The sequence below is a fragment of the Streptomyces sp. NPDC005866 genome (assembly GCF_040629895.1).
Lineage (GTDB): Bacteria > Actinomycetota > Actinomycetes > Streptomycetales > Streptomycetaceae > Streptomyces.
Window position 1 is genome coordinate 1 of sequence record NZ_JBEXWP010000043.1, and the last position, 53,903, is coordinate 53,903.

36 protein-coding genes and 12 pseudogenes are annotated in these 53,903 nt (G+C 67.9%); 17 read left to right on the top strand and 31 right to left on the bottom strand.

The window, feature by feature from the left end; translation table 11 throughout:
- Nucleotides 1–91: 91 nt before the first annotated feature.
- Nucleotides 92–639 (top strand): annotated as a pseudogene (locus tag ABZ396_RS38865) (DDE-type integrase/transposase/recombinase); the annotation flags it as partial.
- On the opposite strand, the gene ABZ396_RS38870 reads toward ABZ396_RS38865, so the two are convergent.
- The 3 genes from ABZ396_RS38870 to ABZ396_RS38880 all read right to left on the bottom strand — a co-directional run bounded on the left by ABZ396_RS38870 (nt 636) and on the right by ABZ396_RS38880 (nt 6,377).
- Nucleotides 636–4,718 (bottom strand): beta-galactosidase, encoded by a 4,083-nt coding sequence (locus ABZ396_RS38870; protein ID WP_358922807.1) that lies wholly within the window; start codon nt 4,716–4,718, stop codon nt 636–638. The pseudogene ABZ396_RS38865 and the gene ABZ396_RS38870 sit on opposite strands and share 4 nt — an antisense overlap.
- Before the next feature lie 1,018 nt (nt 4,719–5,736).
- Nucleotides 5,737–6,060: an ATP-binding protein gene (locus ABZ396_RS38875; protein ID WP_358922805.1), complete on the bottom strand. Its 324-nt coding sequence runs from the start codon at nt 6,058–6,060 to the stop codon at nt 5,737–5,739.
- Nucleotides 6,061–6,167: 107 nt separating this feature from the next.
- Complete coding sequence (locus ABZ396_RS38880; protein WP_358922804.1) at nt 6,168–6,377, bottom strand: hypothetical protein; 210 nt, start codon at nt 6,375–6,377, stop codon at nt 6,168–6,170.
- Between ABZ396_RS38880 and ABZ396_RS38885 the strand changes: the two are divergent.
- Nucleotides 6,328–6,609, top strand: a pseudogene (locus ABZ396_RS38885) (transposase family protein); the annotation flags it as partial. The gene ABZ396_RS38880 and the pseudogene ABZ396_RS38885 sit on opposite strands and share 50 nt — an antisense overlap.
- Here ABZ396_RS38885 and ABZ396_RS38890 read toward each other — a convergent pair.
- Together ABZ396_RS38890 and ABZ396_RS38895 are read right to left on the bottom strand one after the other, a co-directional pair.
- Complete coding sequence (locus ABZ396_RS38890) at nt 6,596–7,687, bottom strand: transposase family protein (RefSeq protein ID WP_358922817.1); 1,092 nt, start codon at nt 7,685–7,687, stop codon at nt 6,596–6,598. The pseudogene ABZ396_RS38885 and the gene ABZ396_RS38890 sit on opposite strands and share 14 nt — an antisense overlap.
- A 185-nt stretch (nt 7,688–7,872) precedes the next feature.
- Complete coding sequence (locus tag ABZ396_RS38895) at nt 7,873–8,421, bottom strand: GNAT family N-acetyltransferase (RefSeq protein ID WP_358922802.1); 549 nt, start codon at nt 8,419–8,421, stop codon at nt 7,873–7,875.
- An 854-nt stretch (nt 8,422–9,275) separates the two neighbouring features.
- Between ABZ396_RS38895 and ABZ396_RS38900 the strand changes: the two genes are divergently transcribed.
- Nucleotides 9,276–11,408, top strand: coding sequence for a protein kinase (locus ABZ396_RS38900; RefSeq protein WP_358922800.1), 2,133 nt, complete (start codon nt 9,276–9,278; stop codon nt 11,406–11,408).
- Between the two features lie 110 nt (nt 11,409–11,518).
- On the opposite strand, the pseudogene ABZ396_RS38905 reads toward ABZ396_RS38900, so the two are convergent.
- Nucleotides 11,519–11,670, bottom strand: a pseudogene (locus tag ABZ396_RS38905) (chloramphenicol phosphotransferase); the annotation flags it as partial.
- 382 nt (nt 11,671–12,052) lie between these two features.
- On the opposite strand from ABZ396_RS38905, the gene ABZ396_RS38910 reads away from it, so the two are divergent.
- Nucleotides 12,053–12,700: a phosphatase PAP2 family protein gene (locus ABZ396_RS38910; protein WP_358922798.1), complete on the top strand. Its 648-nt coding sequence runs from the start codon at nt 12,053–12,055 to the stop codon at nt 12,698–12,700.
- Here ABZ396_RS38910 and ABZ396_RS38915 read toward each other — a convergent pair.
- The 3 genes from ABZ396_RS38915 to ABZ396_RS38925 all read right to left on the bottom strand — a co-directional run bounded on the left by ABZ396_RS38915 (nt 12,583) and on the right by ABZ396_RS38925 (nt 14,657).
- Nucleotides 12,583–13,290 carry a M48 family metalloprotease gene (locus ABZ396_RS38915; protein WP_359186955.1) on the bottom strand — a complete coding sequence of 236 codons (708 nt, stop codon included), beginning with the start codon at nt 13,288–13,290 and terminating at the stop codon, nt 12,583–12,585. The two genes, ABZ396_RS38910 and ABZ396_RS38915, sit on opposite strands and share 118 nt — an antisense overlap.
- Nucleotides 13,291–13,742: 452 nt before the next feature.
- A complete protein-coding gene (locus ABZ396_RS38920; protein WP_358922796.1) occupies nt 13,743–14,129 on the bottom strand; it encodes a BlaI/MecI/CopY family transcriptional regulator in 387 nt (128 codons plus the stop codon).
- 219 nt (nt 14,130–14,348) lie between these two features.
- Nucleotides 14,349–14,657: a hypothetical protein gene (locus tag ABZ396_RS38925; RefSeq protein ID WP_358922794.1), complete on the bottom strand. Its 309-nt coding sequence runs from the start codon at nt 14,655–14,657 to the stop codon at nt 14,349–14,351.
- Between the two features lie 433 nt (nt 14,658–15,090).
- Here ABZ396_RS38925 and ABZ396_RS38930 point away from each other — a divergent pair, with 433 nt between their 5' ends.
- Nucleotides 15,091–15,756: a nitroreductase gene (locus ABZ396_RS38930; protein WP_358922793.1), complete on the top strand. Its 666-nt coding sequence runs from the start codon at nt 15,091–15,093 to the stop codon at nt 15,754–15,756.
- Between the two features lie 48 nt (nt 15,757–15,804).
- Here ABZ396_RS38930 and ABZ396_RS38935 read toward each other — a convergent pair whose 3' ends face one another.
- From ABZ396_RS38935 to ABZ396_RS38985, 11 genes and pseudogenes are all read right to left on the bottom strand, one after another.
- Nucleotides 15,805–15,948, bottom strand: a complete 144-nt coding sequence (locus ABZ396_RS38935; RefSeq protein ID WP_358922791.1) for a hypothetical protein — start codon at nt 15,946–15,948, stop codon at nt 15,805–15,807.
- Nucleotides 15,949–16,482: 534 nt separating this feature from the next.
- Nucleotides 16,483–16,863 (bottom strand): annotated as a pseudogene (locus ABZ396_RS38940) (hypothetical protein); the annotation flags it as partial.
- 205 nt (nt 16,864–17,068) lie between these two features.
- A pseudogene (locus ABZ396_RS38945) lies at nt 17,069–17,667 on the bottom strand (transposase); the annotation flags it as partial.
- A gap of 205 nt (nt 17,668–17,872) precedes the next feature.
- Nucleotides 17,873–18,181 carry a hypothetical protein gene (locus ABZ396_RS38950; RefSeq protein ID WP_358922790.1) on the bottom strand — a complete coding sequence of 103 codons (309 nt, stop codon included), beginning with the start codon at nt 18,179–18,181 and terminating at the stop codon, nt 17,873–17,875.
- 418 nt (nt 18,182–18,599) lie between these two features.
- Nucleotides 18,600–19,052 (bottom strand): annotated as a pseudogene (locus ABZ396_RS38955) (NAD(P)-dependent oxidoreductase).
- 48 nt (nt 19,053–19,100) lie between these two features.
- A complete protein-coding gene (locus ABZ396_RS38960; protein WP_358922788.1) occupies nt 19,101–19,328 on the bottom strand; it encodes a hypothetical protein in 228 nt (75 codons plus the stop codon).
- A 480-nt stretch (nt 19,329–19,808) separates the two neighbouring features.
- Entirely contained in the window at nt 19,809–20,324 is a 516-nt protein-coding gene (locus ABZ396_RS38965; protein WP_358922787.1) for a hypothetical protein, read from the bottom strand.
- A 79-nt stretch (nt 20,325–20,403) separates the two neighbouring features.
- Nucleotides 20,404–21,174, bottom strand: a pseudogene (locus ABZ396_RS38970) (transposase family protein).
- 139 nt (nt 21,175–21,313) lie between these two features.
- A pseudogene (crcB, locus tag ABZ396_RS38975) lies at nt 21,314–21,686 on the bottom strand (fluoride efflux transporter CrcB).
- A gap of 4 nt (nt 21,687–21,690) precedes the next feature.
- On the bottom strand, nt 21,691–22,029 hold the full coding sequence (locus tag ABZ396_RS38980) for a DUF190 domain-containing protein (RefSeq protein WP_358922785.1): 339 nt from the start codon (nt 22,027–22,029) through the stop codon (nt 21,691–21,693).
- Nucleotides 22,026–22,476 (bottom strand): annotated as a pseudogene (locus ABZ396_RS38985) (CrcB family protein). Before ABZ396_RS38985 ends, ABZ396_RS38980 begins: the two are co-directional and overlap by 4 nt.
- A 452-nt stretch (nt 22,477–22,928) precedes the next feature.
- Here ABZ396_RS38985 and ABZ396_RS38990 point away from each other — a divergent pair.
- The 5 genes from ABZ396_RS38990 (at nt 22,929) to ABZ396_RS39010 (ending at nt 26,602) form a co-directional block, all read left to right on the top strand.
- Nucleotides 22,929–23,207, top strand: a complete 279-nt coding sequence (locus ABZ396_RS38990) for an FmdB family zinc ribbon protein (RefSeq protein ID WP_358922813.1) — start codon at nt 22,929–22,931, stop codon at nt 23,205–23,207.
- 179 nt (nt 23,208–23,386) lie between these two features.
- Complete coding sequence (locus ABZ396_RS38995) at nt 23,387–24,025, top strand: AmiS/UreI family transporter (RefSeq protein WP_358922784.1); 639 nt, start codon at nt 23,387–23,389, stop codon at nt 24,023–24,025.
- Nucleotides 24,026–24,051: 26 nt separating this feature from the next.
- Nucleotides 24,052–25,302 carry a formamidase gene (gene fmdA / locus ABZ396_RS39000; RefSeq protein ID WP_358922782.1) on the top strand — a complete coding sequence of 417 codons (1,251 nt, stop codon included), beginning with the start codon at nt 24,052–24,054 and terminating at the stop codon, nt 25,300–25,302.
- Nucleotides 25,303–25,583: 281 nt separating this feature from the next.
- Nucleotides 25,584–25,979, top strand: a complete 396-nt coding sequence (locus ABZ396_RS39005; protein WP_358922780.1) for a hypothetical protein — start codon at nt 25,584–25,586, stop codon at nt 25,977–25,979.
- Nucleotides 25,976–26,602, top strand: a complete 627-nt coding sequence (locus tag ABZ396_RS39010) for a hypothetical protein (RefSeq protein ID WP_358922778.1) — start codon at nt 25,976–25,978, stop codon at nt 26,600–26,602. The genes ABZ396_RS39005 and ABZ396_RS39010 overlap by 4 nt, the downstream gene beginning before the upstream one ends.
- Before the next feature lie 251 nt (nt 26,603–26,853).
- Here ABZ396_RS39010 and ABZ396_RS39015 read toward each other — a convergent pair whose 3' ends face one another.
- Nucleotides 26,854–27,363: a DinB family protein gene (locus ABZ396_RS39015; RefSeq protein ID WP_358922776.1), complete on the bottom strand. Its 510-nt coding sequence runs from the start codon at nt 27,361–27,363 to the stop codon at nt 26,854–26,856.
- Between the two features lie 616 nt (nt 27,364–27,979).
- Here ABZ396_RS39015 and ABZ396_RS39020 point away from each other — a divergent pair.
- Nucleotides 27,980–29,869, top strand: coding sequence for a propionyl-CoA synthetase (locus ABZ396_RS39020; RefSeq protein ID WP_358922774.1), 1,890 nt, complete (start codon nt 27,980–27,982; stop codon nt 29,867–29,869).
- A 181-nt stretch (nt 29,870–30,050) separates the two neighbouring features.
- Here ABZ396_RS39020 and ABZ396_RS39025 read toward each other — a convergent pair whose 3' ends face one another.
- A complete protein-coding gene (locus tag ABZ396_RS39025; protein WP_358922772.1) occupies nt 30,051–30,551 on the bottom strand; it encodes a PaaI family thioesterase in 501 nt (166 codons plus the stop codon).
- A gap of 92 nt (nt 30,552–30,643) precedes the next feature.
- Between ABZ396_RS39025 and ABZ396_RS39030 the strand changes: the two genes are divergently transcribed.
- Entirely contained in the window at nt 30,644–31,111 is a 468-nt protein-coding gene (locus ABZ396_RS39030) for a helix-turn-helix domain-containing protein (protein ID WP_358922770.1), read from the top strand.
- A gap of 223 nt (nt 31,112–31,334) precedes the next feature.
- Here ABZ396_RS39030 and ABZ396_RS39035 read toward each other — a convergent pair whose 3' ends face one another.
- The gene (locus tag ABZ396_RS39035; RefSeq protein ID WP_358922769.1) at nt 31,335–32,357 is read right to left on the bottom strand and encodes a hypothetical protein; all 1,023 of its coding nucleotides are present in this window, start codon (nt 32,355–32,357) and stop codon (nt 31,335–31,337) included.
- A gap of 850 nt (nt 32,358–33,207) precedes the next feature.
- Between ABZ396_RS39035 and ABZ396_RS39040 the strand changes: the two genes are divergently transcribed.
- Nucleotides 33,208–34,005, top strand: coding sequence for an AraC family transcriptional regulator (locus ABZ396_RS39040; protein ID WP_358922767.1), 798 nt, complete (start codon nt 33,208–33,210; stop codon nt 34,003–34,005).
- 1,174 nt (nt 34,006–35,179) lie between these two features.
- Here the strand turns inward: ABZ396_RS39040 and ABZ396_RS39045 are convergent.
- The 3 genes and pseudogenes from ABZ396_RS39045 to ABZ396_RS39055 form a co-directional block, all read right to left on the bottom strand.
- Nucleotides 35,180–36,427 (bottom strand): hypothetical protein, encoded by a 1,248-nt coding sequence (locus ABZ396_RS39045; protein WP_358922811.1) that lies wholly within the window; start codon nt 36,425–36,427, stop codon nt 35,180–35,182.
- Nucleotides 36,428–37,272: 845 nt separating this feature from the next.
- Nucleotides 37,273–37,389: pseudogene (locus ABZ396_RS39050) on the bottom strand (IS5/IS1182 family transposase); the annotation flags it as partial.
- Nucleotides 37,390–37,607: 218 nt separating this feature from the next.
- Complete coding sequence (locus ABZ396_RS39055) at nt 37,608–38,186, bottom strand: dihydrofolate reductase family protein (RefSeq protein WP_358922765.1); 579 nt, start codon at nt 38,184–38,186, stop codon at nt 37,608–37,610.
- A 230-nt stretch (nt 38,187–38,416) separates the two neighbouring features.
- On the opposite strand from ABZ396_RS39055, the gene ABZ396_RS39060 reads away from it, so the two are divergent.
- From ABZ396_RS39060 to ABZ396_RS39070, 3 genes and pseudogenes are all read left to right on the top strand, one after another.
- On the top strand, nt 38,417–39,430 hold the full coding sequence (locus tag ABZ396_RS39060) for an ISAs1 family transposase (protein ID WP_358922763.1): 1,014 nt from the start codon (nt 38,417–38,419) through the stop codon (nt 39,428–39,430).
- Complete coding sequence (locus ABZ396_RS39065; protein ID WP_358922761.1) at nt 39,427–39,660, top strand: hypothetical protein; 234 nt, start codon at nt 39,427–39,429, stop codon at nt 39,658–39,660. Before ABZ396_RS39060 ends, ABZ396_RS39065 begins: the two co-directional genes overlap by 4 nt.
- Nucleotides 39,661–39,828: 168 nt before the next feature.
- Nucleotides 39,829–40,192, top strand: a pseudogene (locus tag ABZ396_RS39070) (ATP-binding protein); the annotation flags it as partial.
- Between the two features lie 106 nt (nt 40,193–40,298).
- Here the strand turns inward: ABZ396_RS39070 and ABZ396_RS39075 are convergent.
- Together ABZ396_RS39075 and ABZ396_RS39080 are read right to left on the bottom strand one after the other, a co-directional pair.
- Nucleotides 40,299–40,835: a 2'-5' RNA ligase family protein gene (locus ABZ396_RS39075; protein WP_358922759.1), complete on the bottom strand. Its 537-nt coding sequence runs from the start codon at nt 40,833–40,835 to the stop codon at nt 40,299–40,301.
- A 316-nt stretch (nt 40,836–41,151) separates the two neighbouring features.
- Complete coding sequence (locus ABZ396_RS39080; protein WP_358922757.1) at nt 41,152–42,291, bottom strand: PP2C family protein-serine/threonine phosphatase; 1,140 nt, start codon at nt 42,289–42,291, stop codon at nt 41,152–41,154.
- 454 nt (nt 42,292–42,745) lie between these two features.
- Here ABZ396_RS39080 and ABZ396_RS39085 point away from each other — a divergent pair, with 454 nt between their 5' ends.
- A complete protein-coding gene (locus ABZ396_RS39085; protein ID WP_358922756.1) occupies nt 42,746–44,302 on the top strand; it encodes a glycoside hydrolase family 15 protein in 1,557 nt (518 codons plus the stop codon).
- Nucleotides 44,303–44,332: 30 nt separating this feature from the next.
- Here ABZ396_RS39085 and ABZ396_RS39090 read toward each other — a convergent pair whose 3' ends face one another.
- From ABZ396_RS39090 to ABZ396_RS39100, 3 genes and pseudogenes are all read right to left on the bottom strand, one after another.
- Entirely contained in the window at nt 44,333–48,484 is a 4,152-nt protein-coding gene (locus ABZ396_RS39090; RefSeq protein ID WP_358922754.1) for a carboxypeptidase regulatory-like domain-containing protein, read from the bottom strand.
- A 692-nt stretch (nt 48,485–49,176) separates the two neighbouring features.
- Nucleotides 49,177–49,338 (bottom strand): annotated as a pseudogene (locus ABZ396_RS39095) (transposase); the annotation flags it as partial.
- A gap of 112 nt (nt 49,339–49,450) precedes the next feature.
- Nucleotides 49,451–53,338 (bottom strand): carboxypeptidase regulatory-like domain-containing protein, encoded by a 3,888-nt coding sequence (locus tag ABZ396_RS39100; protein ID WP_358922752.1) that lies wholly within the window; start codon nt 53,336–53,338, stop codon nt 49,451–49,453.
- Nucleotides 53,339–53,903 lie beyond the last annotated feature (565 nt).

Genomic DNA, 53,903 nt, shown 5'->3' on the forward strand with positions numbered 1-53,903 from the left:
CAAGAGGGTGTTCAGGTCTTGCGTCACAACATGATCTTGAACACCCTCTGTTCATGCCTGATCGTCAGCCCAGGACATAGGACTTACTCGTCTAGTCCACATCGATGTCAAGAAGCTCGCCCGCTCCCCGACGGCGGCGGCCACAAAGTCCTCGGCCGCGCAGCCGGCCGGGCCAACCAGGACCGCCGCAACGGCACCGGATACGCCTACCTACACACCGCCCTGGACGACCACACCCGCCTCGCTTACACCGAAGACGTGGCCGGTGAGAAGGCCGCGACCTGCGCGGCCTCCCTGCGACGGGCAACTGCTTGGTTCGCCCAGCAGGGCGTCGCCGTCGAGCGGGTCCTCGACCGACAACGCCTGGGCCTACACCAAGAACACCTGGCGCCAGACCTGCCGCGAGCTGGGCATCAGCCCCCGCCGGACCCGCCCTGGCGGCCACAGACAAACGGCAAGGTCGAACGCCTCCACCGCACCTTGCTCGAGGAATGGGCCTAGCCCTACACCTCAGACGCCCAACGACAGGCCGCGTTTCCCGACTGGCTGGACTGGTACAACTACCACCGACCCCACACCGGCATCGGCGGCCACACCCCAGCCAGCCGCGTCACCAACCTGTCGGGACTGCACACCTAGCCGCACGTCAGTGTCGGTGTCCCCCAGTCTCCGTGGTCGTTGCCGTTGCCGTCGCCCGCGTCGCCGACCTTGAGGTCGATCACCTGGGCGCCGGTGACGTCGACGTCGATCGGCAGGGCCGCCTGTTTGCCGCGGATCGTCGGCGTGGTCAGCAGGGTCCTGCCGTCGGCGATCACGGAGAACGTCACCGTGCCCGCGCCGCCCGTCTCATCGTCGACACCGACGTCCGCCGTCAACCGCGAGCATTGTCCGGCGAGGTAGAACTGGACGTCGCTGATGGAGTTGGTGCCCAGGCCCTTGGCGTGACCGACGCCGGCGATGGTGATCGGACGGCCGTCGCCAGCGGCCTGTTCGCCGACGCTGCTGTCACGCTCCACCGGACCCCACCCGTTGGTGGACGACAGGAACGACAGGTCACTCACCTCGCTCTTCCCGGCCGGCGGCGCCGGTGGAACCCCTCCGACGATGCGCTCGTCAGCGCCGGTGGCCTGCCGCCCGCTCTGCCGGTAGCGCACCGTGGCGGTGAGTGCCGAGGCGGACGGCAGCGTCCCGGCCGGCGGCTGGACCTGCCAGGTGAAGGTGGCCGACGTGCCGGGTCGCAGACGGTCGACCGAGGTGGGGCTCGTGGCCGTCACGCTCCAGCCCTCGGGCGCGGCGAGCGAGGCCGTCAGCCGGGAGGCGGTCGGCCGGTTGTCCGGTACACGCACCGTCGCACGAGCGGTGAAGGCCCGTCCCGGCTGGGCGGTGTCGGGCGTGTCCAGGGTGACATCCGCTCCCGGACGCCTCGGCATCGCGTACGTCCGGGCGTCGTAGCGCGGGCTGTCGTTCTGCGCGACGCGCAGGGGCGAGGCGTAGCTGCCGTAGTCGGTGAGCGAGACCTTTCCGAGGCCGCCGGTGCTGCCGTCCAGGTTCCACACGGCGATGGCGATGCTGTTGTGGCCGTTCGGGTTCAGGATTCCGTCGGGGACCGGGAAGGTGAGCTGCGGGCCGAGGTAGTTGACGTAGTTGCCGACCTGCCAGCCGTTCACGAAGATCGTGGCACGGTACTTGCGTGCCGGGTCGTCGGTGAACGTCAGCCCCAGCGAGGTGTCCTGAGCGTGCGGCAGGTCCAGGCTGACGTCGGTGCGGTACCAGGAGACCCCGGGACGGGTGTCGGTCGTCGGCAGGGCTACCCGGTCCCAGGCGCGGTCCGGGTAGCCGGGCAGGGACCAGCCGGCCCGCTCGCCGTACAGGCCGCCCGTCGAGAGCGGGCCGCGCACGGTCTCCTGCAGGTCCTCGCCGCCGCGTACGCCCTGCAGCCGCCAGGTGACGGAGGTCAGCGGCGCCCCGACGAGGGAGGCGCTGGTCAGGCCGCGCGCGGTCTTGTTGCCGTTGGTGGAGTTGTAGTCCTCCTCGTGCCCCATGTTCACGGTGAGCACGGAGAGGACGTTGTCGCCCTCGGACTTCACCGCGCCGAGCGGGAAGGTGAAGTCGGCGCTGCCCGTGGTGGAGCTGCCCAGGAAGGTGCCGTTGAGCCAGGCGGAGAACGCCTGTGCGTCTCCGCCGGAGTCGGAGACCAGGTGGATGCCGGTCTCCTTGCCGGTGGCACGGAAGCGGCCGCGATACCAGGTGTTGCCGGTGTGGAATCCGTAGTCGTCCGCGTAGAGCACCGGCAGCGAGTTGACGCCGGAGACGCTGTTGGTGGTCGTCTTGTCGGCCACCTGCCAGCTGGAGTCGTCGAAACCGGGCGCCGCTTCGGGCGATTCCTCGGCGTGCTTCCAGTTCGTCAGCGCCGGCAGGTGTACCGGGGCGGCTACCGGGATGGTGCCGGCCAGGCTCGCCGGGCCGGTCGGCTTGGCGTCCAATGTCGTGCCATTCCAGGTGACATGGGCGGCGGAGGTGAACACCTCGATGTTCTTGTCGTCGGCGTTGTCGCCGGTGAGCACCACGGTGCGGCCGCCGTCCCCGCTGGTCGCCGTCCGCAGCAGATGGCTTCCCCGCACGAGCACGGGGCCGGTCGCGGTGTCCTGACGCCAGAAGGTCTTCGCTGTGTCCTTGTCACCGACGAGCAGCAGCAGCGGGCGCTTCCCGCCGCCGCTGACGCTGATACGGACGAGGCCCTTGTGGGTGTAGTTCAGCCGCAGGTCGCCGGTGGCCGCGTCCCAGGTGGTGGTGGCCGTGCCTCCGGTGGTGGCCACGGTAGGCCTGGACGCGTAGCGAAGGACGGTCTCGCCGTCGCTGCCCTGATCGCCGTAGAGCACGGCGACGTCCTGGTCGCCGATCGTCGCGCTGGTCATGATCTCCGACGTCGAGTACTGCAACTGCGCGTCCCCGAGCCGGTAGTTGGCCACGATCACATGCGAGTCGCGTCCGTCGAGTGTGATCGCGGTGCCCGGCTGCTGCGGCACGACCGGGTAGGTCGGCTCCGCTGTGGCGGCCGTTGGCACATCGACGGCGTCGATGGCCACGTAGTTGTCCGTGGAGCCCGAACCGTGGTTCCCGTCGACGACGATCTTCAGTGTGTGTGCGCCGGGTGCCAGGCCGGTCTTCTGGAAGAGCACCGCCTGGTTCTCGCTGCCAGAGTCGTTGACCGTCGCGGCCTTGGTGCCATCGAGGTAGACGTCGGCGTAACCGTGGTTGTTCGTCTTCGAGCCGATCCAGCGGATGGCGGTACCGTCGAAGGGGACGGTGACCGAGTCGCCGGCCTTGTTGGAGAACGACTCGGTGTGCTTGTAGTCGCCGCCGGTGTAGCTCTGGTCGGCCACGTGCGACCAGGAACCGGTGTACTGCAGCGCGGAGTCGGGGTCGTCCCAGGTGTAGTGGGTGTCGGCGGAGGGCTGGGCGTTGAAGTCCAGCGAGACGTGGGTCTTGTCGACCGCCGTGGAGGTGGAGTTCCCGTGCCGCAGGACGTGGAACTGTGTCTTGGTGTCGGGGTTCATCCGGGCGGTGTCGACGACCGAGGAGTCGTCCGGCGGTACGGCCCTGATCACCTCGGTCTTGGTCAGCGGGGCGACGGACTGCGTGAAGTAGCCGATCAGCTTGTCCTCGTAGTACTTCGGATCGAGCTGTCGGTTCTCGCGGATCGCAGCCCCGTAGTCGTACGACGTGTAGTTCTCGGGCATGCCCAGCCAGCCCCAGTTGGTGCCGCCGTAGGTCATGTAGAAGCTCTGCGCGGTGGCGCCGACGGCTATGTTCTGTTTGTAGAACACGTTGGCGAACTGGTCGTTGATCAGCTGGGCGCATTTGTCGTAGCCGGGGCCGCCCCAGGGATCGAAGGCGCCGCCCTGGAACTCGGGCGAGTACAGCGGCTTTCCCCCCGGGTGGTCGTAGCTGATGTCGGGGACGCCGTTCCACTTCGAGGGGTTCGAGCAGTTGAAGCCCTGTGGGTAGGAGTCCGGTCCGTCGACGTCCAGAGCGCCGGTACCGGAGTTGAAGGTGCCGTTGTTGTTGCCGGTCAGCGGCACCGTGATGCCGTCGGCGCGGGCCTTGTCCTCCAGGTGCTTCATGTAGGAGCGGCCTGCGGCCGAGCCGTTGTAGTACTCGTTCTCGACCTGGTAGGCGATGACCGACCCGGTGCCGTTGGTCAGTTGGTGGCGGGCGATGACCCGGTCGATCCGGGTCAGCCACTCGTCCGCGTACTTCAGGAACTGCGGGTCGTCACTGCGGTTGTGCCCCACCTTGGTGGTCATCCAGCCGGGCAGACCGCCGCTGTCGACCTCCGCGTTGATGTACGGCGCCGGGCGGGCGATGACGTAGAGACCGGCCTCCTGGGCCATGTCGAGCAGCTTGTCGACGTCGCGCACCCCGCTGAAGTCGTACACACCCGGCTTCGGCGAGTGGTATCCCCAGTCGAAGTACAGAGAGGTGGCGTTGAACCCGGCGGCCTTCATCTTCTGGAAGATGTCGCGCCACAGGTCCGGACTGGGGAGCCGGAAGTAGTGGAACTCGCCGGACCAGAGGTAGGTGCGCTCGCCGTCGACGAGGAACGAGTAGCCGTCGAGACTCACCGTGTGTGCCTGCGGACTGACGGCAGGTACGGCGGCGCGTGCGGCGGCGGGCGTCTGCTCGCCGGTGTCCCGCGCCGCGGCGGGCGCGGTCATGCCCACGACCAGAGCGATGGTCGCGGCCGCCGCGAGGACCGCCCTCCCCCACCGACGGCGACCGGGTCTCCCGACTTCTGAACGGATCCCATTTCCCGGCACTGCGCCTCCATCCGCCTGAGCAATCAGCATCGAACAGACTCAGGCAAAGCCGAACAGTAAGGGGACACAAGGTCCAACACAATGGGGCGGGAGAACATGTGCTGTCCGGTGAGTGATCGCCGCTGGCGCCCTCGGCCGGAGCGGGCAGCAGTGGTTCCGGTCCGCGCGCCGTCGGTTGCTCAACACCGGCCGCGGCCTTCACCGCGAACTCCGCGCTGGTCCGGCCCGCTGTCGTCGACGCGGTCCGGCTGCTGAGTGTCTGCTGCGTCCGGCGCGGCGGACCGAGGCCCAGTGAGTTCGCCACGCGGATGGGCGCCCCGCTTCCGGCGGGGCGAGGCAGGCGCAAGGTCTGCCCGGAACTCAGCCGTGACGCCCGTCCGCACTGCGGGACGGGCCTGGTGCCTTTTCTGCTCTGCCGACTCGATGAGACAGGCCGCCACGAACGCCGTGCGTCCGGCGGCCTTTGCCCGCCTGCGCGCGGCCGCCGACGCGTTGCGCGCCAACCTCGGGGCGTCAGCCGAACCGCACACTTTGCGCCCGGAACATTCCCTATGTCAAGCCCGTGCGCTTCGGCAAAACTTCACTGGTGCCGCCGCAGCCGCAGTTGTCGAACTGGGGGGTCTTATCCTCTGCCACCTTATCGCGTGATTTGCGCCGTTCTACGGGTGTCAGCGCCGACCCGCGCTGCCGAGCACCTACGGTTGACCGTTCGCTGGGTTGGTGTGAGGCCCCGGCCCGGCGGACGCTTGAGGGGTGGCGCCGCCCGCCCCAGTCGCGCCCCATTCTGGCTGTTCACCATCGCCATCGCCGACTCCAACCAACCGTCCAGACCCCGGCTTTGTACGCCTGTCAACGCTGGTCCAACGAGAACGCCCCCGGCGTTCTGGCGGCCCGACGCCGCGAGCGAGGACGACGCCTACGGCGTGCCGGGAAGCCGGACTGTGACGAGGAGACCCCCGTCGGGGCGGGGCACGAGATCGAGGGTTCCGTTGTGGCCGCGGACGATACTGTGCACGATGGCCGGGCCGCGGCCGACGCCGGAATGTTCATCGGTGCGTACGCGTTCCGTTCCGCGCTGGAGGGGTTGAGGGAGGGTCGGTACCAGTTCCGGTGGCAGCCGACGGCCCGTGTTCTGGACCCGCAGCACGCTCGTGTCGCCGTGCGCCTCCGTGTGGACGGTCACGGTGCTGCCCGCGGAGAAGTTGTGGACGATGGCGTTCTGGACGAGGTTCGTCACCATCCGCGGCAGAAGCTCCGCGGAGCCGCTGGTCCAGGCCGCCCACCAGTGACGCGAGCGTGATCCGGCGCTGTTCGGCGAGAGGGAGTAGCCTTTCGGCGGCGCTTTCCTCAGCGACGAGGGTCGACGCTCTTGCGGGTGAGGTTTCCACGCTCGCCGCAGCTGAGCAGCAGGAGGGCCTCGGTGAGGTCGATCGCTCGCGTATTGACAGCGTGCAGGCGTTCGATGAGTTCGCCCCGGTACCGGATGTGGTTCTTGCGGGCGACGTCGGTCTCCCCGGTCTGCCCCGGCCGCGAACACGACACCACCTGCGCCCGCACCCACGGCCTCGTCGCCGCACCGTCTCGCCGCCGCTTGGGCATCCCGACCCTGACCGACCTCGGCTACGAGAACGCCGGCCCTGGCTTCCGTTGTCCCGGCAAGAAGTCGCAGGGACGCGAACTCGACCTCAAGCAGGTGACGTTCAACAAGGTGATCCGCGGCATCGCTGAATGCGCCAATGCCCTGCTCAAGGTCACCTTCAAGGCCCTGCGCAGAGTCAGCCTCGACCCCGGCCTGCCGACACCGACGTCGGCGGTCCGCAGCTTGCGGCCGGGTCGGTACCCGGCGCCGCCGGTCGCGATCGGTCAGGCGGCGCCGGGAGCCTCTTCGCGGGCCCGGTTGATGTTCTCGTGCACGTCCACCCGGGCATGGTGTCCCTTACGGTCTTGGGGGAAATTGAGCTTCGGGCGTGCCTGCCCGGCGGTTCGGCTGGTGGGTGATCAGCGGGCGGTGTTGCGGACGAGGACGAGTTCGGTGCTTGTCCGGCGGTGGTGGCCCGCTGCGCGGATCGGTCGGAGGCGAGTGAGGCGATCGCGAGATGAGTCTCGGCGTAGGTATCGCGGCGTCCGGTGAATCGGCGCAGGGGTGCCCACTGGCGGAGCTCGGCGTTGGTGTGCTCCACACAGATCCTTGCCGAGGACTGCCGCCGCCGTGTCTCGCGCCAGGCGTGCTTGTCACCGTCACACGCCTCGTCCTTGGGCTTCTTCGGCGGGGCGCTGACCTGGCCGGGGAACTCCTTGGCCAGCCCTAGGTAGCCGGAATCGACCTTCGCCTTCACGCCGGGACGGATGCGGAACTGCTCGGCGATGCCCTCGGTGCGCACGGCGGTCTGGTCCTGCATCCGGCCCGGGCGGACCAGGCCGGACAGCAACAAGCGGCCCTGGCCGTCGCTGAACGTGGTGGTCTTGATGGTGTTCTGCTTGCGTTTGCCGGAGACGAACGCCCGGCGCCCGGAGCGGTCGGCCTGCGGGCGGCGGACCTGGGTCTCGGCCCCGTCGAGCCGCAGCTCAACGCCCTCCGCCTCGGCATAGGCGAAGACGTCCTCCAGCGTCTTCAGCCGCAGGCCGGGCCGGTCGGGCACGGCGCAACCACGGGCCGTCAGCAGCGGGCGGACCTGGCGGATGGCCGCGGAAACGGTGGAGCGATCCACCTCGAAGAGCTCGGCGAGCACCACGTGCGGCAACTGATGGCGCAGATGAACCAGGGTGACCAGCAGCCGATCGAGGAGGACCAGCTTGGGCTTTCGGCCGGCACCCGCAGCTCGCCGACGCTCCCCGCCCCGGGCCTCGCGGAGCGCGGACTGCCGCATGGCCTCCCACGCACTGGCGAGCTCGGCGAGCAACTTGCCGAAAAGTGCGCGTGAGACACCGGACAGGGCAGGATGGGAACAGGCCGCACGAGCCCAGGTCAGCTTCACAACTCACCCAACCCGTAGGGCCCTTCTCATGTCACGGCCCGACCGGGACGATCACCATGTCCGCCGAGGCCGTAGAGCTACTCGGCCTGAATCGCGCCTGCCGGGACCTCGAAGACGATCACGAGCCCGTCGCGCTCGTTGCCCTGCTCGCCGACGCGCGTGAAACCGAAGCCCGCGATGGTGGCCAGGGAGGCGTTGTTGTCGGACCTGATACGGGCCCGCACGGTCCTGACACCAGGTTCGGCGGCGGCCCTGACGAGCAGTGCCTTCAGCATGGCGCGGGCATAGCCCTGGCGGCGGCACCCGGGCACGACGGTGAAGCCGACCTCGACCATGCCGGCCCCGTCCGGCGGCCCGTGGAACCCGCCGTCTCCGACGACGGCCCCGTCCAGCTTGGACACCGCGGCCCGCGTGATCCAGGGCGCGGCAGACGGGTCCTTGGCGAGCTGGTCAGCGCGATAGCCGAAGATCCAGCGGGCTCGGTCGCAGACGAAGTATTCGTCAAGGGCGACCCCTGCCTCGGCACTGCCGCCGGCGAGGTTACCGTCGGCAAGCGCCCGCAGCGCCTTTGCGCTGAGCTCGACGAAGCGGACGCGTTTGGGGATGGAGTGAGGTTCGTTATTCATCGCGGAGATGCTCGCCCAGCACCAGAGGGCTGTCCACCGCATTACGGCCTCGCCGGACATGGTGATCGTCCCAGTCGGGCCGTGACATGAGAAGGGCCGTACGGACGCCGCGATACCTACGCCGAGACCCACTTCGCGATCGCCTCACTCGTCTCCGACCGATCCGCGCAGCGGGCCACCACCGCCGGACAAGCACCGAACTCGTCCTCGTCCGCAACACCGCCCGCTGATCACCCACCAGCCGAACCGCCGGGCAGGCACGCCCGAAGCTCAATTTCCCCCGAGACCGTTAGGGCGACCGGACATGACGGTGGCCCGTCCCGTGAGAAATCCGGGGCGGCCCACCGACGCGTGTGTGGTCGTGAAGGGCGGTCGCCTACGCGGCGAAAGGCTCCATGAGGCTTCAGCCGAACGATCGTCCTCATGGGCAATAGGTGAGGCCCGGGGACACTGTCCCCTCCACAACCACACCCTCCACAACACGGCGGGACGGTCGGGCATTCCTTCTGGGCGGCGCCGACGGGGCTGGCGCGGGCGGGGGTGGGGGTTGCGCGGTTGGAGGTGCAAAGCAGGGGATGTCCGGGCCGGAGGTTGTGACTGAGCGCTCCAGCTGGCCGCGATGGCGCTCAGTCACAACGGCCGTGAATGAGCGTGGCACTTGTGGCTCGGTGGGGCGGGCCACGGCTGGCTCCTCGACGGTGCGTGCCCAGCACCGCCCTGTGATCGCACTGTGTCTAGTGAAGTCGCGGAATGCGCTAGCGTCCGTGCTGCCCGCAGCAGCCGGGACTATGAGGCCCTAACCCACCTCGAGGCGTGGGAGAGAGCTCGATCACCGCGGAGTCGCAGGAGGGGCCTTGAGCTGGCAGGATGAGACCACGCCGCCGGTGGTCGGGGAGTACCGCGTTGAGCGCCGCATCGGCGCGGGCGGCATGGGGGTCGTCTATCTGGCTGTGTCCCCGTCGGGCCGACGTGTCGCCCTGAAGATCATCCGTGGGGAGTTTGTCGGCGACGCCGATTACCGCGCCCGGTTCCGGCACGAGATCCAGGCCGCGCGGCAAGTCAGCGGGGCGTTCACGGCCTCGGTAGTGGGAGCGGACGCCGATGCCGATCCCCCGTGGATGGCGACGCAGTACTTTGACGCCCCGACGCTGTCGGAACACGTGCGCGCGAGCGGCCCGTTGGGCGAGGGCGCCGTGTGGCGGCTGGGCCGGGGACTGGCTGAAGCCCTGCGTGACATCCACCGGGCCGGTCTGGTGCACCGCGATCTCAAGCCGGGCAATGTGCTGCTGCCCGAGGACGGCCCCCGTGTCATCGACTTCGGTGTCGCCCGGGTACTGAGCGCGGAACCGCTGACACGGAGCGGCAAGGTCCTGGGCACGGTGTCCTTCATGGCACCGGAGCAGCTGAGCACGCCGCGTGAGGTAGGGGCGGCGGCCGACGTGTTCGCACTGGGCGGGGTCCTGACGTATGCGGCGACGGGCCGGGGACCATTCGACGGTGACACGGGTGCCCCACCCATCGCGGTCGCCATGAAGATTGCGCATGACGCTCCGGACCTCGCGGGAGTCCCGCAGGCCCTGCGTGCCGTCATAGAGAAGTGCTTAAGCAAGGACCCGACCGGCCGCCCCTCCGCCGCCGATCTGCTTGCTTTGCTTCAGGAAGAGGGGATAGAGACAGCAGGGCCGCAGGAGCCCGAGAAGACGACGGAACCGGAAGGATCCGCACATGGTCCCCGGCGACGGCCCCGGACGCGCACCTACCTGCTTGCCGCCGTCACCGCGATCGCGGTCACTGTGACGGTCCCAGTGTTCCAGGGGAGCGGTGCGGGAGGAGCCCACGGCGACGCCAAGAGTTCGGCATCGCCCTCGGTCCACGCCTCGTCGACACGCGCTGCCCCCGCCGTCGAACCAGTTGCGGCTCTGCGGCCGAAGGGGTGGGGCTTGTGGGAGAAGAAGCCGACCATCGCCACGAAGCGCGGCCCCGATGGCGGCCTCAGCTCCTGCGCCGGTGCCGGAGAAGTACTTGTGTGCGCGCAGGTCGGTGTGGTGGCCGAACGGATCGACGTCGCCTCCGGACACGCCATGTGGAGCAAGCCGTACACGTCCGCGAATACAGGCTCGGTCGTGGGGCTCGCCGGAAACACGGTCCTGGTCGACGACGCGCGGATCGACGCAAGAGGCAGGGAACAGCTCAAAGGCTTCGACGTGAAGACCGGTGACCTGCTGTGGTCCGCCTGGGTCGTATCGCCAAGCTTCACCCTGCAGAAGTCCACGATCACGACGGTTGACCTTACGGAGGGGGACGGCCGAGTCCGGATCGCTCGCAGGGATGCGCGGACGGGAAAGCTGGTCGGGTCCAGAACCTTTCCCGTCGTCGAGGCCTACACCGTCTTCGGTGGTGAAGACGGTGCGCTGTATCTGCTCCGGGCAGATGCAGGCTTCATCACATCCATCGCCGTCCTTGATAACGCACTGCGCACGACCAAGGTTCTCGCCACATTCGACGAAGACCCCGGCACGCCCGTGGCGGCCGACAGCAACACGGTGTCCTTCCTGCTCAACGGCAAGAGCGTCACCCGCGTCACCAGGGCGGACGGAAACACGGAACGCCTTCCCCTCCGGGACGCTCCACAGGGCACTGCACGCACGCAGGGCAACACGCTCTACATCAGCCGGGCGGACGGCATGCTGGCCTCGTACGACCTCCGCACAGGCCGGCGGAACTGGACCGTGGAGACGGTAGGCGAGTCTCCCACCCGCCCGGTGTTTGCCGACGGCCGGCTGTACAGCCTGGTCGCTGACGGGCGGATCATCTGTGTCGATGCTGCGACGGGAAAGACCGTGTGGCGCAGTGCGGCACGACGTGACCCGAACCGGAGCATCGCGAGTCCCTTCATCGAGCGCCCGGACCCCGTGGTGCTGAACGGCGTGGTGTACATGAGCTCCAGCACGGGATCCGTCTTCGCAGTCGCCCCGCCCGCAGCCTGAGCGTGCGTCAGGAGAAGAGCAGCCCATCCGGGAGACTGATGCCGTTATCAGGTAGGCGCCAGGACGGCGCAGACACGTCAAGCACAGAACGACGCTGAGTGGCCATGCCATCACGCTGTCGGCGATTCCTGGCTGCCCGTCAGGTAGCGCCGGCGGAGGCGGGTGAAGGCGGTGGGGCTGGGGCGGTGCGGGAGGAACTCCTTGATCCGCTGCGCGCATTCGTGTGGGCTGGCCGCGCTGGGTCGCACTCCAGGTCGTAGTCACGACCCGCACAGGCCCGTCGTGTTCACCGTCTCCACCATCCGCTTCGTCCACTACGGCCACGCAGCACGGCGTTCCGCTCCCCGCCCCGCCCCGTAGCCGACCGTCTCAGCGGTCCGCCGCTGGTGTGCAGAACCCGAACCCGGGTGCGGGTTACGCACGACCCACATGGTCGCGCCCCGGCCTCAAGCCGACGACCAGGTGTGATCCGGTGAACGAGTCGACTGGGCCACGCATTTTGTTTCTACAACATGTAGTAGATTAGGTGGACGGCCACCACCTATTCACTGTGATGCCGCTAGTCTGCCATCGCGGGCGTGGGGATTGACCGGCGGCGCTGGGCCGTTCCGCGTCGTCTCGTGCTGACTTGGAAGGACGTGCCCATGACCGCGGCCGCCACCGCATACCTGGCCTTCGACGGCTCCAGCGTCGACGGGTCACTGTTCACCTCCGTCACCGACTTCGCCCGTGACACCAAGTGGCTGAACACCCCCATGGAGCTGTGGACCAACCTCGGCCTGGGAGTCTTCGCGGTGCTCATGGTCATGGGCTGGTGGAACGCGCGCCGCCGAGGTACCCAGGCAATGACTCTCGCGCTGGCCGCACCGGTCGCCGTCGTCACCGCCTTCGCCGCCGCCGAAGTGGTCAAGAAGATCGTCGCCGAGGTGCGGCCCTGCCGGTCGATGCCCCACGCCTATCTGGTCGACGCCTGCCCCGCGCCCTCCGACTACGCCTTCCCCAGCGGCCACGCCACCGTGGCCGCCGCGACCGTGGCCGCGCTGTTCCTGCTGGACCGCCGCCTGAGCGCGATCGCGGCCGTGTTCGCCGTGGTGGAGGGCTTCACCCGGGTCTACGTCGGCGCCCACTACCCCCACGACGTCCTCGGCTCCGCGGTTCTCGCCCTTCCCGTCGCCTACTTCACCAGCCTGGCCCTGCACCGCTGGGCCACCCCGCTGGTCGCATCCCTGAACCGGGGCGCGCTGCGCCCGCTGCTGAGCGCCGAACCCGCCGCCGCGCAGCCCGCCCGGTAGCCTCGCCATGCCGAGGGGCCCACGCTGCCCCACCTCCACCGCCGAGCGCACTCGCCACCCGAGCGACACGTCTTCAGGTAGGTGGCACACCGCCCACCTGACCGTGATCGGCGAGCAGGCAGAACGGTTCGCCCTGGGGCGGGAGATGGCCGCGGACCGTCGGCCGGTGAGCGTCTGTGGGCGGCGCGCTGTTGCGGGAGCCCTACTGAGATCGTCGACCATCCCGGGTGCGCAGCGGCCGCAACGGCCGCGGCGGTGAGATCGTCGCGCCCACCCGACGCCCGCATCCGCCGGCTGGAGGGCAGGCGCCCCCCAGCACGCCGTCTCGGCGGAGCCAGGCGTGGTGAGCGTGGGCCTTTTGCTGTGGACTGCGGCCGGTTCCGTAGCCCTGGCCGCCGCTCCACGGCAAAGGCCCCTGCCCGCTCCAACGGCCGCAGCAGCGGATTCACCGCCGCCGTCAGGTGCAGGACCAGCGAGAACACATGGTGCCGATGCCTCAGGTGAGCCCGCTCGTGGGCGAGCAAGGCCCCCCGCTCCTGCCCATTCAGCAGCCTCAGCATCCCGGAGGTGACGACCACCCGCCCCGGCATGCCGAGCACGGCGAACGCGGCCGCACCGGATCATCGACGACGGCCAGGTCCCCGCCCGCCGCAACATGCCGGCACTCCCGCCAGGCATCGACCAGCGCACGCCCCTGGCGCCAGGAAGCCACAGTAAGACTCACTATCAGGACCAGGACCACCCCGGCGCACCGGCGCACACCGCGGCAACCTTCCGGCTCACCGGGTCCTCCGCCGCCAGCACACTCACCGACCACGGTCCCTGCGCCGCAACCAGCGGCACTTGGCCCACGGCGGTGAACGCCAATATCGCGAGCTCGGTCACCCACGTACCGGCCGCCACAACCGCCGCGCACACCATCGCCCATGCCCCCGCACGTGGCGGCATCCGGCGTCCCGCCCACGGCGCCCAGCGCCAGCACCGCGCCCACCAGCAGCGGCAGATGCATCGGCACCGGCCAGAACACGCCTCAACCCGCCGGTCAGGCGGAGGAGTCGCCGTGCAACAACTGCTCCAGCAAATGCTCGTCCTGCGCCGACAGCTCCGAAACGAACCGGGCCAGCACCGCCGCACGGTCCCCGCCCTCGTCCAGCAGCGAGTGCATCCCCGCCGCCGCATGCCCGGCCTGGTCGTCCACGGGCGCATACACGTAGCTGCGCCCCTCCCGGTGCCGGGTCACCATCCCCTTGTCGCACAGCCGCGTCAGGATCGTCAGCAGCGTCGTGTACGCGGTATCGGGCACCTGCTCCTGGACCACAGCCGCGGTCACCGGCCCGCCGACCGCCCACAAGGCAGCCAGCACCGCACCCTCCAGCTCACCCCGCGCACGCCGCCCGGCCTCCCCCCGACCATCCTTACCGCCCGTCACCTGGCACCTCCCTCGCTGTCCGGCCAGGTTGTCCTCGACCGCCCAAGCTACTACGAGACGTAGAAAAGGGGCCATCTTGATCACAGACGGTCTCGAATGGCCAGCACAACCCGCGCACACAGGCAGTGACATCGTGACATCCCGAGGAGGGGCTGGCGGAACGCAACAAAGACAATGCGCTGCCCCGTTGGCCTCGCAGAGAGTCTGCTGGGTGACCTCCTACCCGCCCGCCGGGGTGAACGCATGAGCGCGCTGATTCCCCGGCCTGCCACGGAGATCGCCCTTCGCCCGCACCTCGTCGGGCAACGGGACCTGACAAGCTTCCTGACTGGTGGACCGGGCCACCACCGCGAGGTGGCCAGAAGCGGGAGTTCGGACCCGGTCCCCCTGTCGAACACGGAGTACGTCGGGTGCCTCGCCCTCGCGCCACGCGTAGTAGGAGGAGCGGGCCACGTGCAGCACCCGGCACAGCAGGACGATCGGGTAAGTCGCCTTCTCCGCATGGATCAACCGGTACAGCTCGCTCACCGGTCGTTCTCCTTCACGAAGAAGGCCGTCGCTTTTTTCAGGATCTCGATCGTCTGCTGCTGTTCACGGACCTCCTTGCGCAGCCGCTTGAGCCCCTCGCGCTCGGCGCTGGTCAGCTCACCGGACTCGCCCTCCCCCCGGTCCGCCTTCGCCCGGCGGTACCAGCCACGCAGGGACTCGGAACTGATGCCGAGCTCCCGGGGACAGCGGTGACCGTCTTACCCGAGGAATCGACGAGCGCGATCGCGTCCCGCTTGAACTCCTCGGTGTACCGCTTCGTGTACTTGCTTCCCACCTGGTGCTACTCCCTCTGGAACCTCAACATCCCAGTCTCCAGGTGTCCACGATCAAGGGGAAGCCTCACCTTGCTGCCTCGTGTGCGTGCTGAAGGCGGTAGAGAGGTGGTTGCCGTTGAGTGAGAGGGCGAGAAGACGTGGATGTGTATGAGGCTGTGGACAGTCGCCGTGCTGTACGGGCGTTCAGCGATGAGCCGGTATCCAAAGAGGTACTCGAACGCGTGCTGGCTGCAGCGACGCGGGCTCCGTCGAGCGGGAACCTCCAGCCGTGGCATGTGTATGTCGTGACCGGCGAGCCCTTGGCCGAACTGAAGAGGCGCGCGACGGCCAGGGCGCTGACGGGAGACCCGGGTGATGAGCGGGAGTATCCGATGTACCCGGCCGAACTGGCATCGCCGTATCTGGACCGCTTTTCCGCCGCGGCCGCTCAGCGGTACCAAGCGCTGGGAATCGAGCGCGACGATCCCGACAGGCCCATGAAGATGGCAGCCTTGAACTCGGAGGCGTTCGGGGCGCCGGTCGTGCTGTTCTGCTACCTCGACCGGACGATGGGGCCCGGTCAGTGGGGGGACGCGGGGATGTACTTGCAGACGGTCATGCTGCTGCTGAGGGCGGAAGGATTGCACAGCTGCCCCCAGGTGATGTGGACGATGTATCGCAAGACGGTCAGCCAGATAGTCGGAGCCGATGACGGGCTTCTACTGTTCTGCGGTGTCTCGGTGGGATTCGAGAAGGAGGGCGTGCCGCGGCTGCGGACCGGGCGGGCGGACATGACAGAGATAGTGAGCTTCATCGGAGTGTGACCGTTCTTTGGCGGCCAAGATCCACAGGCACGGGGCAGGAACAGGCACTCACTGGCGCTGGTTCAAGGCCCTGGTCAACTCTCGGTTGGCCTCCCGGGCGGCCTCGAGTTCGGCCTCGCGCTCTTCCAAAGACGTGGTCAGATCGACGGTTTGCTGTTCCAGGAGCGTGATCGTCCGCTGGAGTTCCTCCACATTCGGCGGGGGCGCCGAGGCCGGACTCCCGCCAGATCTGTTCCCCCAGTGCCTCGGACAGGCGCTTCTCCAACTGCTGGATGCGGGCGACGAGCCGGGTGTTGCGGGCCCGTGCGTTGGCCGGGTCTGCTTGGAGTGAGGCACGGCTGACTGGCGCCAGCCGTCTCGTGCTGGGCAGGCTCGAGTTCGGCGGCGTGGATCAGGGCGAGCAGGTCGCGGTGGCGGTAGAGGAAGGTGCGGTCGACCCGTGCTGCGCGGGCGATGGCCGAGGCGGTCAGCGGTGCGCCGTGGCGCGCGGCGGTCGTGATGGCTTCCCGGACGCGGCTGCGGCGCCGTTCGGTGCCGGCATGGCGGCCGTTGCTCATCTCTGAGGTCACGTCGGGGTCCTTGTCGGGCGGACGTCGGGACCGGGCTGGCGGACACGGGGCATGCCGAGCGTGACGGTGCGGCTGCGGCGGTCCAGGGTTACGGCCTGCTCGATCTGGGCGCGGTCCCCGGGGGTGAGGTCTTCGAGGTCGGTTCGGACACGTTCGATCAGTCGGGTACGGGCGGCCGGGGCGAACCAGCCCAGGGGGCGCCGGGCGGAGGCGCCGGCGGAGCCGTCCAACACCGTATCTTGCCGGTGGTGCCGCCGACGTACCGGATCGCGGCGGTCGGCTGTCCCTTGGCCAGAGTGTCGTAGGTGAACTTCGTCAGCTGGTGGGCGGTGTCCTGCGTCCCGTCCGAGGTGCCGATCTTGCGTCCGAGCTCGTCGTAGTCGGTGATCAGGGTCCGGGAGACGTTCTTGAGGGTGGAGGTGACCGTCAGCGGCGGGTCGGCGTCGTTGTAGACGGTGTCGACCTTGCCCGTGTCCGGGTCGGTCAAGGTGGTCTTGCGGCCGCGCAGGTCGTAGCCGTACGCCCACACTGCTCCTTCCGGGGCAGTTGCTCGCCATCAGCCGCGCTGCAGACGGACCGGCCGTCCGCTGTCCCTGGCCGGGAACCCGACCCGATGCGTCCTCGAACGCTTCTGGCGCGCCGAAGCTAGCCGCAGCCGCACCTACGGCGGCTCCGGCCTCGGCTTGGCCATCGTCGAGGTTATCCCTCCACGCCCACCACCGAGCCGGGCGGGCGAGGCCACTGTAGTCGCGGGGGTGGCGCTTGTAGCGGGGGCTGAGTCTGCGGTAGCCGGACAGCCACGCCATCGTGGTCTCGATCACCCACCTGCGGCGGCCCAACCGTTCGCTGGACTCGATGCCCTTGCGGGCGATCCGGATTCCGCTGCGCTTGCCGCGTAACCATTTCCGCAGGTCCGGGCGGTCGCATGCCTTGTCCGCGTGCAGGCGCTGGGGCTTGAAGTGGCGGTCGCGGGCGGGGTTGTGTCTCGTTTGGTGAACGGCCACCATGGGCTTCAACGCTTCGCTGTCGTGGGTGTGGCGGCGGAGACGCCGACGACCAGGGGCCCCAGTCCGTTTGCGTCCGACAGGAAGTGCACCGTGGAGCCCCGCCTGCCCCGGTCCACGGGGCTCGGACCTGTGTAGCCGCCCCCTTTCAGCGCGTACGGGGGCGGTGTCGAGGACGATGCGGGTGACATCGATGAGGCCTGCGTCGTCGGGCCGGTGAAGGACCGCCTCGTGCAGCCGGTCTCATCAGGCGTGTTCGGCGTTCCGCCGCCCTCCGGCCGCACCCGTACCTACGGAATCAGCGGCTTGGCGATCTCCCACAAGCCGTCCGGCACAATCCAACTCCACGTAGCCCGCCCCGTGTTGAGTCAACGTGCGCTTCACCACATTGGAGACGCTCTTGCTCAGGACCACGGGGACTTTCAGTTCGCGGTCGTTCGCCTTGCACTCGGAGGGCGTTCGGCAGCCGCGCTGCGGAGGAGGCTGCCGACGACTCGCAAGGCCACCCAGCCAAGGGGTTCCTTCACCACTCGCTCGGGCTCGTCAGAGCTTCCCGCCGATCTCGCACGCCTGGCAGGGCGGTCGGCCGCAGGTGCACTGCATGATCGCATCGAGGACCTTGCGGTCGTGGTAGAGGCACTCGTCCCGGCAGGTGTGGCGCGGGATGAACCCTGCCGGGATCTCGCCGGGCCACGGCTCGTGACCGTCCCTGCAGCGGGCGAACCGCTCGGGGTCGGTGGAGTGCAGGTCGTGCATGTTCGACCGCGCCGCGTCCTCCATCTGTCGCACTCGCTCCACCAGGCTTCTGAGCTCGGCGGCGATGTCGGAGTACTGGTCGGCGCCAGTCCTCACGTGTGCGGCCCGCAGTGCCATCGCTGCGTTACCCAAAAACCTGCCGGCATCCTGAAGGTCGGTCACGTGGTGCAATTGAATGCCGTTCACGCCTCGTACCCATACGGCGTCCATGCTGCTCACTGATCCACCTTCCCGGCGTTCACCTTGGTTATGTGCGGGACACTATGCGCGGCGCCGGTGCCTTCGCATAGGGGAAAACCAATCTATTCAAGGACGCTAAAGGTATTGGGCGCGCCCGTCCAGTAGGTTTGGGGTGAACCGGCTCACAGCGGGTGTCGACTCGCAGCAGTCATGACATACCAGGAAGCCTCACTCGTCATTCATCTGCTGGACCTTCCTATGAATCCTCTGCTGATTTCTTGTACACCGGCATATTCGTTATCCGGCGACCGTGTAGGAGCATGATCCCGTACGTTCAAGCCCGCCGCCGGCGACGATCAGGTACTCCGGGCGGATGCGGATGGGGCGCCCATCGAACCAGCACCCCAGGATCCCCCGGGTGCCGGCCGCGTAGCGGGTCTGCCGAGAAGGTCGAACCGTGCACCTGGGGCGTCATCCCCTCGTTCGACACGGTGCCCCACGGGTGGTCCGGCAGTGGCGGCTGGGGATACCGGACCTCACCGACGTAACCGCCCCCTTGTCCACTCTTGAGCGCCTGCTCCACGGCATCCTGGTCGACGATGAGCGCGCGTGCGGTGTTGACGATCTAGGAACCGCGCTTCATGACGCCGATCACGTCCTCGTCGAGGATGTTCCGCGTCTGCGGATGCAGCGGAGTGTGGATTGAGAGCACATCGACCGCGGAGGCCAGCGAACGCACGTCGGGATGCCAGGTCACTTCCAGTTCCTCCTCGACCTTCGGCCGCATCGGCCAGGCAGTACTGCGCCGCCTCAAGCCGTTCGACGTCCACCTGCACTACCACGACGTACACCGCCTGCCCAAGGTCATGCCGTGGGCGATGGCGCTCGGCAGGTCGACGTGGTCCGACCCGATCCCCGCCGTGATCGCCAGTTTGAGCCGGGGAGCCGCGGCGATCCGCTCTGGGGTCAGACAAGCGGGCGGGAAAGGCTGCGAGATCACCACGTCGGCGTCGGCCAACTCGCAGGCCAGGGTGGAGTCGTGTGCTGCCTTGTCGTTGGTCACGACATAGTTGTCGCCTCGGTCCTCCGGGAACGTGCGCAGTGCGAGTCACCCCGAGACCCAAGGAGTTGTCCCGGAGGGAATCCATGGCCTGCGGGATCGGCGCGGTCTGTCCGCCCGGATAGCCAGTGACGCTGGGAATCTCATCGCGGGCTAGTTCGGGGGTAACCGCCCACAGGGTCGGGGTAGAGCACCGCAAGGATTTCTGCCATGGCATCCTCCACCGGTGAGGCCGCAGTGCGGTAAGCCGGACCGAATACCGATGATATTGCAATTTTTGTCGAGCGTGCGCCGGCGCTGCAATCCCCGACGGAGTTCCGCGCTGCAACCCGGCGGAAAATGCGGTCGGTGGCCACTGAGGCTTTGCCAACCTCAGATTGAGTAGGTCAGGGACGGTGTGCGGGCTTGGGCAGCGCCTGTAGTCGAGACGAGACGTCCCGCGGGTGGTCCGTCAGCCGTCCCGAGCCTGCGAGCACGGACTCGTCAGAGTGCTGGGACATGCACGGTGAAGCGGACTTCGGTGGAGCCGAGTGTTTCGGTCACCTTCCAGCAGCCGGGCTCGGGGAAGTTGATGACCGTCGGCCACCACTGCCGGTCGCCGTCGGCGGTGGCAAATCCACCGGTGCTGCCGCGCGCGGAGCCGGGTCTGTCCAGTCGTTTGGCGTCGACGTGCGGGGCGCCCTTCTGGTCAGTCACGCGTCCCTGGGCGTCGAGCGTTATCGACGCGTACTTCGTGCGGTACCCCTCTTCGTGTTCGTCTGTGTGATCCAGAAGGCGAGGTTTGGCCACCCATAGGTCAGCGGCGCCGTGCCATTTGCGTTTCCTGTCGAAGTCGCGCACGGCGGCTGGTACGGAGTCGGAACGGACCGGCGCAGTGTCGCGGCAGGCCGCATTCGTCGTGCCGGAAGCATCCGGCCGACTTGCCGAGGAGGATGGCGAATCCGGCTGGGACGACGTCGACGTCGAACAGCCGACGGCCAGCAACACCAACGGGCCCACCCAGGATGCTGCTCCTCTTGCCATCTGCCTTCGCATACGCCTCAGTCTTCCATGGCTGTTAGCTCCTGCAGGTCCGTCCTCAACCTGCGGTTGAGCTGGTGTGGTACAGGGTGAGGACGGCCTGGACGAGGCTGGTGATGCGGGTAGTCGGGCAGCGGATCTTGCGCAGGAGCCGCCAGGTCTTCAGGGTGGCCATGGCCTGCTCGACGAGGGCTCGGATCTTTGCGTGGGATCGGTTCGCCGCTTGTTGGCCTGCGGACAGCGTCTCCCGTCGGCCCCAGTACGGGACACGGACCGTGGCGTCGGCGCCGCGGTAGCCCTTGTCCGCCCAGCAGACGATCCGTGCCTGGTCGAGGGCGTCGATGATGCCGTGCTCCCGAGCCGCACGAACGTCGTGAACTGCACCGGGCAACGCGGGCGATGCCCACAGCAGCCGGCCGAACGGGTCCGCGAGGACCTGCACATTCATCCCGTGACGGCGGTGCTTGCCGGAGTAGAACGGCCGGTCGGCGGCCACCCGGTCGATGGGCAGGAGCGTCTCGTCCAGCTAACACGTACGCCTTGGTCGACGCGGCCCGGACGGCCTCGGTCAGCGTCGGCGCAGCGCCGCGAGCAGGTCGACAGCTTCGGCCACGTAGCGGTAGACCGTGCTCGTGCCGACTCTGAAACCCGCCGCGAGTTGGGCGTAGGTCGTCCCGTTCCGCAGATGCGCCGGCGCGAGCAGGGCCTGCCTGCCGGCACTCAGTCGGCCGAAGCGGCTGCCGATCCGGCGACGGTGCTCACGCAGCCGGGCAGCGAGGAAGCGCAGGGAACGGCTGGACACGTCCAGCCCACACGGATAGACAAGCACAGGAAGCCCCTGGTGGGTCGGGCGATCGTGGCCGTGAACCCGTCTACCAGGGGCTTCGCCCATGCGGCAGCCCAACAACGCAGCTCAACCACCAAGTTGGCAAAGCCTCACTGTCTCGCTCGCATCCCGGTGATGCCGACTATCCGAACACAGCGTGTGCGAGGGCAAGTCCGACGTAGACGGCGCCGAGACCGGCGATGACCGAGCGACCACGTTGGCCGCCGCGAGAAACCGGCGCTCCGGCCTCGGCCAGACTCAAAGTCTCGTAGGAGAACGTGGAGTAGGTGGTCAGGGCACCGCAGAAGCCGGCGCCCGTAGGAGCTGTACATCCTGCGAGGCGGCCGAGGCCATGGCCGCCCCGGTCAGCGTGCCCAGCATCAGCGACCCGGTGACGTTGGCCGCGAAGGTGCCCCATGGCAAGGTGGTGCCGTGGCGGGCCTGGACCATCTGGTCGATGAGGTACCGCAGGGGGCGCCGACGCCGCCGCCGAGTGCGACGAGCAGAAACCTCATGTGCTCACCCTTCCCGACCTTTGTAGTGGACCACCTCGACGTCTTCCACGATGACCAGGCCTTCGATGTGCAACTCCGCCAGCTGTGCCACGAAGGAGCGGATCCGTTCCTCCTGGTCGACGATGACCACCGCAGCCGGCAGGTCGTCGGCCATCGACAGCAGCCGGGCCGTATGGACGACCGAGGACGCCCCGAAGCCCTCCACGCCTCGGAACACCGTCGCCCCGGCCAGCCCGGCCGCGTGGGCGCGGTGCACAATCTCGGTGAACAGGGGCTTGTGGTTCCAGGTGTCGCTGTCGTCCACGAATATCGTCATGCGCAGCGCGCGTCCGATGAGTCTCATCTCGATCCCCTCATCACCATGACGACCCGGCGGGTGCCGACCATGCCGATCTTTGCGGTGACCATCGCGACGACGACGGTCACCACCAGGTAAGCCAGAGCGGCACCGGCCCTCTGCTCCCGTATCCGGCGCTAGATGTCGACGCAGTACGTGGAGAAGGTCGTGAAGCCCCCGAGTACCCCGGTACCGAAGAACGGGCGCAGCAACGGGTGCGCACCACACACCTCAGTGATCGCCGCCATGAACGGCCGATGATCAGGCATCCCACGGCGTTCAGGCACAGCGTCGTCCAAGGGAACTCACCTCACCTGTCGGCCATAGCAACCCCGCCGCACACCGGGCGCAAGCGCCTGCTGCCCCGCCCGCGGCGATCACGGCGAGCACATATTGCCTGCGCCGGGCGTCCCGGCGGTGCCGCGCCTCTACCACAGCGGAACTTTCCCCCATTGCGGTCGCCAGGGAATGCTTCGCGGGATGGTCGTGCCACGTCGTCCGTTCCAGGCGACGCCACATATCTGCCCTGCCGGAAAGATATGTGGGCGCCATCCGGCCGTTCTGCTGGTGAATCCCACCCTAAGCCTTGAACCGGGCAGGGCAGGAGGACGGCGGTCACATGGTCTGTGACGTACTGCGTCAGCTGCCGGGGCAGGTCGTTACAGTTCCCTCGGCTTCGGATTCTGCCGCAGCTATACGACGTTCCCCATATCCAGTTACGAGTTGTCCAGTTGTGCGAGACATGACAGGCCACAAGGTCCGGGTCGCGCGGTGTGAAAACTTGACACGTGGATTCGCTGGACGTCTCCTGGGAGATACGAAACAAAAACGATGTGGTGTTCCCCTTTCGGGGGTGCCGCAGATACTGGGGTTGGCCGGCGCCCACCGGCGTGCGGAGGCTGCTGATGACAACGTATGAATATCTATGCAGCCGCTGTGGACGTTTTGATGTGAAGTTGGCGATCGGGACGGCGCCCATGGCGTACGGCTGCCCTGCTTGTGCAGGCACTGCGAGACGTGTCTACTCTTCGCCTGCCTTCGCCCGGACCTCCCACGGGGTGGCCGCTCTTCACGCTCGGGAGGAGCAGGCTCGTGAGGCCCCGGAAGTAGTCTCCGAAGTGCCGCCACGCAGCAGGGTGCAGCAGTACGTGCATCCTGCGCTGTCGCGGTTGCCGCGTCCCTGAGGGCGGTGGTCGACAAGGCAGACATTTCCTGCGTCGACGTCCGAACACGGACGTCGTTTCGGTAGCGGTGCGAGGAATGCGCCATCGCGCCAGGTCGGCCAGGATGTCGAGAGCGATCTCGTCGGCCGCCGGGTGCGACGCGATTCCGCTCCCCACGCGGACTTAGGAGGTGCGTCCCCGTGGGTAACGTGGGACTGCTCTTCGTCGGTGCGGTGCTCTTCATGAACGGGGTGATGCTCCTCGGGAAGGTCGACACACGAGCAGCAGCGGTGTTCAACCTTTTCGTGGGTGCGCTCCAAGTCCTGACACCGACGTACCTCATTTTCATTGCCGACAATGACCCCAAGAAGATCTTGGCGGCATCCGGCATCTACCTGTTCGGCTTTACCTACCTCTACGTAGGTATCGGCCTCCTCCTCGGCCTCGACAGTACCGGGGTCGGCTACTACTCGCTCTTCGTCGCCATTACGGCCCTGGGGTACTCCTTCGTCAATTTCCGTCTCTTCAAGGACTACCCGTTCGGAGTCATCTGGCTGTACTGGGCATTCCTGTGGTTCCTGTTCTTCTTGCTGCTCGGTCTCAAGATGGACAGTCTCAGAATCTATACGGGCTGGGTCACGGCGATCGAGGGCTGGGTCACCGGCGTGATTCCCGCCGGTCTGTTGCTCTCCGGTTACTGGAAGCACCCCACCGAAATCGCCGTCGCACTTGGGGTTTTCGGCGTGGTGGTGTTCGGGGCGCTGTGGCCGTACACCCGGAAAACGCGGCATCCGGCCCCTGCCGCCGCACCGCCGGCCGGCCTGAGCGCACCTACCTGACCGGACCAGAAACGAGGAAGGCTGTCATGCCAGAAGTTCTCTTCAAAGTGGACCACAGCAAGTCCATGCGTGACCAAGACGTTCCCGGACACAACAGGTGGCACCCGGACGTCCCCATAGCCGCCATGGTGAAGCCAGGATCGGAGTTCCGGATGGAGTGCCGGGACTGGACCGACTGCCAGGTCGGCAACAACGACTCCGCCAACGACGTACGCGACGTCGACCTCACCATCCCCCACATGCTCAGCGGCCCGATAGGCGTGGAAGGCGCCGAACCCGGCGACCTCCTCGTCGTCGACATTCTCGACCTCGGCCCCGTTCCGCAGCAGACCGGGGACTTCGCGGGCCAGGGCTGGGGCTATACCGGCATCTTCGCCAAGGCCAACGGCGGAGGCTTCCTGACCGACTACTTCCCGGACGCCTACAAGGCGATATGGGACTTCCACGGCCAACAGGCAGTCTCCCGCCACCTGCCCGGCATCCGGTTCACCGGAATCACCCACCCCGGACTGTTCGGAACCGCCCCCTCCACCGAGATGCTCGCCCGCTGGAACGCCCGCGAGAAGGCGCTGATCGACACGGATCCGAACCGTGTCCCGCCGCTGGCCGTACCGCCGGACGCCACCAACGCGCTCGCCGGCACAGCCACCGGAGACCTTGCACGGCACATCGCCGAGGAAGGCGCACGCACAGTGCCGGCCCGCGAAAACGGAGGCAACCACGACATCAAGAACTTCACCCGGGGATCGAGGGTCTTCTACCCCGTACACGTCAAGGACGCCAAGCTCTCCGGAGGCGACCTGCACTTCAGCCAGGGCGATGGAGAGATCACCTTCTGCGGCGCCATCGAGATGGGCGGCTTCATCGACTTCCACGTCGACCTGATCAAGGGCGGCATGGAGACATACGGCATCTCCACCAACCCCGTGTTCCTCCCGGGCAACGTCGAGCCGAGGTACACGGAATTCGTCACCTTCATCGGGATCTCCGTCGACCACGACACGGACACGAACTACTACTTGGACGCCACGCTGGCCTACCGCCGGGCCTGCCTGAACGCCGTCGAGTACTTCAAGAAGTTCGGCTACAGCGGAGAGCAGGCCTACCTGCTGCTCGGCTCCTCCCCCATAGAGGGACGTATCAGCGGCATCGTCGACATCCCCAACGCGTGCTGCTCGCTGTACGTACCCACAGCCATGTTCGATTTCGATGTCCGGCCAAGCACGGCCGGCCCGACGAAGGCCGACCGCGGTCAGTGCGCGATGGCCAGTGCCTGACCGGGCAACGAAGGTCCCGCAGCAGGCACCGCCAGGCTGTTGTCCCACTCACACATCAGGGGCGCTCCGAAGAGCGCCCCTGACCAGCGAATGACCTCAGAAGCCATCCGACGAGGTCGCCGCTTTCCTCGACCTCGCTGAAGCCGCCGGCGTACGGCACGTCACCTACCTCAGCGCCTACGGCGCCGACACCTCGCCCGAGGAGGTCGACATCAAAGCCGTCGAGGCCGGCCTCGACGCCCGCGCGACCATCACCCATTGCGTCGTGCGCCCCGCCTGGGTTGCAGAACTTCGCCGACGCCCACCTGCCGATCATCGACGGGGCGATCACGGCCCCCACCGACGGGGGCACCGAAGCCTTCGTCGACGCTGAGGACATCGCGGCCGTCGCGGCAGAGACCCTGCTCGCCCCCGAGGCCCACGCCGGTGCCAAGTACGAGCCCACCGGCCCGCAGGCCCTCACGGTCGCCGACGCGTGGATCGGCGGCGCGATCGCCGCGGGACTCGTCCCAGCCGACTACGCGGTGATGCTCCGCTGGCTGACCGGAGCCATCATCTCCGGCGACGGCACCACTCCCAACGACGACGTCGAGAAGGTCACCGGCCAGGCCCCGGCCACCTTCAGGGACTTCGCCCGGCGCAACGCACACGCCTGGACTACCCCGGCGGCCGGATGACCATGTCCATCGACAACCTTGAGGGCTTCGCCGCGCTGGACCCGTTCTTCCGGATCATCCGGGAGGGCCTGACGGGCCTGGCCGACGGAGAGCACTACTTCGGCCTCCTGTCCGAGGACGTCATCGTCGAGTACGTGGTCTCAGTCCCCGGCTACCCCCGCCGGGTCGAGGGACGCCAGGCGGTCGCCAACCTGTACCGCAGCTACGGCGATATGATGCTGTTGCACACCGTGGACGAACTGGCCGTCCACCGGGACCCTGAGACGTCCGTGGTCGTGTTGGAATACGCCGTGCACGGCCAGGCGGTCCGCACAGGGCGCGACTACGACAACCACTTCGTCTCCGTGGTCACCATCAAGGACCGCCAGGTGACGCACTGGCGGGACTACATGGACCCCGTCGCAGTACCAAGCCCTCGGATGGCCTGCGGAGCCTCGCTGAGTCCACCACCCATACACCGTCGGTCCACGGCGTGGTGTCGCGGGCCGGCGTGCGGGTGGGGCGCCGGATCAGATCAGCCTCCTTGCGCAACCGCTTGTCGTAGCCGGGCTGCTGGGGCAGGTAGAGAAAGACATGCCGCAGGTGAGCGCGGGCGTGCCGCAACCACCGGGCCTCGGAGGTGATGCCCGACTTGACCTGCATCATCGCCAGCGTCACCAACTCCGCGTCGCTGAGCAGCGCTGCGATGCCGACGGCCGGCCGCCACGGCCCCATTGCGGCGAATCCTTCGGCAGATCGTCGGTCTTCACATAGAGCGCGATGGCAAGGGAGTCCAACTCTGGATTCATGAACTGACGTTGGACCCCCTCCTTCCAGCCGCGCGAGCGATTCTCCGGAATGGATCAGCGATGGGAGACCGGTGGCACCTGCGGGCTCAAGCGCCTACTGTCCCGTCGACACCCTCACGCAGAAAGTCCGCGTGCCCGTTGTGGCGGCCGTACTCCAGGAGCACGTGCACCATCACCATCCGCAGCGATACATCCTCGTCCCATCTTGGCTGGTGTCCGGCCTGGTCCAGGGACTCAGCCTCCCGCTCGATACGGCGCGAGTTCTCCATCTCGGCCTCCCAGGCTGCGAACGCCTCGTCCCTGGTCGAGGCGCTCGCGTCGTAGGCAGCCTGGAAGTCGATCTTGTCGGACCAGACCATGGGAGCGTCGTTGTCCTCGAACACCCGACGGAACCAAGTGCGCTCCACCTCCGCCATGTGCCGCACCAGACCGAGCAGCGAAAGCGTGGACGGCGGCATCGACTGCTGCCGCAATTCCTCGTCGGTAAGCCCTTCGCACTTCATGGCGAGGGTCGCGCGATGGTAGTCGAGAAAAGCCCGCAGCATGTCGCGTTCGCTTCCAAAACTGGGCGGTCCTATGCGATTGTCGCTGGTCACTGGCCGTGCTCCTTATCTGTGCCCGCATTCAGGGCCAGAATCTACTCCCGTCGGCTGTCCCCAAACCAGGCCCGTCAACCGGACCTGGCTGTCACCACGAAGGGCGCCGGTCACGGGAATCAGCAAGGCTCATCGGTCACCCACAGCCGCAACTACCCCTTGGAATCGATCATCTGGAGCGACGGGTCGGCTGTCCGGCTCGCTCGCCTGACGGAAGCCCTGAAGCGATCGTCCACACCGAGAGTACCGAGCAGAGGACCGCCGTTGTCGACGCCGTCCTGGCCGTCGCCGAGGAGATCGGCGCGACGCCCGCACAGGTGTCGGTGGCCTGGCTCCGTGGGCGCGGCGCCCAGGCGTCGACCCCGTGCACTTTGAGTGCTCAGCCGGGTCGACCAGGCCTTCCACCAGATCGGCCACTGGCTCCACACCGACCTCGGCAACTGAACAAAACAACCGCGGGAGCCCGCCGACCAGATCCGCCACCACCTCGGCGGTGGTGGCCGGCAGCCGGTCTCCCGCGTCCCGCTCGATCCTGCCGGGCGGCATGCGGTATTCGTGTCCCACAGTTTTCTCTACGCCGCCAGACTGAGGCCCCGACGCGACAAAGGAGTCCGTGATGGGAATGTACGAGGATGTCTTCCGCGCCAGTACCGAAGACCCGGAGACCTTCTGGTTGAAAGCGGCGGAGGGCATCGACTGGGACGTCGCTCCGCACCGCGCCCTGGACTCCTCGGGTGCCCCCTTCTACCGCTGGTTCCCCGACGGTCGGCTCAACGTCTGCTTCAACGCGCTCGATCGGCATGTGGAAGCCGGCCGCGGCGAACAGCCCGCGCTCGTCCATGACTCTCCCGTCACCGGCGCCCGGCGCACCTATACGTATGCGCAACTGAGGGACGAGGTGGCGGCCTTCGCCGGGGCGCTCGCGCAGCTCGGTGTGGAGCGTGGCGACCGGGTGGTGATCTACATGCCGATGGTCCCCGAGGCCGCTGTCGCGATGCTGGCCTGCGCGCGGATCGGCGCTGTCCACTCGGTTGTCTTCGGCGGGTTCGCCGCGCGAGAACTGGCCCTGCGCATCGACGACGCCGCGCCCAAGGTGATCGTCTCCGCCTCCTGCGGTATCGAGGGCAAGCGTGTCATCGCGTACAAGCCGCTACTCGACCAGGCGATCGAACTCGCCACACACAAGCCACAGAAGAGCGTGATCCTGCAACGCCCGCAGCAGCGAGCCGAATTGGGATCCGACGATCTCGACTGGGACGATGTGGCCGCAGCCGCGCCGCCGGCCGACTGCGTTCCTGTCTCCGCGACCGATCCGCTGTACATCCTCTACACCTCCGGAACTACCGGAAAACCCAAGGGGGTTGTCCGTGACTGCGGTGGCTACGCGGTGGCCCTGCACTGGTCGATGGGCGCTGTCTACGACGTGGGCCCGGGCGAGACGATGTTCACCGGCTCCGATGTCGGCTGGGTCGTCGGGCACTCGTACATCGTCTACGCACCCCTGCTGGCCGGCGCCACGACCGTCCTGTACGAGGGCAAACCGGTCGGCACCCCGGACGCCGGCCAGTTCTGGCGCGTCGCCGCCGAGTACCGGGTCAAGACCATGTTCACCGCGCCCACCGCCTTCCGGGCCATCCGCAAGGAGGACCCGAAGGGAACGCTCACCACGGGTTACGACCTCTCCGGCCTGCGCTATCTCTTTCTCGCCGGCGAGCGGCTCGACCCCGAGACCTACCACTGGGCGAGCGCCCTCCTCGGCATCCCGGTGATCGACCACTGGTGGCAGACCGAGACCGGCTGGCCCATCGTCGCCAACCCGGTCGGCATCGAAGCCGCCCCTCTCAAGCCCGGCTCCCCCACCCGTCCGCTGCCCGGCTGGGACGTCCGCGTCCTCGACGCTTCCGGCGAGCCGGTGCCCGCGGGCGTCGACGGTGCGATCGTCGTGAAGCTCCCGCTGCCGCCCGGCGCACTCCCCACCCTCTGGAACGACGACCAGCGCTACGTCGCCTCCTACCTTTCCGCCTACGACGGCTACTACCTCACCGGCGACAGCGGGCACATCGACGGCGACGGTTATGTCTTCGTCATGGGCCGCACCGACGACGTCATCAACGTCGCCGGGCACCGGCTGTCCACCGGCAGCATGGAAGAAGCCCTGGCCGCCCACCCCGACATCGCCGAATGCGCCGTCATCGGTGTCGCCGACGCACTCAAGGGACAGGTCCCGCGCGGATTCGTCGTCCTGAAAGCCGGCACCGGCCGCGACCCGAGCGAGATCGAAGCCGAACTCGTCCAGCTCGTACGCGACCGCATCGGCGCCGTCGCCTCCCTCAAGGACGTCACGGTCGTGGCCGCCCTGCCCAAGACCCGGTCGGGAAAGATCCTGCGCAAGACAATGCGCGGCATCGCCGACGGACGGGACGAACCCATTCCCTCCACGGTGGACGACCCCAGCGTCATCGAGGTCCTGCGCCCGGTCCTCCGCCACCCCGGACACACCCCGTGAACGGCTGACTGACGCGGCGCGGCCAGGACAGCCGTGATGGGCCACAGCTCAGGTGCCGGCTGCCGCACCTGAGCTGTGGCCCATCATCTGTTTTTCCACCGGGCCAGTGCGGACGTCATCGCCGTCGGCATCATGGCTCTCGCCCACCACTCCGGCCTCGTCGAGCGCATAGGAGTGGTGGTCACCCTTGAGAGGGCGGCACCGGGAAGAGCATGCAGCTGCTGGTGGCATGGGCGAGTAGACGGTCCGCCGCGTCGACCAACTGCGCCTGGGCGAGGGCGGTTTGACGTCCCTTGCTGACCACCGTGCCGATGGCGCGCACCGGGCCCGTGTCCACGGTGATCCGCCGCAGGAACTTCACCGTCAGGTCGAGTGAGGTGTATGCCATTCCCTGCGGGAGGGTCGACTGGACGGCGCAGCCCGCCGCCGAGTCGAGCAAGGTGGCGAAGATACCGCCGTGCACACTGCCGATCGGGTTGTAGTGCTCCTCCCCTGGGGTCAGTGAGAAGACCGCTCTGCCGGGTTCCACCTCGTCGAGGGTGAAGTCGAGGGTGTAGCCGATGGGCGGCCCGGGCAGCCGCCCGGCCTGCAGGTCACGCAGGAAGTCGATGCCTGACGTGCGTCCGGCGGCTTCCGCCAGGAGAGCGGGGTCGTCCCAGTGATACGTGCGTGTTCGTCCCACGGCTCAGCGCCTCCCGGTCTGACTTTTATGAGTGAAGCTAGCCGTCCATCATCTGACTGTCAATGACGAAGCCAGGGCCTTACGATGGTCGGATGGAGTGGCTTGAGGCGAGCACGGAGAACTGCCCTGTCCAGCGCGCGCTCGACGTGGTCGGGGAGAAATGGACTCTGCTGATCCTGCGTGACGCCGTCAACGGGGTCCGCCGCTTCGACGACTTCCACCGCCATATCGGCCTGTCGGAGGCCGTCCTCAGCGACCGTCTCCGGAAGCTGACCTCGGCCGGCATCCTGAGAACGGTCCCCTACCGGGAGCCCGGCAGCCGCGCCCGCAACGAGTACCGCCTGACGCGCAAGGGCTGGGATCTGTGGCCCGTGCTCATGGCGCTGAGCCAGTGGGGCGAGTCGTATGCCCTGGGCCCGGAGGGCCCGCTGCTGGACGTTCGCCACACCGACTGCGGCGCTCAGGTCCGCGTTGTCGTCGAGTGCTCCGGGGAGCACTCCGCCGTCGCCCCTGGAGATGTCACCGCCCGGCTGGGAGCGGGAGCCCGTCCCCGGTCGTGAGCCGCGCGGACGGAACGCACATCACCTCGGCCGCCCCCGGGGTGTTGATCAGCAATCGGTTCCGCCGCTCCAGTCCGTGAATGGAGCTGGGCACGGCTGGTGCAGACAGTCCTCGGGGAGGCGGGCGACGAAGGGGGTGCTGCGGCAGCCGCTGCTCGCCGTTCAGATGCAGGAAGCGCTGCTGACCGGTCTGCTGCCCAGTCAGCAGACGAACCTGTCGGCATCACCGTCCAGGGCCGCCCGATGGCGTGTCCGTGCCTTCGTCCTGCTGTACCGACGTCTCCTTGAGCTGCCGCTGACGTGCGCGCTGTCGCCGTCCGTAGGCCGCGTAACGTACCTGGTCGTCTGTTTCCAGACTGGTGCCGAAAGCACCGCCGACCAACGCGATGGCGGTGATGAACCAGGCCAGGTAGATGTAATCGCCCGCACCCACTGGGCGTCCGATGAATTTCTGAAGTACTGATGCGGCCAGCAACAGGAACGACACGGCGACGAGGACCCCGAAGAGAACGATGGCCAGGACGACAACCGCGAGCGCAACCGTGATCAGAGTGACCAGATTGTAGGGGTAGAAGGGATGGCGGCCGGCAGGCAGGTCATCGGCACGTTCCCACAGGTCATGGTCGATGATGACCCATGCGGTCAGCGCCGACGCCGCCAGCACCGTGGTGATCACGTACTGCCAGGTACCCAGCGCGGCAGCGAGGTTCCAGGCCACGGCATTCATGAACAACACCGTCGCCGTGGCAAACACACCCGCCAGCCCGCGTGACAGGGAGCCGAACAGCCGCCAGGGACGGTTGGCGTGCACCATCCCGGCCACGAGGCGGACATGCCCACGCAGACCAGGGACGACGTAGCGCCGTGGCACGTCAGAAGCGTCACCGGCGCTGGGGCCCGCCTGATGAGGTGGGCGGCCGATGACCTCCGGGTGCTGCAGCGCGTCCTGATGCATGACGAGCTGCCGGACGATGTCCACGATCGCCTGCCGCACCCGGCGACGGAGTCGGCGAGACCCAAGTGCCGGCAGGGAGATCACTGCGGCACGGTGTTCCGTGTCGATTTCCACGCTGATCGGCTGCAGCCTCGCTCGCCGCGGGAGATCCGTGATGAAGATGGCGATGTCCCACTTGATGCCTTGCAGGTGGTGGCTGACGGCGTCCGCGAGGTCGGAGACGTCCGCCTGCTCGGCGCCGACCAGTGGAGCGGTGAAGGCGTCCACCTGCCACTCGACCCGGCTGCTCACGGCCCGGGTGAGATATCGGGGCAAACGGGGGGCCAGGGCCCGAGCGATCTCCGAGGGCACGCCGGGATCGGCGACAAGGACCAGGCGTTGCCGACCGGTTGGCGGCGGCGTCATGGTCCGGCACACCGGACAAGCGGTGCCGCTCGTGCGTATCTCGGCCGAGACAGGGAGCCGGCCACAGGTACGGCCGAAGCAGTGTCCGCCGGCTGCGTCGTCGTCCCCGAGGACGTGAGGTGGCCCGTGTTCGGCACCGTCATCGGCACGGCCTTCATGACGTTTCCTCTGCCACCGGGCTCACGCGCTCAAACCAGGTAGGAAGCGGAGTCGATCGAAGGGACGCGGCCCCATCGGAACCGGTCAGTGCCCTTTCCGCCGGGGCAGCCCTGGCGCCTGGCGCCGGTCCTCGCCCCGAAGCACGGGCCGGCCATCCGAACGGCGGGAAGAGCCGACCACCGGGGCTTCGGAGTCCGGTTCACCGGCAGTCACCCGCCCTGGGCCAGGCCGGTGACAGCACGGAGGCGGCAGCCTGGCGCCGTCATCACCCCGTCGCGTCGCCAGGCGGCTGAACGCGCGGCTGTCCCTCCACCGGCGTAGCGTCGTCCCTAGGCAGCCCGGGCCACCGCCGGGATCGAATGCGTGAGTGCGAGGCGTTGTGGTCAGAGGCAGCGACCAGCGAAACGAGGTACGACGGACCCTGTTCTGCACCTCGGATCCCGATCAGAGCCGAGCCTATCTGGCCTCCATGTACGGCACCGGGATGCGCATGGGCCGACCGTCGGAACGCCATGAGACGTTCCGGCATGAACGGCGAACGGCGAGTCGCCTGTGCCTGGACAGGGTGGCCCTGCCCATGACGGTGGCGGTGGACATCGAGCCGCTCGACCGGGTCCTGGTGCAGGAGGTGCTTGAGGGACGCATCAGTGTCCGGTTCGGGGGCGGCGACGTCGGCTTTCCTGCGGGCAGCGTCATGGTGCCGGCCCCACCGGGACTGCCGTACCACACCGACGTGGACAGCATTTTCTCCGACATAACGGTTCTGGACCTCGGTTTCCTGCGTGCGGTCGCTGGTCTGGGCAACGGGGAGGGCACGGCCCCGCTGCGCCTGCTACGGCCGCGCGAGGCGGCTTCGCCGACCCATACGGCACTGTGGCGGGTCGCGCGCCAGGACGCCTGGAAGCTGCTGGCCGACACCGGAGCGCCGACGACGCCACTGGTCCTGGACGCGGCGGCCAGACTGCTGGCCGCCGTCACCCTCACCGCCTTCCCGAACAACTATGCGGTGGCGGATCCGCTGCAGGCCGGGCCGGGCCACGTGGGGGCGGAGACGGTGCGCCGGGCAGTGGAGTTCATCCATGCACACGCCGACCGGCCCATCACGCTGGACAACATCGCTTCCGCCGCCGGCGTCTCGACCAGAACCCTTCAGTACGGCTTTCGCCACCACTACGACACGACCCCCATGGCCTACCTGCGCACTGTGCGCCTGGAACGCGCTCACCAGGACCTCCGGTTGGCACGGCCGGGCGACGGGGAGACCATCAACGTCGTGGCGGCACGGTGGGGATGGCAGGCGCCGCACGCCTTCGGCGCCGTCTACAGGCAGGTGTACGGCACGTGTCCCTCCCAGACCTTGCGCGCCCCGACCTGACCTGCGCAAGCAGTACGGGCCGTTGGCAGGGCGCTTGCACCCGGCATCCTCCCGCAGACCCGCGAGCCCCTTCGGTACCGATCAGGACGTCGGAAGGTCACGGCCTCCAGGGACAGGGCGAGGACGCCCGCATGGTTCACCAACGTGCCCTTGGGGGCTCCGCGGCTTCATGTCGCACTTCGGCACCCGATCTCAGGATGGGATCGCGCAGGCCCGCGAGGGCTGGGAGAAGAGCACTCCTTTCGGCGAGGTGAAGCGCTACGACGGCGCCCCGCAGGAACTCCGGCACTGCCGGAGACGCCGAGGACTACCCAGCAGGCCGCCTCACGACGGTGGTCATTGAGGCGGGCACCAGGGGGCGCGGCCGTAGAGGCGCTTCCGAGGCTTCGCGTGCTTCCAGGGAGCGCCCTTCCAGGGACGGCTCGTGCGGCGGGCTGCGACGCGGCGTTCGCTGAGGCCGAGCTGTACCGCCTGCGGCTGACGATGCGCACGGCCCTCCCGGCCAAGAACAGGTGCCTGACCGGCGACGTGGCGGCGGTGGCCGACACCACCCGGGAATCGGAACGGATCATCGCCTCCGGTGCCGGCTTCACGGGCTGGCGGGAGTGGACGGCCCTCACGGCGCACGCCCTACGTGGCGGCGATCGCGACGGTGTCGAGCAGCTCTACTCGCAATGGTCGGCGACGGGGCGGAGACCGGGCGCTAATTACCGTGTGCTCGAACGGCTCTTCATGTTCCCGGGTTCCCGGCGCGGCTCGCCCGGTACGGATCGAAGCCTACGAGCCGTGCTCGGCGGTGGACGAGCGCTGGCACCAGATCATCGAGTGACTGACGACACCGTGGGACGTGCACTGACCGTTGCCGTGCCGCACCCTCCTCGGGAACCGCGCCGGCGAAGCTCGACATGCATGTCGGGGCAGCGGCGACAACGACGGACGCGTCAAATGGCCCGTCTTGGCCTATGACTGCCGTCGCGCAGCAGCACACCTGGATGCCATTCGCCACTGCATCTGCGGCTCCGTCCGTGCTCGGACGGAGCCGCAGATGCCTGACATGCAGAGAAAGTCACTGCTCCTGACCACGGACACGGCCGCGCCCCGCCGGGAGAACGGCCACCACCGGGAGCATCCGACGCTCGCACAGTGCGGCGAGGCAGTCCGTCTTCGTGGTTAGTCAGCTGAGTGAGGTGAGGAGGGTGTTGAGCGCCTTGACTTCCGTGGCCTTGTCGGGGGTCGAGGCGCGTAGCGACGTCAGGACTTGGTCGATTTCGCTGTCGAGGAAGTGCCAGGACTGCTCGCTCTTGGGCTCAAGGGTGGGCTGGCCGTCGTCCCAAGCGGTCTCGAGGTCGGTCACCCGGGTGGTCGCGGCTGCCTGATCGCCCGAGTTGAGCTTCGCCAGGATGTCGGCTGTGATCGTGCGGAATTTCGCGATCTCGGCCGGAGGAAACGGTGACGTTGCCTGCTTCGGGGTGAGATGAGCGGTCGGCGGTGCGGGAGCCTCGCTGGCCGCAGCCGCGTGGGGCTGCTGGTGTGCCCAAACGAGAAGTGCTGCGGTTGCGACCGCTACAACGGCGTAGTAACCGAGCATGAGCCGCTCCCGCGCCGGGTTCGCAGCTCCTGGGGCATCGCTCAGGTCGGAGGTCTCGATGACATCGCTGCGGCTGAGCGTGAGGTACACGACCGTAGCCAGAATCGCGGCCAGGAAGATCACGCTGGTCACCGCGGTGCCGAGGCCCAGGCCGCCGTCGCCACTGGGCGAGCCGAGCCAGTCGCCGAGGTTGGCGCCGAGCGGGCGAGTGAGGATGTAGGCCAGCCAGAAGGAGAGCACCGCATTGGCGCCGAGACGCCACGCGAGGACGATCGCGACGATCAACCCGAGAGGCAGGAGCACGGAGACGCCCGGGGTCCAGCCGGTCAGCTCCAGGGTCCAGTCGCCGGTCGCGGTACCGAGGGCAAAGGTGACCAGGACCGCGAGCCAGTAGAAGAGTTCACGGGGGCGGGTGGTGATGCTGTGGACCGACAGGGTCCGCTCGCGGACGTACCAGACCCCGAAGACAACGGCCAGGACAACGGCGAACACGCTGCTGCTCACCGCGAGGGGAACGCCCTGGCTGTCGGTGAGGATGTCGGTGTAGAGGGTACCGGTCACGCTCACCACCACGACGGTGAGCCAGTAGACGAACGGGACGTAGCGCTTGGTGCTGAGCTGCCAGCCCAATACGCCTGCCAGAACGGCGGTGAAGATCAATGCGGTGTTGATCAGGCCGACGCCGAGGTTCATGTTGATCCAGTCGGCGAAGCTTTCGCCGACCGTGGTGCACAGGATCTTGATGATCCAAAACCAGATCGTGACCTCGGGAACCTTGTTCAGCATTTGCCTGGCAGGCGTCCGAAGACTCTCGGACGTCGTCACAGTTGTCATATAACCCTCGCATAGAACGGGTGGCAGCACGGAGGGGCGTCCCACACGTCTGCCGAACGGTAACTGTCTGTAAATGCGTAGATAAGCGCAGCTCGGATCCACGACGGGATGACTTCGACTGCTCGTCAAGCTCATTCGGGCCACGCCGCCGAGGGCGTCATCCGTGACACGGTTCGCGTTCTCGGAATGACCTCCGCTTTCGTTCTTTCCTCGGCCTGCGCGAGGACTTTCGGCATACTTGCTATGACCCGGGGGCAGCACACCTTGCTGGACGGTAAGCGTTCGGCTTCTCGGATCGGGTCGTGCCCCTGCCGGTCGGCCGGAAGGCCCCCCATTCCCTAACCAGCCTGAGGAATCCTTGGAGCCGATTCGAGCCCTGCCCAGCGGAGTTGGTCGGATTCTGGGAACCTTCGTCCCGAGATCCAACCGGTGTGACGCGTGAATTCGCGTCGCCCGATCCCCCGTGCGGCCTCCCCTCCCGGCCACGCAGAGGCTCTCCCGCCACTCCCCCATTCAGTGCCGGAGAGGCGGCGTGAGCCCGCCTCTGCCGGTAGGCCGCCAGCTCGCTGCTGGTCTCCCCTCTGAGTGCCCGCCTCTGCAAGCACCGGACTCCCAGAAGTTTCATAGGTCATAGTGCCCGACTGTGCCAGCGGAAACCTGAACGCATCCTGACTGCCACCGCGTATCACTCGCCTCACTGGTGCAGCACGAGCAATACGGCTCCATGCACACACGACGTTTTCTCCGTAACGGTCGTCCGTCCGTCCCCCCGCCGCCCCCGCGACGGAAGAAGACCAGCATCGGGCTGCAGCGAGACCCAGAAGGGTGAGGTTGTTGCGGGGATGACGCCTGTAACGGGGACTGAGTCTGCGGTGGCCGGATAGCCACGACCTCGTCCTCTCGATCCCCCACCCATGAGGTCCCAGTCGTTCACTGGACTCTATGACTACGCGGGCGATCCGGACTCCGATGCGCTTGCCGCTTCATCATTTCCGCAGGCGCGGACGGTCATACGCCTTGTCCGAATCCACCGCCCGGGCTTGAAGTAGCCGCCACGATGCGGGTCGTGACTCGTGTGGTGCCCCGCCAGGGCGTGTTCAAGTTCCTGGTAGGTGCGGCATGTCGGCCCGTGGAAGGGGGCAGGTTCGGCTGCGGGACCTGGTGCAGCGCACGGTTGTGTTTAGCTGTGCAGGGTGGGTCGGTAGATGAGCTCTTGGGTGTGGCCGTCGAACGTCCGGCCCTCGATCAGCTCGAGGTCGAAGTCGGCCGCGCCCTTGAAGATCGGGGCGGTCCCGGTCTGACCGCTGATCACAGGGAAGAGCGTCACCTGGACGCGGTCGACGAGCCCCGCGGCCATCAGCGCCCGGTTCAACGACAGGCTGCCGTGCGAGCGCAACGGCACCTCGGACTCTTTCTTGAGCCGGGCGACGACGTCGACGGCGTCGCCGGCCACGACGGTCACGTCCGGCCATGCGAAGGGTCCGGCGAGCGTCGTCGACACCACCGTTGTCGGCGTGCGTCGCATCCGGGAGTTCACCGGGTCGAGTTCGGCCTCTGGGATCGGGCCCAGCAGCTCCACGAACTGCCGAAAGGTGTTGGTCCCGAGAACCATCTGCTGCTCTTCACTGGCCACGGCAAGGCGGTTGTCAAGAAACTCAGGGCCCTGTTTTCCCCAGTAGCCGCCCCAGTCGCCGTCGGGGCCGTAGGAGCCGTAGCCGTCGAGGGTGGAAAAGACGTCCCAGGTGTAGATGGCGGTCATGGTGCTCTCCTCGCGTGCGGTTGATGGTGTGTTGTGGATACAGACGAGGAACCATGACGAAGCTCATCGCACTTGGACTCCTGGATTCGGGTCGCCTTCGATGCGGGTCGCCTTTAAGTTCCTGGGTCGTGTGGGCTGCGTAGCTGCGACTGCTTGGGGCGCAGAGCGGAACGGGCACAGACTTCGTGATCATCGTTGCTGCCCAAAATCTATGGCCTCGAAGGTATCCCGTGCCCTGTGCCCCGTCCTCCACGATTCCCGCGATCCTGGCGAAGCTCGGGCCGCTCGACCCCGATCACGTCCCCGACCTGCGCCCCTACCTGGAGTCGGTGCCCCACCCCCGGTCGCGGCGGGGCCGCTGGTACTCCCTGGTCTCGATCCTGGCCGTGTGCGCGTGCGCGGCCGTCTCGGGCGCGAAGACCATCGAGGAGATCGCCGAGTGGGGCGCCCGTGCGGCCACTGGCCTGCTGGCGGTCATCGGCATCCGTCACCACCTCCTCAGGTGGCGACGCGCTCCGTCGCCGGCCACGATCGGGCGGGTGCTGGGGGCCGTCGACGGTGACGCCCTGGACCGTGCGGTGGGCGCCTACCTGGCTGACCGGCACCGCGCCGCCACCGAGCCCGCCCGGGCGCCGTCCGCCTCCGCGTCCCGGCGACCGCGCGTGATCGCCGTCGATGGCAAAGCACTCAGGGGCTCAGCCCGCCTCACCTCGACGCGCCGACACCTGCTCTCCGCGGTCACCCACGGCACCGTCGTGACCCTCGCCCAGGCCGAGGTCGGGACGAAGACGAACGAAACCACGCGCTTCCGTCCCCTGCTGGCACCGCTTGACCTGGCAGGTACCGTCGTCACCTTTGACGCCCTACACTCGGTCAAAGCGAACATCTCGTGGCTGGTCGAGACCAAGAAGGCCCACTACATCGCCGTGATCAAGACCAACCAACCGACTGCCCACAGCCAGTTCGCGGCGCTGCCGTGGCGGGACATCGCCGTCCAGCACACCACCTCCGGGACCGGGCACGGACGCCACGAGTCACGCTCGATCAAGACCTGCTCCATCGCAGACGAACTCGGCGGGATCGATTCTTCCCCCACGCGCGCCTGGCCATCCGCGTCCACCGCCGCCGCAAACAGTCCGGCAAGCGCGAGACCCGCGAGAGCGTCTACGCAGTCACCAGTCTCGACGCACACCAAGCCGGCCCCGCCGACCTGGCCGCCGCGATTCGCGGGCACTGGGGAGTGAAGAACTCATCCCACCACATCAGGGACGTCACCTTCGCCGAGGACGCCTCCACCGTCCACAGCGGGACCGCACCTCGCGCCATGGCAACCCTGCGCAACCTCGCCATCGGCGCGCTGAAAACCCTCGGAGCCGACAACATCGCCAAGACCACCCGAGCAATTCGCGACGAACCAGAACGAGCACTCCCGATCCTGGGCATCACCAACACCCCGGAAACCTACGGAACTTGATCGAGCCCTGGTGCCCCGCCGCCACAAGCTTCGGGAGCAATGCTCAAGGCCTGTGGACCGGCATCGGGTTGAACGCAATGGGCGTTCTTTCCCGAGTGATCGGTTGGTGGTCATCGGGTAGGCCGGTGCTGCGAACACCGGTCGGGAGCACGCTCGTGCTCGGCGTAGTCCAGCCTCGACGACATCGTCGTGGACCTCACCGCCGCCGAAGCCGAGGACGCCTGACCAACGAGCTCGGTACGTACTTGCGGCCTGCGGTCCTCGTCCTGGACCAAGTCGGCTGTCAGCCCCTCATCCGCGCGGAGGCCAACCTGGTCTTCCAGGTGATCTCCAAGCGCTACGAGAAGGGCTCGATCATCCTGCGAACAAGACCTTCAGTGAATGGGGACAGGGGTTTGGCGACGAGGTCCTCCCCACCGCCGTCCTCGACCGCCTCCTGCACCGCTGCGGAGTGATCTCCGTCAACGGCCCCAGCTACCGGCTCAAGAACCGGCTCGCTGCCATCGGACGAGAGCAGGACGACACAGCCTGACGACGTGGCCGACAATGACCGAATGGATGTCACGGAGTGGCTGTGAACGACTTCGCCCACACCAAGGCCCAGCACAGCGGCGGCTGACCGATGACCAACAGAGGGATCACCGGAGCGCGAACGCCGCTCGCTGCTGCCACCCTGTTCCGTCGTGGACCATCAGATCGACCGACGACACGCGGGCAGTGACGGGAAGCCGGCTGCGAAGGGCGGCCTCGGCCTCCTCCAGCACGGCGTCGTCTTGCCCCTGGGCGATGGTCAGATGCGGGACGACCTCGTCGAATCGCCCGCCGAACGGTGAGGTCTCCGGCCACCGGTCCGCGATCGCCTCGGTGAGCCGACGGAACGGGAGGTCCGGTTCGGGAACGAGATACAAGATCCCCGGGAATCGCCCGCAGTGCTCGAACCGGGCCTCGAAAGGCCGGTGACGCCCGATCACTTCTCCGATGGCAGCGAAAGCATCGTCGTCGATGAGGCTCTCGTCGAGAAACGGGAAGAGGACGGTGACATGGGCCGGAACACCCGCACGGGCTGAAGGGTCCAGCCTGTCACGCCACGCTCGAACAGCAGGTTCTACGTCGGGGACCCTCACGATGAGTCCTGACTGCCCTGCTTGAAACGCACCGGAGTCGTCGCCTGCCATCGCACATATGTATCAGCGAGCCCCGAATGGCAGCGACCCGATTACGATCACGACCGGTTGAACCCGCGGTCGGCACCCGGCGCGGCCCTCTCTCAGGTGGGGCCAATCGACTCGTTCACGACAAGCACTCAAGATCACCAATCGGGGCCAGCGGACTCGTTCCCATGGGGCCAATCGACTCGTTCGAAGCCACACTCCGACAACCACGGGGCCGCGGCGCCGCTGAACCAGGCCCGCGCGCCGACTTCGCCGAGAGTGGCGGCCAGGTCGCCGGTGCGGCGGCGCAGCTCATCAATGGCGGGCTGGACGTGCTGCCTCACGCCGGTGGGCTGAGGCTGGTGGCTCCCGGACTGCCGCGTGTCGCGTCTGTGCCGTGATGGTTGTCACCGACGTGAGCAACCTTCTTCAGGTACTTGACCGGGCTCAGCGTGGGCAGACGTTGGATGACCACCATGGCTGCGTCGTCGCCCAGACGCCCGCCGACATGCGTGAGAACGTCGTCTCGGATGTGGTGCAGCAGCGCCTCGGGGCCGAGGTCGGTCCACTGGGCGACGCGTTCGGCGAGCGGGTAGAAGGAACGGTCGGGACCGCGCGCTTCGATCACGCCGTCGGTGTAGAGGAGAAGCGCGTCGTCGTCGTCGAAGGTGAAGACGTCAGTGGTCCAGCGGCCTCGCGGCAGTGTGCACATCCCCAGTGGGGGCTGGGTAGCGCTGGGGTAGAGGGCCGTCACGCTGCCCTTGCGCAGAAGCAGCGGAGGGGGGTGTCCGCAGTTGATCGTCTGGGCCACGGGGGAATCGTCGGGGATGTCCAGGAGCAGGACGGTGACGAAGTGCTCTTCGAGATCATCTGCCGTGGAGTGCACGGTGTACTCGGCCAGGTGCCTGCAGATGCTGCCTTCCAGTGCGTCGATGAGTTCTACGAGACTGCCGTACCGATGGGCAGCTTCCCGGAAGGCGCCCATCAGGGTTGAGGCGTCGCTGATGGCGGTCAGGCCCTTGCCCCGGACATCTCCCATGAGGAGACGAGTGCAGTGCTCACCGCGCGTGGCTGCGTAGAGGTCTCCGCCAATCTGCGCTTCGTCCTCAGCCGCCAGATAGCACGAGGCGATGCGCAGCGGACCCATCCGGTGGGGCAGTGGCCGCAGGACCACCTGCTGTGTGGCTTCGGCGACCGACCGCACCCGCTCCAGCTCACGGTTGCGCCGCGCACGCTGGCGGCAGTAGAGCACGATGAGACAGGCCAACAGAGCCAGGGCGATGACCTGCACCGTGTGATTCCAAGAGCCCAGATCACCGTGTGCCATCCCGATGATCACTTGGCATACTACGGTCAGGCCTCCCATCACCGCTACGAGGCCGGGGCCTCCGAATGACGCCGTGATCGCGGGCGCAGCCACCAGCAGCGGGCTGAGCTGTATACGGTCCCTCGCCCAGATGTCGATGAGGGTGATCGCCACCAAGCCAAGCAGACTCGCAACCAGCGCCCGACTCGAGTGCCATGGCTGCCGAAGATCCGCAAGGCGCCGCCGAAGGCCCATGCCCCCACTATCCTCCTTCGGGGCAGACGGCACTGCTCGTCCGCCCCCACCACTACGTCTTCGGCGGCGCGGCGCAGCCGGAGGAGGTGCCACGCCTCGTGGCGGCCCTACGAGATTGACTCGCCGGGCACTCGGTCGCGCTCCCGGTGGCCTGAGGCCTTGGGTGCGGGGTTCCGGGGTGCGGACGGGTTCCCGCACCGTACGAGGGGCTCAACCCGCGTCCTCCCCAGGCGCTGGGAGGCCCGCCCGGGCGGCCCCGCTCTGGATGCGCGGCCGCCCGGCTCCGTGGTCCGATGCTTCTGAAGGCACGTCGACGTGCCGCTACGGCGGGCATCATCCGCAGCACGACCAGGGCCACCGCACGAACCCCGCCATGTCCGTCGTACCGACCCCTCTCGACGCCACCGCACCGGACCCGGCCCCGAGGACCCAGGATGCCCGCACAGCCGTACCCGCCGATCGCCGACCACGGCTGGTGGGCGATCTTCAGACCACCGCGATGATCTCGGCCGAGGGCGTGGTCGACTGGTTCTGCTCGCCGCGCTTCGACTCGCCCAGCGTCTTCGCGGCCCTTCTCGACCACGAGCGTGGCGGCCACTTCGCCATCACCGCCGACGCCCCGGACGCCACCGTGCGCCAGCTCTACCTGTCGGACACCGCCGTCCTGATCACCCGCTTCCTGACCGCCGACGGGGTCGGCGAGGTCATCGACCTGATGCCGCTGCCCGCGGACCCCACGACACCCACCGGCCGTCACCGGCTGATCCGGATCATGCGGGTGACCCGCGGCCGGGTCCGGTTCGGCGTGGAGTGCCGTCCGCGCCTCGACTACGCGCGGGCCGCGCACACCCTAGGGCTGCGGGAGAACACCGCCCACTTCGCCGGCGCCGGAACCGACGTCTTCCTTCAGGCCGCCGGACCGGTGACGCTGGAGCGGGACGGGGACGACATCACCGCGAGCGTGGAGCTGGGCGAGGGCGAGCTTGCCGCCACGGTACTGACGGTGCGCGATGCCGGGGGCGGACTACCCACGCCGTTCGACGAGGCGGACGTGCGGCGCGAGTTCGAGGCCACCATGTCCTTCTGGCACCGCTGGATCCGCCGCTGCCGCTACCGGGGGCGCTGGCAGGACATGGTCAACCGGTCCGCGATCACGCTCAAGCTCCTGACCTACGCCCCCACCGGAGCCCCCGTGGCGGCGGCCACCATGGGACTGCCCGAGCAACTCGGCGGCCAACGCAACTGGGACTACCGCTACACCTGGGTGCGCGACGCCTCCTTGTCCGTGAAGGCCCTGGTCAGGCTCGGCTTCACCGATGAGGCCAACGCGTTCCGGCACTGGCTCGCCGACCGCTTCCGGGAGCGCCGCACGATCAACGGCGATCCCCTCCAGATCATGTACCGGGTGGACGGCGACCCCCACTTGCGTGAGGAGACCCTGGACCACCTGAAGGGCTACCACGGCTCGGGGCCCGTGCGGATGGGCAACGGCGCCGCCGGCCAGCTCCAGCTCGACATCTACGGCGAGGCGGCCTACGCCCTGCCCCTCCCCGGCGCCGACCGTGCCGGGGTCGACTATGACGGCTGGCTCGCCCTCTCCGAGGTGCTCGACTGGCTTGCCCACAACTGGGACCGTCCCGATTACTGGACAGGCCCCCTCCACCGTCTGGGAAATCCTCACACAGGAAGGCATCGACCCCCGCACCCGCTTGGATGGGGGTTCTCGGCAGGCGCAGAGTTGTTCGCCGACGCGGAGTTCGCCTGTGCGTTCCGGGCGGCGGAGACGCGGGGCTGGTCGCCGGCAGACTGGTTACCGGACATCACCGATTCAAGCTGGGTAGCACCGGTGCCGCCGAGCTCACGCGCCCGTAGGCACCATGGAGCGCCCCTGCCTGAGTGGCCGGTGCGCTCCGATGGTGCCTACAGGTGAGGGTCCGCGAGGCCCGGCCCCGCGCCGGGATCAGCTGCAGGTGTGGTCGGGTGTGAGGGTGAAGTCGGCCGTGGTCGTCTTCAACTTGGCGATCTTGACCGACCTGGCCTGAGGCGCCCATGCGTCCTTGGCCGCGATCAGTGTGAGCGGGTTGTTCCGGGTGTCGAGCCAGAGCACGTACTGGCCGTTCTTGTCGGTTTTGAGGGTGTGGCTCGAGACCGAGGAGTCGATCTCCACCGTGGCACCGGCCAGTGGGACGGGTGCTCCGGTGCAGCCCGCGCCGGTCACCGTTCCGGTGATCTTGCCCCAGGTCCTGGGCGGTTGCACCACGAACGCCACCGGGATCGGTGCCACCGTGTACGGGGTCCTCGCGCTGACGGTGAGCTGCGCGGTGTACGTCCCCGGCTGGGTGATCGCGGCGACGTTCGCATCGAGCGTCGCCGTGATCGTGGCACTGGCGCCGGGCTGGATCGTCACCTGGGTGGTGTCCTCCGACAGCCAGGAAACGTCCGAGGCGGCGGAGCACTGGTCATAGCCGGGCAGCATTTCCGCGTCCTTCAACGCGACGAAGCCTCCGCGCGAGCCTCCGATCTTGTACAAACCGCAGGCCGAGCCGGCACGGTAAGCAGCGTTGTTGGAATTGGGCAATGCGGTCCAGGCGTTGGAGCTCGGGTCGTAGGCGAATCCCTGGTTGGTGATCGTGCTGGATCCGTTGGTTACGCCACCGGAGAGGAGTAGTTGGCCGTTGGCGGCTGAGTAGCCTGTCCCCCACAGATCGATCGGGAGATCGACGAGGCGGGTCCAGCTGTCCGATGACGGGTCGTAGGCGTAGGTGCGCTTGGACGTGGCCGTGCCCGCCGAGCCGCCCGCGCAGTAGACCTGCCCGCGGATGGCACCGCAGCCGAGCCAGGCGGTGGGCTCCGGATAGGCCTGCACCGAGCTCCATGTGTTCGACGCCGTGTCGTACAGCTGCACGTCCGTCGTGCCGCCGCACGTGCCGTCGCAGCCGCCGACGAGGTAGACCTTGCCGTCGAGCACGCTCACGCCGGAGCTGGCGTGCGGCTGGGGGTCGCTCGCCCCGGTCGCCCAGGTGTCGGAGGTCGGGTCGTAGATCTCCGTGGTGGCCACCGGAGATCCGTTGGAGTTCCAGCCGCCGAAGACGTACAGCTTGCCGTCGACGGCGGCCACCTGCGGCGCGTCGCGTGCGGTGCTCATATCGGCGATGGCGTTCCATGCCTGGGTGCCCGGATCGTAGACGTAGGACTTGGCGGTGATGGACAAGCCGTCGCTGCCACCGACCGAGTAGACCTTGCCGTTGATGGTCCCGACGCCGTTGTCCATGATCGGCGCCGGGTAGTCGGCCACAGTGGTCCATGGCGGTGCGTACGGTGTCGAGGCGGGCTTGGCGGCGGTGTTCGTGGCCGGCTTGCCGGGCTGGAACCGTTCGGGTGAGTAGTGTCCTTCGACCCTCTGCAGTGGCGCGCCCTGCGCGGCCGGCTGGTAGTTGCCCGGCCGCTCACCGATCTTGGCGGTGACCGGGGCGGTCCCCGTGTTCTTGACCATCACGGTCCGGCTCGTCCGGCTCTGCCAGGCCACCGTTGTGCTGATCGTGCCTGGACTCACTTCGAGCCGTGGTGCTGGCAGCGAGAACTCAGCCTCCGTCGCCGAGTCCGGGGCGACGTTCACGCTGACGTCCTGGGCGGTGTAATTGCTCGCCATGGCGGTGAAGGTGTGGCTTCCGGTGAGCGAGGAGTACAGCCAGTAGAAGCCGTCGCCCAGGTTCGGGTCGTCCGGTGTCGCCGCCGAGGTCGTCTTCTCCGTAGGATTGCCGGCCGAGGTGACCGTGGCGCCGTTGAGGGCGACTCCGGTGTTCTTGTCGAACTCCTGGCCGACGACCAGACCACCCGGCGTCGGCACGCAGGCACGTCCGCCGATGTAGACGTCGTCGACCTGCCACCACCAGCTCTGGTTACCCGTGTAGTGGAACCGTACCCGGACGGCGCTCTTGCCGGCCGCCTGGGACAGGTCCACGACCTGGGTTGCCGTTCGGACGCTGTCGTAGGTGTGGTGCCAGACGGTGCTCCAGGTCTGGCCGCCGTCGACGCTGACATCGACGTTGCCGACCTGGTTGACAAAGCCGGCGTAGTCGGTGTTGAAGGACACGTACGGGTGGGTGTCCCCGCTGAAGTCGGCGACCGGACTGATCAGCGAGCTGTCCTGGCCGGCCCCGGTGCCGTAATGGAAACTGTCGATGCCGGCGAAGCCACCCGAGCCGCCCGTCATGTTGGTGCGCTTCCCGGGGTCGTTGAAGACCCAGGCCTGACCGTTACCGATGTTGTCGTCGACCGTCCACCCGGCGGGTGCGGTGGTGCCGTCGAACGTCTGCGTGGTGCCGTCGTACGTGAAGGCGTAGCCGGCCGCGCTGCACGTGGTCTGGTCGACCGAGACGTTGATGTCGTGGGTCACGTCCGACGAACCGACCTCCACGTCGGCCGCGTCCTCCTTGTAGCCGGGGTAGAGCGCATCGGACTGCAGGGTGTAGGTGTTCCCGGCAGGCAGACTGAGGCTGTAGCGCCCGGTCTTCGGATCGGTGTGGGTGATCGCGGTCGGTTCACCCTTGACCTGCACGGTCGCATACAGCGGCCAGCCATGGCCCGAGCCGTCACGGACCGTACCGGTGACCTTGACGGCCGGCTTCGCGGTGAGCGCGAAGTTCTCGGTCACCGTCTGACCCTCGGCGACTGCCACACCCGAAATGGTCCTGGAGACGTACCCGAACTTGGAAGCCGTGACGTCGTAGGTCCCGATGGGCGCGTTCAGGCTGTAGTGCCCCTGACCGTCCGTCGTGGCGGAGCTGTCGCCGAAAGCCACCGTGGCCTGCGCCAGTGGGTTGGTGCCGTCGGTGACGGTGCCGGTCACGATCCCGTGCGGCCCGGAACGGAACGCCCCAACGCCGTTCGGGGTGCCCAGCCCGGTGGGTCCGTCGTATCCGGGTCCGGCGGTGCACAGGTACGACGGGGTGCAACTGCCGTTGCTGCCCGAGGTGACGTCGTTGAGGTTGGCGGTGTTCTCGTAGGGCAGGGAGTTGGGCTGCGAGCCGGTCGCGGGGGCGCCGCCGAGGGCGTAGACCGAAGCGATGACCGGCGAGGACACGCTGGTGCCGCCGTAGACATGCCAGCCGCCGTTGTACACGGCGACTCCGGTGTTGGGGTCGGCGACCGCGGACACGTCGGCGGTCGCACGCTTGGCGCAGCCGGAGTCGCTCTGGAACGACGGCTTGGTCTCAAAACCCGAGCAGCCGCTGCCCGCGCCGGACCACGCGGCCTCGGCCCAGCCGCGTGTGGTGGAGGTGTCCTTGACCAGCGAGGTGCCACCGACCGCGGTGACGTACGCCGAAGCCGCCGGGTAGCTGACCCCGTAGCCGAAGTCACCCGTGCTGGCGGTGACAACGACGCCGGGGTGGTTGAAGTAGGCGCCGTCGGACTGCGTCTCGCTGGAGTCCTCGGCGCCGCCGTAGCTGTTGGAGACGAACTTGGCGCCCTGGGCGACGGCCTGGTTCACAGCCGTGCCGAGGTTGTTCAGGTAAGCGTCGTCGGCCTCCACCAGCAGGATGTTGCAGCTGGGGCAGATCGCGCTGACCATGTCGAGGTCAAGGGAGATCTCCCCGGCCCAGTTGGAGTCCGCCGGCGGGTAGTTGGTGCCGCCGCGCTGGTCCATCTTCTTGAAACAGCCGTTGGCGGTCGTGCACGGTGGCAGACCGTACTGCTGCCGGTACACGGCCAGGTCGCTCTCAGCGCTCGGGGAGTCGTAGGCGTCCACGATCGCGACGGTCTGACCGGCTCCGCCGGAAGGCAGGTTGTAGGCGCTTCGCAGATCGGCGGGGCCGAACCCGACAGGGGTGGCGTTCGGCTGCACGCCCTTCGGACCGATGACGTCGTCCCGCTTGACGGACATGCAGGACATCTCGCCGGCCTTCGAGGGCTTGGCGCAGACCTGCCGGGTCGGATGCTGGCCAAGGGAGGTCGGACTGGTGGCGTGTGTCTGCGGGACCAGTGGTTTGGGGGTGCTGTCGGTGGCGTAGGAGGTGGCGGGCACGGCGATCAGTGTGGCCACCGCGAGCACCAGCGCCACCAGCGTGGCGGTCAGCCGACCGACTATGGAGCCGACAGCAGAGGGTGACACGCGGCGGATGCTCCACGTGACGGGTCGGCAGGGCATGTACGTCTCCTGAGAACACACAACGGGGCCTGGCTTGCGGCCTGGTGAGTAGGTTGATCCTGGTCGAGGCTCTAGCCGTATTCGTTCAGGATTCGGAATAAGAAATTGCCGCGGGGCCTGACGGCAGAGGTTGCCGCCCGGCCGAGGTGGCGTCGGTGACGAGCTTGATTGCACCTGACCGGAAATTCGAAGAATGACCCCACGCCAGCAGACGGAGATCGCTTGCTGGTTGTCACAGGGAAGGTGCCAGTTGGCGCCGCAGAGGCGCAAGATCAGTCGGGTGGCCAACTTCCGCCAAATGGCGGCCAGCGGCCAGCAACGACAAAAATATTTCGCGGAATTGACGCCGTGGGACCGGCGAGGAAACATAGCTGCTCTACGCCGCGTAGTATCTGCCTGCAGCGCACAACTTTGCGTGTACTCAGGTTGAATCGGTGATGTCCGGTAGCGGTTCGATGATCAGGCCCGCGCCGGCGTTCGACCGGGTTGAGCTCCTTATGCGTCCTCGGCCAGCAAGTACGCGACCTCCTCGGCGGCCCGGACGGGGCTATCCGACCCCACGGCCGGGCCTGTACCGTCAGCGGTGTAAACCTGATCAAGGGAACACCTGATGAGTGATGTGATCGTCTCTGTCGAGGCGGTTGAGGCGAGCCGGCGACGAGCATGAGGACGTCGCGGCCCCCGCGGTTCTTGATCTCGGTCAGGACGGTCTGCCAGTACTTGGCGCCCTCGCCGCCGTCGCCGGCCCACAGGCCGAGAATCTCGCGGTAGCCGTCGGCGGTGACCGCGATGGCCACGTGAGCTCGTCCGTACCGCACCTTGGAGCACTTTTGGAACCCTACAGAGGAGGCGGCCCTCCAGCGCGGCCTGTACGACCGCGCTGGAGGGCCGGCGTCGGGCCGGAACCAGTGGTGCTCACGGTTCCGGTGATCATTTCTTCGGCGGGACCACCGTCAAGGAGACCGGAACGCCGTGCACCTGGTAAGGGGTGTTGGTGTTGATCACCAACTGCGCCGTATAGGTGCCCGCTTGGTTGACCTCCGCCACTGCGGCGTTCAGGGTGACCGTGAGCTTCACCGACGCGCCGGGCCGGAGGGTGAGTTGCTGGGTGGGCTCGGACAGCCATGGGACGTCGGTCGAGTCCCGCTGGTCGTAGCCGGGCAGCCGTTCGACGGTGGCGACCGGGAAGGTGTCGCCCGTCGAGCCGCCGACCTTGTAGAGGCCGGTCGCACCGCCGCCGCGATAGGTGGCCTGGTTGACGTTGGGTAGCGTGGTCCACGCGTCCAGCGCCGGATCGTATGCGAATGCCTGATTGCTGAGTTTGCCTCCGATGATGCCGCTGGAGAGCGTCAACAGGCCGTTGGCCACGGCGGTCGCCGAGCCCCAGTCCGTCTGCGACAGATCGGGCAGGGGGGTCCAGCTGTCGGACGACGGGTCGTAGACGTAGGCGCTCTTGGACGCAGAGCTGTCCGTGGCCCCGCCCGCGCAGTACAGCTTCCCCAGGATGGCACCGCAGGAGGTCCACGCTGTCTTTTCCGGGTAGTCGGCCGCTGTCGACCAGGAGTCGGAAGCAGCGTCGTACACCAGGACGCTGGTGCTGCCGCAGTAGTTGGGGCCGCAGCCCCCGACGGCATAAAGCTTTCCGTTCAGGACCGCGCTCCCGGAGGCGGCCAGCAGACGGGTGTTCCGCGCCCCGAATGCCCAGGTGTTGGTGGCGGGGTCGTAGATCTCCAGGTTGGCACTGGGCGCGCCGAAGTTGCTCCAGCCGCCGGCGGCGTACAGCTTGTCTCCGATGAATCCGTGGACCGGCGCCTCGCGGATGTTGCGGGCGTCGGCCAGCCTGGTCCAGGTTCCGGTCTCGGGGCTGAAGACGTACAGCTTGTTCAGCCTGTTGAAGATGTCGGTGCCGAACTCGTTGTAGACCTTGCCGTTGTGTACGTCCACGGCGTTGTCCTGGAGGCCCTCCGGAAGGTTCGGCGAGGTCTGCCACGCGGTGCCGCCGGCCTGGCTGGCGGCGGGCGGAGTGCTCGCCGCGGACGAGGGGCCGGCCGCTGAGGGCTGGAGCGCCAGCGGCGAGAAGTCACCTGCTGTCCTGCTGAGCGGGGCGCCCTGTGCGTCGGTGCTGAAGCCGCCGGGCCGCTCGGACAGGGTCAGGGTGGCAGGGGCTCCGCCGGTGTTCTTGACCGTCAGGGTCCTGGTGGTTCGGGATCCCTGGCTCACCGAGGCGCTGAGCGAGGTCGGAGTGACGGTCAGCTGCCCCGCGTCCAGCGGGAACATGAGCTTTGCGATGCTGCCTTCGCGGACGCGTACCTTCACGTCCTCGGACAGCGGGGCGTACGGCCGCTTCGCCGCCGTAAGGGTTTGCTTGCCGGTCGGCGCGAACAGCCAGTAGAAACCGCCGTTCACAGTGGCGTCGTCCGGCGTCGCGTTGGTGGCGGCGGCCAGACCGCTGCCCGAAGCTCCCGTCACCTGGGCGGCATTGAGTGGGTGACCGGTGTTGGCGTCGGTCACCCTTCCCGCGACCAGCCCGCCGGGCGTCGTCGGCAGGGTGCGGTTGCCGACGAAGATGTCGTCAACCGACCAGTACCAGCCGAAACTGGAGGTGAAGTGGAAGCGGATCCGCACATTCGCGTCGTGGGCGAACGCGGTCAGCGGCACGGTGATCTTCGAGGGTCCGCGGATGGCGCTGTTCGCCGACCACACGTTCGACCACGTGGCTCCGCCGTCTGTGCTGGCGTCGATGGTGGCCTTCTGAAGCTGGTAGGCGAGGTAGTCCGTCTGGAAGCTGAGCTCCGGGGTGGTGTCCGCGCTGAAGTCGTAGGCCGGGCTGATCAGGCTGGAGTCCTGGTGTGCCGAGCGTCCCGCATGGTCACTGTCGGCGATCGCGAATGCCCCGCTGCCGCCTGTGGTGTTGCCGCGGCCGGACGGGTCGTCGAACTCCCAGCCGCCGACCGTGCCCGCGGCATCGGTCACCGTCCAGCCGCTGGGGGCCGCGGTGGTGGAGTCGAAGCTCTCCGTGGTTCCCGTGTCCTTGGGTGTGTACCCGGGGGTGGTGCCCGACCACAGGTCGGCCGGCACGGCGATGTTGCGCCTGGTGTCCGATCCACCGAGGCGGACCGGCACGGAGACCGGCTGGTATCCGGGGTAGGCGCTGGTGACGTGCAGGGTGTAGTCGTGGTTCTGGGGAAGGTCGACGTGGTAGGCGCCGGTGTACGGGTCGGTCCAGACCGGTCCGCCGGGCACACCGTCGATGGTGATCTTCGCGTAGAGCGGCCAACCCTGACCGGATCCGTCGGTGATCTTGCCGGACACGCGCCGCGACGGCACCGGGGCCAGCGCGAAACTCTTGGTCAGGCTGTTCCCGTCGGCGAGTTGGACCCCGGTGGCGGAGCCGGTCGCATAGCCGTAGGCGTCGACCGTGATGTCGTACGTGCCGGCGGCGATCGCCAGGCTGTAGGAGCCGTCGGCACCGGTGTGGGTGCTGCCTTTGCCCACCGCGACCACGGCGCCGGAGATCGGAGCGCCCGTCGAGGCGTCGGTGACCGAGCCGGAGATCGTGCCGTGCGGGCCGTTGCGGAACGCGACCAGGCCGTTGGGCGTCCCCAGACCGGTCGGGCCGTCGTATCCGACGCCCGCCGTACACAAGGGGGCCGGAGTGCAGACGCCGTTGCTCCCGGTGGTGACGTCGTTCAGGCCCGAACCCTGAGCCAGGTACGGGTAGGAGTTGGGGTACGAACCCGGTGTGGGGGTGCCGGCCGAGGCGTAGGCACCGGTGATGATCGGCGCCGAGGCGCTCGTTCCGCCGTACACGGCCCAACCGGCGCCGCCGTAGGTCTGGTAGACCGACACACCCGTCGCCGGGTCGGCGACCGCCGAGACGTCCGCCACGGAACGCATGGCGCAGACGGAGTCGGTCTGGAACGCGGGCTTCGGCTCGTACGCCGAGCAGCCCGATCCCGTGCCCCCGTTGCCGCTGTGCCACACCGACTCGGACCAGCCGCGCGCCGTACCGGCGTCGCGCACCAGGGCGGTCCCGCCCACGGAGGTCACGTACTGCGACGAGGCCGGGTAGGACACCCCGTACGCGCTGTCGCCGCTGGAGACCACGACGGCCACGCCTGGGTGGTTGTAGTAGGCGTCGAGCTGAGTGGTCTCCGCCGGGTCTTCGCCGCTGCCGGGAGCCGGGCTGTACGAGGACCCGTAGGAGTTCGACACGTACTTGGCACCCAGCGCCACGGCCTCGTTCACTGACGCGCCGAGGTCGGCGAAGCCGGCGCTGTCGCCCTCGACCAGCAGGATGTGCGCGTTCGGCGCGGCTGCCGAGACCATGTCCAGGTCGAGCGATATCTCGCCCGCCCAGGCGGTGTCGGCGGCCGGGAGGTCGGTGCCGCCCCGCTGACTCACCTTCTGGAAGCAGCCGTTGGCGGTGGTGCAGGCCGGCAGCCCGTACTGCGCCCGATAGACCGCCAGGTCCTGCTCCGCGTTGGGGTCGTCGAACGCGTCGACGATGGCGATCGTCTGTCCGGCGCCGCCGTCAGCGGGCAGGCCGTAGGCGCCCCGCAGATCCCCGGCGCCGTATCCGGCGGGAGTGAGGGCGGCCGCCCTCACTCCCTTGGTCGCGGGCACGTCCGTACGGCGCAACGCGAAGCAGCCGAACTCACCGGGCTTGGGCCGGGCGCAGCTCGCCACCACGCCCGGATGCGTGGTGGCGGACCCGGCCGCCACCGGTGAGGCCGGTACCGCCTGGGCGCCAGGTGCCTGTACGCCCAGCAGGACCAGGGCGCCGGCGCTCAGCGCCGCGGTGGTGGCAAAGACCATCCGTCGGGATATTCCGGGCCCGGATCTGCCTGCAAATCTGTCTCTTCGTCTGAATCCAGGCACAACGCGCACATTGTCTCCCGCGTGAGGAAAAGACCGGGCCGTAGGGCTCCGGTCGGTTGGGGCATGAATGCTCCGCGAACCAACACTCGTCCGTCATATTTCACGCGAACATCGGCGCGAATAAGGGCGCGTAACAATATTTTTTCCAAGTCCCCCAATGCCCTTGCGTTTAGCCTCGCGCTTTCGCGCGCCCAGCAGACTCGGAGGTCTTCGTGATGTAGCTGATCTTGAGTCGTAAGCTCGTTGTCGCCTGCCGGTGGAAGTCCGGTCCGGGTAGCTGCCAGGAGGCCCGGTAGCAGACTGGCGGCGTCGGGGGGAAACGCCCGGCGTCGAAGCCCAGTGTCGAAAGCCCTGCAAGGGGGAGCAAAGCAGCGGTCCGTAGCATCACGCGAAGCCTGCGGCGTCGTTGCCTCTGACCAGCGAGAATGAGGATTGTCGAGGTCCTTGTTCCCGCCACCGCCGGAGGCACTTTCCAGGTGAAGAAGCGTATCGGGTCCTACCC

Bases quoted from the DNA above. Each gene is read 5' to 3' on its own strand.
- ABZ396_RS38870 (WP_358922807.1), bottom strand. From the start codon at position 4,718: ATGACCGCGCCCGCCGCGGCGCGGGACACCGGCGAGCAGACGCCCGCC.
- ABZ396_RS38875 (WP_358922805.1), bottom strand. From the start codon at position 6,060: ATGGTGACGAACCTCGTCCAGAACGCCATCGTCCACAACTTCTCCGCG.
- ABZ396_RS38890 (WP_358922817.1), bottom strand. From the start codon at position 7,687: ATGCGGCAGTCCGCGCTCCGCGAGGCCCGGGGCGGGGAGCGTCGGCGA.
- ABZ396_RS38895 (WP_358922802.1), bottom strand. From the start codon at position 8,421: ATGAATAACGAACCTCACTCCATCCCCAAACGCGTCCGCTTCGTCGAG.
- ABZ396_RS38910 (WP_358922798.1), top strand. From the start codon at position 12,053: ATGACCGCGGCCGCCACCGCATACCTGGCCTTCGACGGCTCCAGCGTC.
- ABZ396_RS38915 (WP_359186955.1), bottom strand. From the start codon at position 13,290: ATGCCGGGGCGGGTGGTCGTCACCTCCGGGATGCTGAGGCTGCTGAAT.
- ABZ396_RS38980 (WP_358922785.1), bottom strand. From the start codon at position 22,029: ATGAGACTCATCGGACGCGCGCTGCGCATGACGATATTCGTGGACGAC.
- ABZ396_RS38990 (WP_358922813.1), top strand. From the start codon at position 22,929: ATGACAACGTATGAATATCTATGCAGCCGCTGTGGACGTTTTGATGTG.
- fmdA (WP_358922782.1), top strand. From the start codon at position 24,052: ATGCCAGAAGTTCTCTTCAAAGTGGACCACAGCAAGTCCATGCGTGAC.
- ABZ396_RS39010 (WP_358922778.1), top strand. From the start codon at position 25,976: ATGACCATGTCCATCGACAACCTTGAGGGCTTCGCCGCGCTGGACCCG.
- ABZ396_RS39020 (WP_358922774.1), top strand. From the start codon at position 27,980: ATGGGAATGTACGAGGATGTCTTCCGCGCCAGTACCGAAGACCCGGAG.
- ABZ396_RS39030 (WP_358922770.1), top strand. From the start codon at position 30,644: ATGGAGTGGCTTGAGGCGAGCACGGAGAACTGCCCTGTCCAGCGCGCG.
- ABZ396_RS39040 (WP_358922767.1), top strand. From the start codon at position 33,208: ATGACGGTGGCGGTGGACATCGAGCCGCTCGACCGGGTCCTGGTGCAG.
- ABZ396_RS39045 (WP_358922811.1), bottom strand. From the start codon at position 36,427: ATGACAACTGTGACGACGTCCGAGAGTCTTCGGACGCCTGCCAGGCAA.
- ABZ396_RS39055 (WP_358922765.1), bottom strand. From the start codon at position 38,186: ATGACCGCCATCTACACCTGGGACGTCTTTTCCACCCTCGACGGCTAC.
- ABZ396_RS39075 (WP_358922759.1), bottom strand. From the start codon at position 40,835: ATGGCAGGCGACGACTCCGGTGCGTTTCAAGCAGGGCAGTCAGGACTC.
- ABZ396_RS39085 (WP_358922756.1), top strand. From the start codon at position 42,746: ATGTCCGTCGTACCGACCCCTCTCGACGCCACCGCACCGGACCCGGCC.
- ABZ396_RS39100 (WP_358922752.1), bottom strand. From the start codon at position 53,338: ATGGTCTTTGCCACCACCGCGGCGCTGAGCGCCGGCGCCCTGGTCCTG.